The 57,671-nt window shown below is 43.7% G+C and carries 51 protein-coding genes (1 of these 51 running past the window's edge); 23 read left to right on the top strand and 28 right to left on the bottom strand.

What is annotated here, in order from left to right; genetic code table 11:
- A protein-coding gene (locus G3R49_RS13090) for a methyl-accepting chemotaxis protein (protein ID WP_167869973.1) crosses the window boundary here: on the top strand, positions 1–1,613 show its 3' portion. 34 nt of this gene lie to the left of the window's left edge; only the last 1,613 of its 1,647 coding nucleotides appear in the window; its start codon lies beyond the left edge, outside the window; the stop codon is at positions 1,611–1,613.
- Positions 1,614–1,708: 95 nt separating this feature from the next.
- Here G3R49_RS13090 and trxB read toward each other — a convergent pair whose 3' ends face one another.
- Together trxB and msrA are read right to left on the bottom strand one after the other, a co-directional pair.
- Positions 1,709–2,662 carry a thioredoxin-disulfide reductase gene (gene trxB / locus G3R49_RS13085; protein WP_167869972.1) on the bottom strand — a complete coding sequence of 318 codons (954 nt, stop codon included), beginning with the start codon at positions 2,660–2,662 and terminating at the stop codon, positions 1,709–1,711.
- A gap of 153 nt (positions 2,663–2,815) precedes the next feature.
- Positions 2,816–3,295 carry a peptide-methionine (S)-S-oxide reductase MsrA gene (msrA, locus tag G3R49_RS13080; RefSeq protein WP_130602843.1) on the bottom strand — a complete coding sequence of 160 codons (480 nt, stop codon included), beginning with the start codon at positions 3,293–3,295 and terminating at the stop codon, positions 2,816–2,818.
- Between the two features lie 195 nt (positions 3,296–3,490).
- Here msrA and astE point away from each other — a divergent pair, with 195 nt between their 5' ends.
- The 5 genes from astE (at position 3,491) to nadA (ending at position 9,633) form a co-directional block, all read left to right on the top strand.
- Positions 3,491–4,513 carry a succinylglutamate desuccinylase gene (astE, locus tag G3R49_RS13075; RefSeq protein WP_167869971.1) on the top strand — a complete coding sequence of 341 codons (1,023 nt, stop codon included), beginning with the start codon at positions 3,491–3,493 and terminating at the stop codon, positions 4,511–4,513.
- Between the two features lie 155 nt (positions 4,514–4,668).
- On the top strand, positions 4,669–5,847 hold the full coding sequence (locus G3R49_RS13070; protein WP_167869970.1) for a thiamine pyrophosphate-dependent dehydrogenase E1 component subunit alpha: 1,179 nt from the start codon (positions 4,669–4,671) through the stop codon (positions 5,845–5,847).
- A 3-nt stretch (positions 5,848–5,850) separates the two neighbouring features.
- Positions 5,851–6,828 carry an alpha-ketoacid dehydrogenase subunit beta gene (locus G3R49_RS13065; RefSeq protein ID WP_130602849.1) on the top strand — a complete coding sequence of 326 codons (978 nt, stop codon included), beginning with the start codon at positions 5,851–5,853 and terminating at the stop codon, positions 6,826–6,828.
- Between the two features lie 12 nt (positions 6,829–6,840).
- Positions 6,841–8,442 (top strand): dihydrolipoyllysine-residue acetyltransferase, encoded by a 1,602-nt coding sequence (locus tag G3R49_RS13060; protein WP_167869969.1) that lies wholly within the window; start codon positions 6,841–6,843, stop codon positions 8,440–8,442.
- Between the two features lie 123 nt (positions 8,443–8,565).
- Complete coding sequence (gene nadA, locus G3R49_RS13055) at positions 8,566–9,633, top strand: quinolinate synthase NadA (protein ID WP_167869968.1); 1,068 nt, start codon at positions 8,566–8,568, stop codon at positions 9,631–9,633.
- A gap of 411 nt (positions 9,634–10,044) precedes the next feature.
- Here the strand turns inward: nadA and gap are convergent, their stop codons facing one another.
- On the bottom strand, positions 10,045–11,055 hold the full coding sequence (gene gap / locus G3R49_RS13050) for a type I glyceraldehyde-3-phosphate dehydrogenase (protein WP_167869967.1): 1,011 nt from the start codon (positions 11,053–11,055) through the stop codon (positions 10,045–10,047).
- Positions 11,056–11,246: 191 nt separating this feature from the next.
- Complete coding sequence (locus G3R49_RS13045) at positions 11,247–12,050, bottom strand: DUF2989 domain-containing protein (RefSeq protein ID WP_245335370.1); 804 nt, start codon at positions 12,048–12,050, stop codon at positions 11,247–11,249.
- A 238-nt stretch (positions 12,051–12,288) separates the two neighbouring features.
- Here G3R49_RS13045 and G3R49_RS13040 point away from each other — a divergent pair, with 238 nt between their 5' ends.
- The 4 genes from G3R49_RS13040 (at position 12,289) to G3R49_RS13025 (ending at position 16,916) form a co-directional block, all read left to right on the top strand.
- Positions 12,289–13,728, top strand: coding sequence for a glyceraldehyde-3-phosphate dehydrogenase (locus G3R49_RS13040; RefSeq protein ID WP_167869965.1), 1,440 nt, complete (start codon positions 12,289–12,291; stop codon positions 13,726–13,728).
- A gap of 342 nt (positions 13,729–14,070) precedes the next feature.
- The gene (locus tag G3R49_RS13035; protein WP_167869964.1) at positions 14,071–15,264 is read left to right on the top strand and encodes an amino acid aminotransferase; all 1,194 of its coding nucleotides are present in this window, start codon (positions 14,071–14,073) and stop codon (positions 15,262–15,264) included.
- Between the two features lie 172 nt (positions 15,265–15,436).
- Entirely contained in the window at positions 15,437–16,261 is an 825-nt protein-coding gene (locus tag G3R49_RS13030) for a glucosaminidase domain-containing protein (RefSeq protein ID WP_167869963.1), read from the top strand.
- The gene (locus G3R49_RS13025; RefSeq protein WP_167869962.1) at positions 16,254–16,916 is read left to right on the top strand and encodes a DUF2987 domain-containing protein; all 663 of its coding nucleotides are present in this window, start codon (positions 16,254–16,256) and stop codon (positions 16,914–16,916) included. The genes G3R49_RS13030 and G3R49_RS13025 overlap by 8 nt, the downstream gene beginning before the upstream one ends.
- A 104-nt stretch (positions 16,917–17,020) precedes the next feature.
- Here the strand turns inward: G3R49_RS13025 and ttcA are convergent, their stop codons facing one another.
- A complete protein-coding gene (gene ttcA / locus G3R49_RS13020; RefSeq protein ID WP_167869961.1) occupies positions 17,021–17,977 on the bottom strand; it encodes a tRNA 2-thiocytidine(32) synthetase TtcA in 957 nt (318 codons plus the stop codon).
- A gap of 313 nt (positions 17,978–18,290) precedes the next feature.
- Between ttcA and G3R49_RS13015 the strand changes: the two genes are divergently transcribed.
- The 4 genes from G3R49_RS13015 (at position 18,291) to G3R49_RS13000 (ending at position 23,528) form a co-directional block, all read left to right on the top strand.
- Positions 18,291–19,916: an ABC transporter substrate-binding protein gene (locus tag G3R49_RS13015; RefSeq protein WP_167869960.1), complete on the top strand. Its 1,626-nt coding sequence runs from the start codon at positions 18,291–18,293 to the stop codon at positions 19,914–19,916.
- 94 nt (positions 19,917–20,010) lie between these two features.
- A complete protein-coding gene (locus tag G3R49_RS13010; protein ID WP_210147220.1) occupies positions 20,011–20,943 on the top strand; it encodes an ABC transporter permease in 933 nt (310 codons plus the stop codon).
- Positions 20,944–21,906 (top strand): ABC transporter permease, encoded by a 963-nt coding sequence (locus G3R49_RS13005; protein WP_210147219.1) that lies wholly within the window; start codon positions 20,944–20,946, stop codon positions 21,904–21,906.
- Positions 21,907–22,076: 170 nt separating this feature from the next.
- Complete coding sequence (locus G3R49_RS13000) at positions 22,077–23,528, top strand: ATP-binding cassette domain-containing protein (RefSeq protein ID WP_167869959.1); 1,452 nt, start codon at positions 22,077–22,079, stop codon at positions 23,526–23,528.
- A gap of 209 nt (positions 23,529–23,737) precedes the next feature.
- Here G3R49_RS13000 and uspE read toward each other — a convergent pair whose 3' ends face one another.
- The 10 genes from uspE to ccoN form a co-directional block, all read right to left on the bottom strand.
- Positions 23,738–24,670 (bottom strand): universal stress protein UspE, encoded by a 933-nt coding sequence (gene uspE, locus G3R49_RS12995; RefSeq protein ID WP_167869958.1) that lies wholly within the window; start codon positions 24,668–24,670, stop codon positions 23,738–23,740.
- Between the two features lie 98 nt (positions 24,671–24,768).
- Complete coding sequence (gene etrA / locus G3R49_RS12990) at positions 24,769–25,521, bottom strand: electron transport transcriptional regulator EtrA (RefSeq protein ID WP_130602879.1); 753 nt, start codon at positions 25,519–25,521, stop codon at positions 24,769–24,771.
- 55 nt (positions 25,522–25,576) lie between these two features.
- Positions 25,577–26,266, bottom strand: a complete 690-nt coding sequence (locus G3R49_RS12985; RefSeq protein ID WP_167869957.1) for a sulfite exporter TauE/SafE family protein — start codon at positions 26,264–26,266, stop codon at positions 25,577–25,579.
- Entirely contained in the window at positions 26,266–26,517 is a 252-nt protein-coding gene (gene ccoS / locus G3R49_RS20120) for a cbb3-type cytochrome oxidase assembly protein CcoS (RefSeq protein ID WP_242620272.1), read from the bottom strand. Before ccoS ends, G3R49_RS12985 begins: the two co-directional genes overlap by 1 nt.
- Positions 26,514–28,988: a heavy metal translocating P-type ATPase gene (locus G3R49_RS12975; protein WP_280954608.1), complete on the bottom strand. Its 2,475-nt coding sequence runs from the start codon at positions 28,986–28,988 to the stop codon at positions 26,514–26,516. Before G3R49_RS12975 ends, ccoS begins: the two co-directional genes overlap by 4 nt.
- Positions 28,985–29,464 (bottom strand): FixH family protein, encoded by a 480-nt coding sequence (locus G3R49_RS12970; RefSeq protein WP_167869956.1) that lies wholly within the window; start codon positions 29,462–29,464, stop codon positions 28,985–28,987. The genes G3R49_RS12975 and G3R49_RS12970 overlap by 4 nt, the downstream gene beginning before the upstream one ends.
- Positions 29,465–29,585: 121 nt before the next feature.
- Positions 29,586–30,542 (bottom strand): cytochrome-c oxidase, cbb3-type subunit III, encoded by a 957-nt coding sequence (gene ccoP / locus G3R49_RS12965; protein WP_130602885.1) that lies wholly within the window; start codon positions 30,540–30,542, stop codon positions 29,586–29,588.
- Entirely contained in the window at positions 30,542–30,718 is a 177-nt protein-coding gene (locus G3R49_RS12960) for a cbb3-type cytochrome c oxidase subunit 3 (RefSeq protein WP_130602887.1), read from the bottom strand. Before G3R49_RS12960 ends, ccoP begins: the two co-directional genes overlap by 1 nt.
- Before the next feature lie 9 nt (positions 30,719–30,727).
- Positions 30,728–31,342: a cytochrome-c oxidase, cbb3-type subunit II gene (ccoO, locus tag G3R49_RS12955; RefSeq protein ID WP_130602889.1), complete on the bottom strand. Its 615-nt coding sequence runs from the start codon at positions 31,340–31,342 to the stop codon at positions 30,728–30,730.
- Between the two features lie 12 nt (positions 31,343–31,354).
- Positions 31,355–32,782, bottom strand: a complete 1,428-nt coding sequence (gene ccoN / locus G3R49_RS12950) for a cytochrome-c oxidase, cbb3-type subunit I (protein WP_130602891.1) — start codon at positions 32,780–32,782, stop codon at positions 31,355–31,357.
- Between the two features lie 268 nt (positions 32,783–33,050).
- Between ccoN and G3R49_RS12945 the strand changes: the two genes are divergently transcribed.
- The 4 genes from G3R49_RS12945 to G3R49_RS12930 all read left to right on the top strand — a co-directional run bounded on the left by G3R49_RS12945 (position 33,051) and on the right by G3R49_RS12930 (position 36,643).
- Positions 33,051–33,515: a hypothetical protein gene (locus G3R49_RS12945; protein ID WP_167869955.1), complete on the top strand. Its 465-nt coding sequence runs from the start codon at positions 33,051–33,053 to the stop codon at positions 33,513–33,515.
- A 147-nt stretch (positions 33,516–33,662) separates the two neighbouring features.
- Positions 33,663–34,157 carry a putative 4-hydroxy-4-methyl-2-oxoglutarate aldolase gene (locus G3R49_RS12940; RefSeq protein ID WP_167869954.1) on the top strand — a complete coding sequence of 165 codons (495 nt, stop codon included), beginning with the start codon at positions 33,663–33,665 and terminating at the stop codon, positions 34,155–34,157.
- A 33-nt stretch (positions 34,158–34,190) separates the two neighbouring features.
- Positions 34,191–36,023: an AsmA family protein gene (locus G3R49_RS12935; protein ID WP_167869953.1), complete on the top strand. Its 1,833-nt coding sequence runs from the start codon at positions 34,191–34,193 to the stop codon at positions 36,021–36,023.
- Positions 36,023–36,643 carry a BsuPI-related putative proteinase inhibitor gene (locus G3R49_RS12930; RefSeq protein WP_167869952.1) on the top strand — a complete coding sequence of 207 codons (621 nt, stop codon included), beginning with the start codon at positions 36,023–36,025 and terminating at the stop codon, positions 36,641–36,643. The genes G3R49_RS12935 and G3R49_RS12930 overlap by 1 nt, the downstream gene beginning before the upstream one ends.
- A gap of 131 nt (positions 36,644–36,774) precedes the next feature.
- Here G3R49_RS12930 and G3R49_RS12925 read toward each other — a convergent pair whose 3' ends face one another.
- Complete coding sequence (locus G3R49_RS12925; RefSeq protein WP_167869951.1) at positions 36,775–38,355, bottom strand: DUF3369 domain-containing protein; 1,581 nt, start codon at positions 38,353–38,355, stop codon at positions 36,775–36,777.
- Positions 38,356–38,546: 191 nt separating this feature from the next.
- On the opposite strand from G3R49_RS12925, the gene G3R49_RS12920 reads away from it, so the two are divergent.
- The gene (locus G3R49_RS12920; RefSeq protein WP_167869950.1) at positions 38,547–38,765 is read left to right on the top strand and encodes a hypothetical protein; all 219 of its coding nucleotides are present in this window, start codon (positions 38,547–38,549) and stop codon (positions 38,763–38,765) included.
- 95 nt (positions 38,766–38,860) lie between these two features.
- On the opposite strand, the gene G3R49_RS12915 is transcribed toward G3R49_RS12920, so the two are convergent.
- From G3R49_RS12915 to G3R49_RS12900, 4 genes are all read right to left on the bottom strand, one after another.
- Positions 38,861–42,109, bottom strand: a complete 3,249-nt coding sequence (locus tag G3R49_RS12915) for a DUF3857 domain-containing protein (protein ID WP_167869949.1) — start codon at positions 42,107–42,109, stop codon at positions 38,861–38,863.
- A gap of 295 nt (positions 42,110–42,404) precedes the next feature.
- Positions 42,405–43,787: an anti-phage deoxyguanosine triphosphatase gene (locus tag G3R49_RS12910; RefSeq protein ID WP_167869948.1), complete on the bottom strand. Its 1,383-nt coding sequence runs from the start codon at positions 43,785–43,787 to the stop codon at positions 42,405–42,407.
- Between the two features lie 154 nt (positions 43,788–43,941).
- Entirely contained in the window at positions 43,942–44,541 is a 600-nt protein-coding gene (gene yfbR, locus G3R49_RS12905; protein WP_167869947.1) for a 5'-deoxynucleotidase, read from the bottom strand.
- 107 nt (positions 44,542–44,648) lie between these two features.
- Complete coding sequence (locus G3R49_RS12900; protein WP_167869946.1) at positions 44,649–45,503, bottom strand: endonuclease/exonuclease/phosphatase family protein; 855 nt, start codon at positions 45,501–45,503, stop codon at positions 44,649–44,651.
- 108 nt (positions 45,504–45,611) lie between these two features.
- Here G3R49_RS12900 and cls point away from each other — a divergent pair, with 108 nt between their 5' ends.
- A complete protein-coding gene (gene cls, locus G3R49_RS12895) occupies positions 45,612–47,063 on the top strand; it encodes a cardiolipin synthase (protein WP_167869945.1) in 1,452 nt (483 codons plus the stop codon).
- 104 nt (positions 47,064–47,167) lie between these two features.
- Here the strand turns inward: cls and G3R49_RS12890 are convergent, their stop codons facing one another.
- The 8 genes from G3R49_RS12890 to G3R49_RS12855 form a co-directional block, all read right to left on the bottom strand.
- Positions 47,168–48,382 carry a pyridoxal phosphate-dependent aminotransferase gene (locus tag G3R49_RS12890; RefSeq protein WP_167869944.1) on the bottom strand — a complete coding sequence of 405 codons (1,215 nt, stop codon included), beginning with the start codon at positions 48,380–48,382 and terminating at the stop codon, positions 47,168–47,170.
- A gap of 257 nt (positions 48,383–48,639) precedes the next feature.
- Positions 48,640–49,200 (bottom strand): elongation factor P, encoded by a 561-nt coding sequence (efp, locus tag G3R49_RS12885; RefSeq protein ID WP_130602917.1) that lies wholly within the window; start codon positions 49,198–49,200, stop codon positions 48,640–48,642.
- A gap of 42 nt (positions 49,201–49,242) precedes the next feature.
- Complete coding sequence (gene earP / locus G3R49_RS12880) at positions 49,243–50,511, bottom strand: elongation factor P maturation arginine rhamnosyltransferase EarP (RefSeq protein WP_167869943.1); 1,269 nt, start codon at positions 50,509–50,511, stop codon at positions 49,243–49,245.
- Entirely contained in the window at positions 50,501–51,355 is an 855-nt protein-coding gene (locus G3R49_RS12875) for a hypothetical protein (protein WP_167869942.1), read from the bottom strand. Before G3R49_RS12875 ends, earP begins: the two co-directional genes overlap by 11 nt.
- Positions 51,356–51,484: 129 nt before the next feature.
- A complete protein-coding gene (gene fldA, locus G3R49_RS12870) occupies positions 51,485–52,012 on the bottom strand; it encodes a flavodoxin FldA (protein ID WP_130602923.1) in 528 nt (175 codons plus the stop codon).
- A 49-nt stretch (positions 52,013–52,061) separates the two neighbouring features.
- Positions 52,062–52,334: a LexA regulated protein gene (gene ybfE / locus G3R49_RS12865; protein WP_130602925.1), complete on the bottom strand. Its 273-nt coding sequence runs from the start codon at positions 52,332–52,334 to the stop codon at positions 52,062–52,064.
- Positions 52,335–52,341: 7 nt separating this feature from the next.
- On the bottom strand, positions 52,342–52,563 hold the full coding sequence (locus G3R49_RS12860; protein ID WP_130602927.1) for a DUF2788 domain-containing protein: 222 nt from the start codon (positions 52,561–52,563) through the stop codon (positions 52,342–52,344).
- Between the two features lie 129 nt (positions 52,564–52,692).
- Positions 52,693–53,475, bottom strand: a complete 783-nt coding sequence (locus G3R49_RS12855) for an alpha/beta fold hydrolase (protein WP_130602929.1) — start codon at positions 53,473–53,475, stop codon at positions 52,693–52,695.
- A 356-nt stretch (positions 53,476–53,831) separates the two neighbouring features.
- Here G3R49_RS12855 and seqA point away from each other — a divergent pair, with 356 nt between their 5' ends.
- The 3 genes from seqA (at position 53,832) to G3R49_RS12840 (ending at position 57,273) form a co-directional block, all read left to right on the top strand.
- Positions 53,832–54,521, top strand: a complete 690-nt coding sequence (gene seqA / locus G3R49_RS12850; protein ID WP_130602931.1) for a replication initiation negative regulator SeqA — start codon at positions 53,832–53,834, stop codon at positions 54,519–54,521.
- A gap of 26 nt (positions 54,522–54,547) precedes the next feature.
- Complete coding sequence (pgm, locus tag G3R49_RS12845; RefSeq protein ID WP_130602933.1) at positions 54,548–56,188, top strand: phosphoglucomutase (alpha-D-glucose-1,6-bisphosphate-dependent); 1,641 nt, start codon at positions 54,548–54,550, stop codon at positions 56,186–56,188.
- Between the two features lie 110 nt (positions 56,189–56,298).
- Positions 56,299–57,273: an endonuclease/exonuclease/phosphatase family protein gene (locus tag G3R49_RS12840; protein ID WP_130602935.1), complete on the top strand. Its 975-nt coding sequence runs from the start codon at positions 56,299–56,301 to the stop codon at positions 57,271–57,273.
- Positions 57,274–57,671 lie beyond the last annotated feature (398 nt).

The following is a 57,671-nucleotide window of genomic DNA, read 5'->3' as shown; positions in this document are numbered from 1 at the left end:
CCATAGCCAATCGGCTATTGTTTATGGTTGCACTAGCCATTATTGCAACCTTACTCATTTTCGCCTTTGCCGTTAATAAGGTTGAGCAATACCTTGTTGACGAAAAGCAGTCAAAACTCACTTCGCTGGTTGAGGTTGCCCACACGGTTGTCGAGCAATATCGTCAGCAGGCGGTATCCGGTACTATGAGCGAAGAGCAAGCTAAAGCAGCTGCGATTACTAAACTCAATAGTTTAAGGTATTCAGACAATGACTATTACTTTTCGATAAACGACCAGGGCGTGATGATCCAGCATCCGTTTTCTAAGAAGTTGGTTGGTACTAATGTCAGACAGCTCAAAGACCCTAATGGCGTCATGTTGTTTGATGAGATGATAGTGAAAACCCGCAGCGCTCAAACTGCGCGGGTCGACTACATGTGGAATAAACCTAATCAAGATAAGCCCAGCCCTAAAATGTCGATGGTGATCAAGCATCAAGCCTGGGGTTGGATTATTGGTACCGGCGTTTATGTGGATGATATAGATGTTGCGGTGTCGGACTTTATCTGGGAATACCTTGGCTTACTAATAGCGGTGTGGATACCGGTATTCTTGTTGCTTTACGTTATCATGGTCAGTATTGCTTCACCAATGAAGCAAACCATTGAAGCCTTTGAAAATATCGCCAGAGGTGAGGGAGATCTAACCTTACGTTTATCTCAAAAAGGCAGTGACGAGCTTAAACAAATTGCTGAGTACTTCAATTTATTTACCGAGAAAATCCAGCAGTTGGTGAAATCAGTCAGCGAGCTGGTGGTGGATAGCAGCGATTTAGCGGCCAACCTATCTAACATCGCTAATACAGCCAGCGACATCTCAACCAATGTGCAAGCCGAAACCGAAGGCGTAGCCACAGCAGTTAACCAAATGGCGGTTACCGCAACAGATGTCGCTGCCAATGCACAAGATGCTAATCAGACCGTCAAAAGCGCTGAAAACGAAACCACCACTGCGTCGCTAGCCGTCAGCAGCGCTATGGATAGAATTAATTCGTTATCGCAAGAGCTTGAACATACTGAGCAAATGACCCACAGCTTAACAGTAAGCTCAAGTGAAATTGGGCAGATTTTAGAAGTGATAGTCGGTATTGCTGAGCAAACAAACTTGCTTGCATTAAATGCCGCAATCGAGGCTGCAAGGGCGGGTGAAGCTGGTCGCGGCTTTGCTGTGGTAGCTGATGAGGTGCGTACCCTTGCAAGTCGCACCCAGGACTCAACCCAGCAGATCAACAATATAATTGAGGCGATAAGAAGCTCAGTTGCCAGCGTCAATGCGTCTGTTGTTAAAGCTAAAGCTTCGTCTTCTGAAACCGTTAGTGAAACTGCAACCGTTGTTGATGTGTTAGAGCAGGTTAAGGCGAGTATTTTGCAAATCTCAGATATGAATGGTCATATTGCCAATGCAACTGAAGAGCAAAATAGAGTGATTGGCGAGCTAAACGTTAATATCACCCGTATCAACGAAATGTCGCTAGAGAACCATCAGCAGAATGCACTAATCAACGATAACAGCGAGCAAATAAACCAAGGCGCAGCTGATCTGGCTAAACTAGTGGATCAATTCAAAGTGTAAACTAGTTTGGTTATTACTTTGTTCAAGACAAACAAAAGGGCTCAGCTGAGTTTATACAGCTGAGCCCTTTAGCATTTATGTAACTAATTTAGTGGTTAGCCTTTAGCGTCTAGGTAGCGCTCAGCGTCAAGTGCAGCCATACAACCTGTACCTGCAGAGGTAATCGCCTGGCGGTAGTGTTGGTCCATTACATCACCACAAGCATAAATACCTTCGATGCTTGTTTGAGTCGCATTGCCCGCAAGACCGCTGTTCACTTTAATGTAGCCGTTATTCATATCTAATTGGCCTTCAAACATACCTGTGTTTGGAGAATGACCAATAGCAACGAATACACCTGCTACTTCTAAATCGGTAACGCTGCCGTCTTTAGTGCTTTTCTTTTTAAGACCAGTTACACCCATGTCATCGCCAACCACTTCTTCAAGGGTTTGGTCTAGGTGTAGTACGATATTACCGTTCTCAACTTTGTCCATTAGGCGCTTAGTTAAGATTTTTTCTGAGCGGAAGCTATCACGGCGGTGAATTAGGTGAACTTCTGAAGCAATATTGCTCAAGTAAAGTGCTTCTTCAACAGCTGTGTTACCACCACCAATAACCGCGACCTTTTGGTTACGGTAGAAGAATCCATCACAAGTCGCACAAGCTGATACGCCACGGCCCATAAATGCTTCTTCTGATGGTAAACCTAAGTAACGTGCAGATGCACCCGTTGCGATAATTAGTGCATCACATGTGTATTCGCCATTGTCACCTTTAAGCTTGAAAGGGCGCTCGGTTAATGTGACTTCATTGATGTGGTCAAATAAAATCTCAGTCTCGAAACGCTCAGCATGCTCTTTCATTCGTTCCATTAAAGCTGGGCCAGTTAGGCCTTCAGCATCACCTGGCCAGTTTTCAACTTCAGTGGTAGTGGTTAGCTGACCACCTTGTTGCATACCAGTGATCATAACAGGCTTTAGGTTTGCTCGAGCAGCGTAAACGGCAGCTGTATAACCTGCAGGACCTGAGCCTAAGATAAGCAGATTACTGTGACGAGATTCAGACATTATTTTAATTCTCCAATGAAATGCATTCGCATAATCTGGGGATTGTAGGGAATTTAGCTAAGAGGGTAAAGGGATCTTACAACGAGTATTTCGATTAGCTCAATCGGTGCTGTAAAGCTATCCATGCACTACAGCATCAAGGTGGATATCAATCTAGTAACTAATATGGCAGCTCGGCAGACCATTTTTCTCTAAATATTGCTGATGATACTCTTCTGCGCGGTGGAAGCTTTGCAAAGGCACAATTTCAGTAACAATTTGCTTAATGCCCCATTTGCCGCTCTTGATTAGCGCTATTTTTGCAGCCTCGGCTAATTGCTTTTGCTCTGCGTTATGAAAGAACACTGTACTGCGATATTGACTGCCAATATCACCACCTTGCTGATTAAGGGTGGTTGGGTTGTGGTTGGTCCAAAAGATATCAAGCAGCTGCTCGTAACTGACTTGTTCTGGGTCATACTCAACTTGCACCACTTCGGCATGCCCGGTATTACCTTGTTTTACTTGCTCGTAGGTTACCTTGCTATCATCTCCGCCCATATAACCGCAAACAGCATCTGATACACCTTCAACTTCACGAAAGAAATACTCAACACCCCAGAAACAGCCTGCGCCAAATGTTGCTAATGCCATGGATAACCCCTCACTCATACAATAGATGTTTAAACGTTTAGATATTTAGATTGTTAGACGTTTAGATGGCTATAATAAAAAATTATTAGTTGATTGCAAGTCATTTGTGAAAACAAATTTACCTAGCATATAACCCTAAGGATGGTGGCGTGTGTTAGAATCTGCGCCAAATAAAACACCGTTAAGGAGAGAAGAGTGTTACAAGCATCAATTAAAGATAATGATTTCCTCGCATTTACGTTAGCTCACCCACAAGCAATCGACGCACCATTTAAGGTAAATACCAACAGCAATGTTAACGTTGAAGTGCTCGATACTGGGGTAATTTGCTTTACACCTAAGGACTATCAAAAGGACATCGTACTGTCTTGCGCTGTGCACGGTAACGAGACGGCGCCAATTGAAATCTGCAATGAGTTGATTACAGGCTTATTAACTGGCGAGTTAACGCTAAAGCAACGAGTGTTGTTTCTAATTGGTAATCCGCCATCTATTCACAACAAAACCCGTTTTGTTGAAGAGAACATGAACCGTTTATTTAGCGGCGGACATGCAAAAGGTGATACCAAAAACCAGGAAAGAGTGCGCGCTAAAGCCTTAGAAGGTTATGTACGAGACTTCTTTGAGCAAAATGGTGACAAACAGCGTATTCACTATGACCTGCACACCGCAATTAAACCATCAAAGCATGAGAAGTTTGCCATTTACCCTTATCGTCATAAGAGCTACAGTGGCGAGCAAATGATGTTTTTGGCCGCATGTGGTGTCGATACCATTTTGTATCACCACGAGCCGACAACCACATTTAGCTACTATTCATCTAATGAGTTTGGTGCCGATGCGTTTACCGTTGAGCTAGGTAAGGTCATGCCATTTGGGCAAAACGATATGAGTAAATTTGCAAAAGCTAAAGCCATGCTAACCGCGCTTGTGACCCAAACTGAAGTTGAATTACCAGCCTATGACGCTGAGCAGCTAAACCTATATAAAGTGTCACGCTCAGTGAATAAACACTTTGAAGACTTCACATTCAGCTTTGCAGATAGTACAGAGAACTTTACTCAATTTAATAAAGGCGAGGTGTTAGCCACTGAAGGTGGCCAACAAGTCATCATTGAGCATGATATTGAAGCAATTGTATTCCCAAATGCAAAAGTTCCTGTCGGGCAACGCACAGTATTATGTTTGATCCCTGCACCGAATGAAGATGTGCAGTAACATTGTCGCAGTCGTAAACCATTATATACATTTGCCCAAGTGCTAAAATGAGCCACGGCAAATAATGACTATTGCTAGGTAGTTTACGTTAACGTAATGTTTATCAGCAGATTATAATATCAGGTAACTATTTACCCTATAACTAAGAGCACAATATGAGCAACGCAACAACGAATAATGACACTGTGCATCGTGTCAGCTTCTTAGATAAAGCGTCATTGCACATTCCAACCTTGCGCATTTTGCAAGCGGACGGCACCACTTATGAACAAGCGGTTTTGCCAAATATTGATCAAGAGCTAGCGAACAAAATTTACGACACTTGCGTATTCACGCGAGTGCTAGACGAACGTATGCTTGGTGCCCAGCGTCAAGGTCGTATTAGTTTCTATATGACATGTACTGGTGAAGAAGCGGCAGTGATTGGCAGTGCTGCAGCGCTTGATGATGGCGACGTTATTCTTGCGCAGTATCGTGAACACGCGGCACTAAGATACCGCGGCTTTCCGACTGAGCAGTTTATGAATCAAATGTTCAGTAACGAGAAAGACTTTGGTAAAGGTCGTCAAATGCCGATCCACTATGGCAGCCAAGAGTTAAATTACCAAACCATTTCATCGCCGCTAGCCACGCAAATTCCACAAGCAACGGGTGTCGCTTATGGTCTTAAGCTACAAGGCAAGCGCAATGTGGCTGTATGTTACTTTGGTGAAGGTGCAGCGTCGGAAGGTGACTTCCACGCAGGTCTAAACATGGCTGCGGTACTTAAATCACCCACTATTTTCTTTTGCCGTAATAATGGTTACGCAATTTCAACACCAACTGAAGAACAATATGCAGGTAATGGTATTGCTAGCCGTGGTGTAGGCTACGGCATGCACACTATCCGTGTTGATGGTAACGACATGCTAGCAGTATTAGCTGCAACACAGCAGGCTCGCGCATACGCACTTGAGCATAATGTACCAGTATTGATTGAAGCGATGTCATACCGTCTTGGCGCGCACTCTTCATCAGATGACCCATCAGGTTATCGTTCAAAAGAAGAAGAAGCGAAATGGCAGCAGCATGACCCAGTTAAGCGCTTTAAGTTATGGATGATCAACAAGGGTTGGTTAGACGAAGCGACTGACGCTGAGCTACATGAGAAGTATCGTGAAGAAGTATTGTCAGCTGTGAAAACCGCTGAAAAACTGCCTGCTCCACATATTGATGAAATCATTGAAGATGTTTTTGACAAGCCAACACCAGCGCTTAAGAAGCAACTAAGTGAATTAAAAGAGCATATCAACAAGTATCCAAATGCTTATCCTAAAAGTGCAGGGAGAATTTAAGCCGTGGCTCAAATGAATATGTTACACGCCATCAACGAGGCGTTATCCATTGAGATGGAAAAAAACCAATCAATGATCGTATTTGGTGAAGACGTTGGCCACTTTGGCGGTGTTTTCCGTGCAACTTCAGGACTGCAAGAAAAGTTTGGTAAAGAGCGTTGTTTCAATACACCGTTAACTGAGCAAGGTATTGCTGGTTTTGCTAACGGTTACGCTGCTGCAGGTTTAACTGCTGTTGCTGAAATTCAGTTCGCTGATTATATCTTTCCGGCGTTTGACCAAATCGTGAATGAGTCGGCTAAATTCCGTTACCGCAGTGGTAACCAGTTTGACGTTGGCGGTTTGACGTTCCGTACCCCTTATGGTGGTGGTATCGCTGGTGGTCATTATCACTCACAATCGCCAGAAGCTTACTTTACTCAAACCCCGGGTTTGAAAGTCGTGGTGCCAAGAAACCCAGAGCAAGCAAAAGGCTTGTTGCTTGCGGCAATGCGCGATCCTAACCCAGTGGTATTCTTCGAGCCTAAGCGTCTTTATCGCGCATCTGTGGGCGAAGTACCTGAGGGCGATTATGAGATCGAACTCGGTAAAGCAGAAGTAGTTAAGCAAGGTACAGACATCACAGTGCTTGCTTGGGGCGCGCAAATGGAAATTGTAGAGAATGCATGCAAGAAAGCTGAAAAAGAAGGCATTTCATGCGAAATCATCGATTTACGTTCACTCGCACCATGGGATGTTGATACCGTTGCCGCGTCTGTTAAGAAAACAGGCCGCCTACTGATCAACCACGAAGCGCCGTTAACTGGTGGCTTTGCTGGTGAAATTGCCGCGACTATTCAACAAGAGTGCTTCTTGTACCTAGAGTCGCCAATTAGCCGAGTGTGTGGTCTAGATACGCCGTACCCGCTAATTCATGAAAAAGAATACATGCCAGATGAGCATAAAACATACGAAGCCATTAAAGCTTCTGTTGGCTTCTAGGAGTAGTTGGCAATGATTAAAGATTTTATTTTGCCAGATATTGGCGAAGGCGTAGTTGAGTGTGAGCTGGTTGACTGGTTAGTACAAGAAGGTGATGTCGTCGTTGAAGACCAACCGATTGCCGATGTGATGACTGACAAAGCATTGGTCCAAATTCCAGCGCCGCACGCAGGTAAGATCACTAAGCTTTATTACGCTAAAGGTGACATTGCTATTGTTCACAAGCCACTATATGCAGTCGATGTTGACGGTGACGCGGGTGAGGTTGCCGCTGAGCAAGCTGACGACACTAATGAAGCAAGTGCTAGCGCAGCTGAATCTGCGCCTGATACAACTGCCCCTGTTACTACTAGCACTGGTGGCGCGGTTGTAGAAGACTTTTTATTACCCGATATCGGTGAAGGTATTGTTGAGTGTGAATTGGTTGAATGGCTAGTGCAAGAAGGCGAGATGGTTGAAGAAGATCAACCCATTGCTGATGTGATGACTGATAAAGCGCTTGTGCAAATTCCAGCAATTAAGGCGGGCAAAATGGTCAAGCACTATTACCGCAAAGGCCAGCTTGCTAAAGTTCACTCGCCACTATTTGCGATTGAAGTCGAAGGCAGTGCGGCGCCGGTAGCTGTGCCAGCTGAACAAGCTGAAGTAGCAACAACTGCTACAGCAGCACCGAGTGAGGGCGTTGCGCAAGGTAAAGCACTGGCAAGTCCAGCTGTTCGCCGCCTAGCACGTAGCCTTGATATTAATATCGCTGAAGTAAAAGGCAGCGGTAAAAATGGCCGCGTATACAAAGAAGATGTTGAGCGTCATAGTCAAGGTGGTCAAGTTAGTGCTGCTAAGACAGTTGCAACACCAAGCGCACCCGTTACTACAAATGCTCCTGTTGCTCCAGCTCCTGTGGCAAGCGCTGCTGATCGCGTTGAGCCAATCAAAGGCGTTAAGGCTGTGATGGCGAAGATGATGGTGGAGTCTGTGTCTACCATTCCGCACTTCACCTATTGCGAAGAGTTTGATCTAACTGAACTCGTTGCGCTGCGTGAATCAATGAAGAAACGCTACTCGACTGAAGACGTTAAGCTAACCATGATGCCATTTTTTATGAAGGCGATGTCGCTAGCGATCAATGAGTACCCAATTCTCAATTCGCAAGTGAATGCTGATTGTAGTGAGCTAACGTACAAAGCAAGCCACAATATCGGCATGGCAGTTGACTCAAAAGTTGGCCTGCTAGTACCTAATGTCAAAGACGTACAAGCCAAGTCGATTTTAGATGTTGCAGCTGATATCACCCGTTTGACCAACGACGCTCGTAGCGGACGTGTTGCGCCAGCCGATCTTAAAGAAGGTACCATTACCATCTCAAACATTGGCGCCTTAGGTGGCACAGTCGCTACGCCAATTATAAATAAACCAGAGGTGGCAATTGTTGCTCTCGGTAAGCTGCAAAACTTACCGCGCTTTAATGATAATGGTGAAGTAGAAGCACGTAAGATCATGCAAGTAAGTTGGTCTGGCGATCACCGCGTGATTGATGGTGGCACTATCGCTCGCTTCTGTAACTTGTGGAAACACTATCTAGAGAATCCACAAGAAATGCTGATGGCGATGAAGTAAATCAGCCTGTTCAAATTATGTTGAATAATTGAACATTAATTTAAAAAGGACGCAAACTGCGTCCTTTTGTTTTATGTGACGTTTTCGTATAATTGCGCCACTTATTTTGTATTGGGAAGTATTATGAGTCTGTCGGCACCTCAAATTGAAACTATTGACTATCCATTTCCAGCTAAACCTGCCGTGTTGTCTGACGATGAAAAAGCAACTTACAAAGCACGTATCAAGCAATTACTAAAAGAACAAAACGCGGTACTTGTTGCACACTATTATACTGACCCTGAAATTCAGGCGCTGGCGGAAGAAACCGGCGGTTGTGTTTCAGATTCTCTTGAGATGGCGCGTTTTGGTCGTGATCATCCTGCTGATAAATTAATTGTCGCGGGTGTTAAGTTCATGGGCGAAACCGCAAAGATCTTAAGCCCAGAAAAAACCGTGTACATGCCAACGTTAGAAGCGACGTGCTCACTAGACCTTGGTTGCCCAATCGAGCAGTTTAGTGAGTTCTGTGACGCTCACCCAGACCATACTGTTGTGGTTTATGCTAATACTTCTGCAGCGGTCAAAGCTCGCGCAGACTGGGTTGTCACTTCAAGCATTGCACTAGAAATAGTTGAGCATCTTGATAGCGAAGGTAAAAAGATTATCTGGGGCCCAGACCGTCATTTAGGCTCTTACATCGCCAAAGAAACTGGCGCAGATATGCTGATGTGGCAGGGCGACTGTATTGTGCACGACGAGTTTAAATCGAACGCACTTAAGCAGTTAAAGCAACAATACCCTAATGCAGCGGTACTGGTTCACCCAGAATCACCTGCAAATGTGGTAGCGATTGCCGACGCGGTTGGCTCAACCAGTCAGCTAATTAAAGCTGCGCAGACAATGGATAACGATACTTTCATTGTGGCAACCGACAAAGGTATTTTCTACAAGATGCAGCAAGCTGCACCAGGTAAAACCTTAATTGAAGCACCTACAGGCGGTAACGGCGCAACTTGTCGTAGCTGCGCTCATTGTCCGTGGATGGCAATGAACGGCCTACACGCCATTTACACCTCGCTTACTGCAGACAATAAAGCAGAGCACGAGGTTTTTGTAGATGATGCACTGCGTGAAAAGGCGCTCATTCCGCTAACTCGCATGCTAGATTTTGCTAAAACCCTAAATATGAAAGTGAAGGGTAACGCTTAATCGTTAGGGCCTGTTGACCTTTGCCGATTAGAATTTGTTCGAATTAAAAGCACTTTAATCGCGGCGTGAGCGATGAGGTCTAGTCACCTACACAAACTCGCTCACAACAAAGAGTAAAGTGCTTTTAAACGAACCTTTCAGGCAGCACTTGTTGTCATTTCTACTGCGTTAACGACTTATCATGTGGAACAACCACACATCAAAGTCGCTGCCTTGTATAAATTTCCAACAAGTAGCTGCAAAAATAATCTTGAAAGATCAACAGGCCCTACTCTTTAGTTCGTTATATGAAAGCCGCTTTTTGAAGCGGTTTTTTATGGGTAAGGTCAAGAGAACATAGTAAACATCCAAAACAAAAAAGCCTCGCATGAGCGAGGCTTTTGATGATTCGAATTGGCTAATTGAGCGAAATTACTTGGCGTTCATTAGTGCAACTGTGTTGTCTAACATACGGTTGCTGAAGCCCCATTCGTTGTCGTACCAAGCCATTACTTTAACTAGGCGACCGTTAACCTTAGTTTGTGTCGCGTCAAAGTTTGAAGAATAAGGGTTGTGGTTAAAGTCGATAGACACCAATGGCTGCTCGTTTACTGCAAGTACTTCACCTAGTGGCATTTGCTTAGCAGCATCAGTCACGATTTGGTTAATTTCTTCAACGCTAGTGTCGCGACCAGCAACAAAGGTTAAATCAACTAATGACACGTTTACCGTTGGTACACGTACAGCCATACCGTCAAACTTACCTTGAAGCTCTGGTACGACTAGACCCACAGCTGCAGCAGCACCTGTTTTAGTTGGGATCATCGACATAGCAGCAGCACGAGCGCGGCGTAGATCAGTGTGGTAAACGTCAGAAAGACGTTGGTCGTTGGTGTACGCGTGAATAGTGGTCATTAAACCAGACTCGATACCAACAGCGTCATTTAACGGCTTAGCAAATGGCGCTAAACAGTTAGTGGTACAAGAAGCGTTAGAGATAACTGTCATGTCTGCAGTTAGTACTTCTTGGTTTACACCGTATACTACTGTCGCATCGACGTTTTTACCTGGTGCAGAAATAATGACTTTTTTAGCACCTGCATCTAGGTGAGGTTGAACTGATTCTTTCGAAGTGAAGATACCAGTACATTCGTAAACTACGTCAACCTTTAGATCAGCCCAAGGAAGCTTAGAAGGGTCACGCTCTTGGAAAGTTAAGATCTTGTCACCATTGACATAAATCGCTTCTTCATCATGCTCAACGCTTGCATTGAAACGACCGTGTACAGAGTCGTATTTAGTTAGGTGTGCGTTGATTGAAGCATCGCCTAGGTCATTGAGTGCGACGATTTCGATTGGGTAATCCTTTTCGCTTTCGTAAAGTGCACGTAAAACATTTCTACCGATACGGCCATAGCCGTTAATTGCAACACGGATAGTCATCTCATATCCCTCTAGTGAAAATAATCTGGTGGCTCGTCTAACGCCTGGTAGTAAAATTACCAAATTGTACGACTTGGTCAAGCTAAAATGCGCTTTTTATCGTCATATCGACTAACAATTTCGTATTTTTTTTACAAAAACACGTGTCACGTCAAGTTAACACCTATGATAGACGTTTTTTACGAATTGGTTTATTGCAGGTTAATTAATTTTTGACCAATTTCTGAAGTGGCAAAATTTCCACTTTCGATGGAATCAACTAACGCTTGTGCTTGGGTGTCTAGTTGGTTTGCCAATTGTTTATTGCCATTAATGAAGCCGAGTAGCTGTCTTTCATCGGCTTTATTGTCTGTCATGAGAATATTAGCCTTGGTGAACAAGTAGGCATTTTCAAAATCTTGCAACCTTTGATAAACCGAAGCTAAACCCAATAACCAGTCAGTATTAAAGCCATCTGGGTCGTCGACGGACAGTAGTTCTAAATAAAGTGCTTTTGATTTTGCTTGGTCAATGCGCACAAAGTGACTTGCTAATGATGCCTTTATTTGGTTGTCGTTAACTAATCCTTGTTCAAACTGGTCCAATACGATTTGCAAAGAGGGGAAGTCATTAAATCTGAGCCAGCGATAGTAGGCCAAATGTAAATCGGGGTTGTCTTTAGTGTATTCGCGCAGCTCAGCTAGCGTTTGCGTGCTCACTGCAAACGCACGTTTTCTGTCTTGAGTTCTCTCAGGGTGCAAGATGTGCTCAACGCCTGCAGCAAGTTCAATACAGTTACTGTAATCTTCAAGGTGAATGAGAAGGTCGAATAATTGTTTACCACTCGGTGTTGGGCTGTTCATTAATTGGTAACGATGGCGGATCAGGTCGCCTTTTTCGTATCGACACCAACTATCTCGATGAAGATCGGCACAAAGTTGAGGATTATTTTTACAAATCTGGTCGCTATTTCGGTCATTTTCGCAGCCAAAAAGCCCGAAAAATAACCCCGACAAACCAATTGATGTAATTATTACAAAATTCCGTCTCAAATTGACTCCAAATCTTAAATTTGTCTAATAAAATTACATGTTTACAGGAAATTTGTTACTGGCGAAATAGATTAGATTTCATTACAATGTCGCCGACCTAGCGGGGCTGAGCCCCTATTATAAAATCATTATTGGTCTTTTCTTTTTGTTACTCAAACCTTTCTTCAAATAAATGACGAAAAGTGAGATAAAGGATCCCTTCATGAGCGCAGATAAACATTTACGTAGCTGGCAAGAACGATTTGAAATGGCAGAAGCAATGCAACCATTGCTCGGTAAGCTATACCGTAACCAAGGTGTTGAGGTTATGTTGTATGGTAAGCCGTTATTAAGTGCTTCAACCATTGAGGTTATCAAAGCTCATCGATTAGTACGTCGTCACGTTGGTGAAAAGCTACGTTTACGTGAAAGCTTCCCATTCGTAGAAGCATTAAGCAAACTTGCTGTTAAACACTGTAAAGTTGATATCGGTAAGCTAGCGGTTAACTACTGGAAAAACCATTCAGATGCATCTGAAATCCAAGCTTACATGACTCGTGAGCTAGAAGGTGCAATGAACTATGGTGACGACACACCAGCACGTGATGTTGTGTTATACGGTTTCGGTCGTATCGGTCGTTTATTAGCGCGTCTTATGATTGAGCGTACAGGTCAAAGCAACAAGCTTTGTTTACGTGCAATTGTACTGCGTGGTGGTAAGAAGGGTGACCTTGAAAAGCGTGCAAGCTTGCTACGTCGCGACTCAGTTCATGGTGCATTTAACGGCTCGGTTGAAGTCGATGAAGAAAACAATGCAATTATTGCTAACGGTACTTACATTCAAGTTATCTACGCAAACTCGCCAGATGAAGTTGACTACACAAAATATGGCATCAATGATGCGCTAGTAGTTGATAACACGGGTATCTGGAAAGACGAAAATGGCCTAGGTCTGCACCTTAAGAGTAAAGGTTCGAGCAAGGTACTATTGACTGCTCCTGCTAAAGGCGCAATCAAAAACGTCGTTTACGGTGTGAACGACAGTGACATTCTAGATACTGACACTATCGTATCTGCGGCAAGTTGTACTACTAATGCCATTACCCCAATTCTTAAAGCGGTTAACGATAAGTATGGTATTGAGAATGGTCACGTTGAGACGATTCACTCGTACACTAACGACCAAAACCTTATCGACAACTACCACAAAGCTGACCGCCGCGGTCGCAGTGCACCATTAAACATGGTTATCACTGAAACAGGTGCTGCGAAAGCGGTATCTAAAGCGCTACCGGCTCTTGAAGGTAAGCTAACAGGTAATGCTATCCGCGTTCCTACGCCAAATGTATCGATGGCGATTATCAGCTTGAACCTAAACGGTGAAACTGATCGTGACGAAATGAACGATTACTTGAAGCACATGGCATTGCAATCTGATCTGCAATATCAAATCGACTTCACTGAGTCGACTGAAATTGTGTCAAATGACTTAGTTGGTTCTCGTTATGCTGGTGTTGTTGATTCACAAGCTACGATTGCTGATGGTAAGCGCGCTATTCTTTATGTTTGGTACGACAACGAGTTTGGCTATAGCTGCCAGGTAGTTGGTGTTATGCAGAAGATGCTAGGTTTAACAACGCTATCTTTGCCAAGCCAAAAATAGGCTCAAAACCTTAAACTGAGTCTAATTAGACGTTTAAAAGCACCTTTTAAAGGTGCTTTTTTGTTTTCAGTCCTGAGCGAACTATTCCCTAGTTCAACTCTACCATCCATCTGTTTTGCGAAACTGGCGTTTGAGTCGACATTTTTGTCTATTAGGTTAAAACTATTGTTGATTTAATAATTTTGTAGGACGAAAACTGAGTATTGTTCATAAATTATGAGTTTCTTAACAACATGATGAGTTCTCGCTACTCACCACGGCAATACAATGGTATAAGTTACGCTGGTTGAAACATCAATTACCCTCAATTGTTACCCTTAAAAGAAATTTAGGACACCTAGTATGATTTTCTCTAATGTCACTCAAGCTCCAGCGGATCCGATTTTAGGCTTAACCGATGCATTTAAAGCCGATACACGCCCAAATAAAGTTAATCTAGGCGTAGGTATTTATAAGGATGAAGCAGGGCAGACGCCGGTACTTTCTTCAGTGAAGAAAGCTGAAGCTAAGTTGATTGAGATTGAGAAATCTAAAAGCTATTTAGGCATTGACGGTGTACAAGCCTATAACCAAGCAGTACAAGCTTTGCTTTTTGGTGATGCTAGCCCAATTATTGCAGATAAGCGCGCGCGTACAGCGCAGGCTCCAGGTGGTACCGGCTCACTGCGTATGGCGGCAGAGTTCTTAGTTAATAACACTAGTGCGGACACGATTTGGGTAAGTAACCCAACCTGGGCTAACCATCAGAGTATTTTCAGTGCCGCTGGCCTAAATATCGAAACTTACGATTACTATGTTGCTGAACAACACGACATTGACTTTGATGCAATGTTAGCCAGTCTTGCTAACGCAAAAGCTGGCGATATCGTGTTATTGCACGGTTGCTGCCATAATCCAACCGGTATTGACCTCACGATCGACCAATGGCGTCAAATTGGCGAGTTATGTGTTAAGCAGCAGCTAGTGCCTTTATTTGATTTTGCTTATCAGGGTTTCGGCGCGGGTATTGAAGAAGATGCGCAAGGTCTACGCACCGTTGCTGCGCAAGTGTCTGAGCTTATCGTTGCTAACTCATTCTCTAAAAACTTTGGTTTATACAATGAGCGCATTGGCGCAGTTACCTTAGTAGCAGTTAATAGCGAAGAAGCTGAGCGCGCATTTAGCCAGGTTAAGAAAACCATTCGCTCTAGCTACTCAAACCCGCCTGCACATGGCGGCTTAATTGTGTCGACAATTTTAGCCGACGCTGAGCTTCGCGCTGAGTGGGAGCAAGAGCTTGCACAAATGCGTAGCCGTATTGCCCAGATGCGCGAGCTGTTTGTTGCCACATTGGCAGCAGAAGGTGTGACCCAAGACTTCAGCTTTATTGCCAAGCAAAATGGTATGTTTAGTTTCTCTGGCCTAAGCAAAGAGCAAGTGGCGCGACTAAAAGACGAGTTTGGCGTGTATATTGTAGGCTCTGGCCGCATCAGTGTCGCAGGCTTAACAAAGGCAAACTTACCAGTTGTGTGTAAAGCGATTGCACAAGTGCTTTAGCTATTAGTTACTAGATACCAAATACTAAACACATAGCAAAAACGAGCACTTAGGTGCTCGTTTTTTGTTTTTACTTATGCAAATAGTTACCAAACCCCGACAAGAATAGATTTCTGTTTTATGATGAGTTCGGTTTATAATCCATGCAAATTATTGCGATAAGGATGACAGCTTGAAAACAGGTCGCGTTGGAAAATTTACCCTAGCTTTGGCAACCATAGTAGTACTGATTATTGTGTTTAGAGCAGGAGTGATCCCATTTATTGATAAACAGTTACCTAGTATTTCAAGAGTCATTAAATCTGAAGTTGAAAAAGACGAGACACCACTGCCAGACTTTAAAGCGGTGGACGATGTCACTCAGAAAAAATTGACCTTTTTTAACTACTTTCGCCCATTAGTGATTGAAGAAAACACCATGATCATTAATGAGCGCAAACAAATCCAATCTATTCTTGCCCACCTGCAAGAAGGCGAGCCGCTCACTGCAGCAGAAAAGCTTCAACTTGATAGAATCGCTAAACGCTACCGACTGGCGGGTAAAGACATTGGCATTAAACAGCTCAAGCAGTTGTTGCTTAAAGTCGACACTATCCCTGTTGAACTTGTGCTGGTACAAGCCGCCAATGAAAGCGGTTGGGGTAGCTCGCGCTTTTCACAAAAAGGTAATAACTATTTTGGTCAGTGGTGCTTCTCAAAAGGTTGCGGTCTCGTGCCATTGTCGCGTACACCAGGGTTGAACCATGAGGTAGCGGTGTTTGACTCACCGAAAGACTCCGTAATCGCCTATATGAATAACCTAAACAACAATCAGGCATACAAGATGTTTCGCTCAATTCGAGCTGATCTTCGTGCCCAGCACATAGAGCCTACTGCCGAAGAGTTAGTTTATGGCCTTATGCATTATTCTGAGCGTAAACAAGCTTATATCGACGAGCTACTCGATATGCTGCGTCACAATAAAAAACTATTACAAGGAACCGCCGTCAATGCGTAAAGCAGTTATTGTCGCATTATCTGTTACTGGTCTTTTCACAACTAGCCTGTTTTCCTGTGTTGCTTACAGTGAAACTATCTCACTGGAATACAACGGCTTTTATGACAAGCTTAAGCGTGCTCATAAGAGCAATCACCCATTAGTTGATTTAGTCTTTTCTGTGCCTGAAAAACCGGGCTGCAAGATAGTGAGTGGCGATATACGTACAGAGAAGCAACAGTTCCCACTGACTTATAATGCTGAGCAGCGATTATTTATCCCTTACGACCCACAGCTTAAATCTGACCGCGCCTTGATTAACCTGACCGTTGATGGCGATGGTAAACAGTGTGGCTTAGCGGTGCAGGTGCGCGCGAAATCAGTTAAGCAGAGTTACTCAGCAAGCGAACTTACAGACTTGATGGCAGATATGGATAAACTGCTTGATAGCTTACTGGGTTTTCCGATGAAGTATTTTTCTGATCCTGTTGCGGGTATTAAGCTGCAATTTGAGTCAGAGCTTAACCGCGTGTTGATCGATGGCAAGCCTGTGGAATTAGAGCAAACCAAGCAAGGTGATCACTTTAGCGCCACCTTAACTCGTGAGTTAATAGAAAATGCGAAGCACATAGAGTTTAGTCAAATGCCAACAGTGATCAGCCCGCATTTGAATTAGAGTTAGCTTAGGTTTAGTAATATTAATCAAGCAAAAAAAACAGCCTCATTTGAGGCTGTTTTTGTTTCAGAATCGATATTTATTTCGCTATGTTTAGACCAAGCTTATGGCTGGAAGGTTTCCACCACATCGATGCGCTGGCCTCTATCTGGCGCAGCTTCATCTAGATTAATATGGCCGCTGTTACTGATATCTAAGAAATCAAATGCTGGCAAGTCAGCTTCAGCCACGTCGCCCTTCATTGGTGCATTTGGATCGCGCTTAAGGCTTACAAAGTCAAACTGCTCACGGTCAACACCCTGAGATGGCGCAGTGTTTTGCATCGCAGTAAAGATGGTTTCAATGCGACCTGGATGCTGCTTGTCCCATTGCTTCATCATATCTTTAATTGCTTGACGCTTAAGGTTTTCCTGTGAACCGCATAAATTACACGGAATGATCGGGAATTCCTTAAGTTTTGCGTACTCGGCAATGTCTTTTTCGCGGCAGTAGGCAAGCGGGCGGATCACCATGTTAGCGCCATCGTCAGACAGTAACTTAGGCGGCATGGCTTTCATTTTACCGCCATAGAACATGTTTAAGAACATGGTTTCGATGATGTCATCTCTGTGGTGCCCTAGGGCAATTTTTGTTGCGCCAATACGTTGGGCAAAGCCATATAGCGTGCCGCGGCGTAAGCGCGAGCATAAAGAGCAGGTAGTTTTACCTTCAGGGATTTTCTCTTTAACGATCGAGTAGGTGTCTTTTTCAAGAATATGATAAGCAACGCCTACTTGGTCTAGGTATTTTGGTAATACATCTTCTGGAAACCCTGGCTGTTTTTGATCAAGGTTTACCGCCACAATTTCAAATTTGATTGGCGCACGCTGCTGCAAATTAAGCAAGATGTCTAGCATGGCATAGCTGTCTTTACCGCCAGATAAACAGCACATTACTCTGTCGCCATCTTCAATCATGTTGTAGTCAGCAATGGCACTGCCAACTTCACGACGCAGACGCTTTTGTAACTTGTTCATACGAGTAATATTTTTCTTGATGGTTTCTTGTGCCAGTTCAGACATACCTTTGACCGCTTGCTTACTTGAGTTTCAGGGCGCGTATTATTCCAGTATTAGCAAGAATGGTAAAGCTTTGCGCGGCATTACTTGACCTAAACTAACGAGTTGTTAACAAGCATTTGCTGGACTACTAGCAAGTGCTAGTTACTCAAAATGCAGCTGAGATCTGTTTTTGAAAAGCTTAGCTCAATCAGCTTAAAGATATGTGATCTGTTCCCTTGAGAACCTTGGCTGTAATTGCGTATAACAGTCTGTATCTTCTAAAATTTTTATGTCATCTGAGCTACCAAGCTAAAGACTGTATTATCGAGCTTATATGTCCCACCCATTAACCGCGCAGCTTGAACGACGAGTGTTAGTTGCTCGGGTCAAACTGGCGATTGTTGCAAGTATTGCATTCATACTCGTTGCAATGCTGTTTAACCACATTCTCGCCGATAAATTTTATCAGGTGCAGCGGCATAACACTGTATCCATTAGTGGCCCATGGGAGTTCACCTCATTCGAGCCAGCCAAGCACGGCTATATTTATACCCGCATGCAGGTGATTGAAACTCTGCTGGATGTAGACAAGAAAGGCCAGCTAATACCCGCATTAGCAACGGATTATTGGCAAACTCATGACGGACTGAGCTGGCATTTTAATTTGCGTGAGGGCGTGACATTCCATGATGGCAGTGGGTTAAATGCCAAAGCTGTGGAGCAAAGTCTGCAAGCCGCATTAGCGACTCATGGCAGTTTGCGAATGTCACCGATAGCATCAATTGAGGCTATCGATGAGCGAGAGGTAGTTATTGCCTTAAACAAGCCTTATCCCATGCTGGGTTTACTGCTCACCCATTATGCTAATGCGATAATCGCCCCAGCAAGCTTTACAGATGGCGAGGTCACCGAGCTTATTGGCACCGGGCCTTATTCAGTTATGCATTTCTCGCCACCACATAAACTCATTGTTAAGGCAAATGATAGTTATTGGGGGCAAAAACCGTCAATTACCTATGCCAGCTACTTAACTGGTCATAGAGCGGAAAGTCGAGTGCTGCAAGCGAAATCACAAGAAGCAGATATTGTATTTACGCTGGCATCATCGTCATTCCCACAATTAGCAGATGCGCCGGTTGAGATTATCTCTGCGCCGATCCCAAGAACGCTACTCCTGAAATTAAACAGCGGTGATAGCCAGCTTCACGATGTGCGTGTACGACAAGCACTGAGTCTTGCTCTTGATAGGCAAGGCATAGCGGAAACCATCATCGGAGATAAAGCAGCGGCAAGTACAAGCTTATTACCACTAAGTTTTACAGAGTGGCATAAACCAATAAATTCAGAGCATCAAAAACAGATGCAATCAAGCTCTGAGCGTTTAACGCTTGCTAAGCAGTTACTCAAGCAAGCTGGTTGGAAACAAATCGATGGAATACTGCTCGATGCTCACAAGCAGCATTTTAAACTAACGCTAGTGACCTATGCCGATAGACCTGAGTTAACTAAAGTGGCGACAGCCGTGCAGGCGCAGTGGGCAAAGCTTGGTATCAAGCTTGATATCAATGTAACTAACTCAAGCATGATCCCCGCAGGTCACCATGATGGCAGCTTACAAGTTGGATTGATGGCGCGAAATTTTGGTTTTCTAGCCGACCCGTTGATGACAATCTTGCAGGATTACGCCAATGGCGGGGGGGATTGGGGGGCGATGAACTGGCGAGACGATGCTGTCGACGCTCTGTTTAAACAAGCTCAGATATCTAATGTTTCAAGTGAATTAAAACAAGATGCGCTAAACGCCATTGAACAACAATTCCCTGTGCTTGCCATTGCCCATTATCGGCAAAACATCAGCGTAAATAAACGTATCAGAAATTTCTCTTTCGACCCGTTTGAGCGCAGCTATTTCATCAATCAGCTGAGTTTTAAGGAACCTTCCGAGGGTGAGCCGCGCTAATGACAAGTTTCAGAGCAAGTAGTAAATCGAAAGTGAGCGAATCGACAATGAGGTTCACGACGTATAGGCGCGAAAATAAACGGGTGTGTGAACTATGGTGATAGATATTTTATATCGGCGCATATTACAACTGTTTTCGGTAATGCTGGTTGTGGGCGTGTTGTCGTTTTTGATCATGCACTCTCTGCCCGGTGACATGGCCTACCGCATTGCCGCAGGGCGCTATGGGCAAGACAATGTGTCGATGTTGGCTGCGCAGCAAGTTGCGATTGAATTGAATCTAGATGCAGGGCTTGTTGAGAGCTTGATGTATTGGTTTAACGATCTCATTCGTTTTAATTTTGGCACCTCGCTAGTTAGCGGCCAGAACGTATCTGACATGCTATACCACCAAGTTGGCCATTCACTGGTGCTGGCAATATCTGCGGTGCTTATCGCGTTACTCATATCAATCCCCTTTGGACTGTTAAGCGTGAAGTATCCGCGCATCCTAAACCCGTTCATTAGTTTGATATCTGTATTGACTAAGTCAATGCCAGTATTTGTGATTGGCATTGTTTTGATTGCGATATTTGCCATTGAGCTTAACTTAGCGCCTGTTGCGGGCTACGGCTCCTGGCAGTATTTATTGCTCCCTGCATTTACCTTAGGCATAAGCTTGGCTGCGGTGACTAATCGGGTTATATACGTCAACGCACTTGATGTGAGCCAATCTGCCTTTTATCAGTTCTCTCGTTTTAAAGGGTTATCGGTTAAGCAAACATTGCTGCGTCACGGTGTAAAGAATATATCCGCGCCTGTGGTGACTTATCTTGGCATTCAACTGGTAATTGTGATTGAAGGCATAGTGATGATTGAGTCGCTGTTTAGCTGGCCGGGAATTGGCCACGGGCTTGCGCACGCGATATTTGCCAGAGACGTACCTGTTATCCAAGGCTGCGCCTTGATGATGGGCTTTTTGTTTGTCGCGGTAAACACTATAACCGATTTGATTTGCTACAAGCTTGACCCAAGAGGGCTTGAATAAATGCCAACAAATTATCCTACAAGTCTGTCGCAATTGACTGTATCTGCTTTTAATCGCATGTCAGTAAAGCAATTTGTTGGCCTAGTTTTACTAATTGCCATGCTTGGGCTCAGTCTGTTGGTGCTTTGTTTTAGCGGTTTTTCGATAGATGGGCAGAACCTGCAGCATACGTTGACCATACCGAGTTTAGAGCATTGGTTAGGTACGGATCAGTATGGTCGTAGCATGTTAATGCGCCTTGCCAGTGCCATTGTATTGTCATTAATGCTTGGGGTTATTTGCGTACTAACGGCGAGCATAGCTGGGGTAGGCTTAGGTTTAGTCTCTGTATTTAGCCCGGCTAGGCTGGCGGGCTTTATCGATGGGGTGAGTAATATCGTTTTGGCTTTACCAGCATTAGTGATTGTGCTGTTGTTATCTGCAATGGTGCCCGGGTCATTATTGTTGATTTATATCGCCATTGCGTTGGTACAATGGGTTGAGTATTACCGGGTAACGCGTCAACGTGCTATAGCCATTCTCGCTAGCCCTAGAGCTGAAAATTCACGCTTGTTGGGTTTTGACAACCGCTACCTGATAAAGCGTCATATCATCCCAGATCTTGCGCCGACACTGTCTACCATGATGGCATTTGGTGCGGCTAACGCGATATTGATGATGGCAGGGCTTGGGTTTGTGTATGTTGGCATTCAGCCTCCAACCGCGGAGCTTGGATTAATGAGTGTTGAGCTATTTCCATACTATCAACAAGCACCTTGGTTAGTCGCGCAGCCATTAGTGGCTATTTCACTGCTGGTGCTAAGTTTTCACTTGATGGCTGACAGTGATAGAACGTCTAGCAAAGTTTCGCCTGAGTGCCACCTGACGAGTGATAACTCTGCAAACGGCAACTTTGCAAACGACAGCTCAGCAAAGGAAAGTACGGCAGAAAACCAATCGCCGGCCGAGGTGAGCAAATTATGATGGCCTCTCAATCCAAATCTATTTCTAAACCCAAACCTATTTATAAACCCAAAACTATCTCTAAACCCAAACCTGCGCCTAAACTCAAGTCAAAACCTTCGCTACTTAAGGTTGAAAACCTCAGCATTGAGTTGGCTTCACACTCAGCTTGCTTTAAGCAGTTGTTAACCATGTTCAAATTAAATCAGTCATCAATTGCTAGTACTAACAAACAACTGCTTGTCGCGCCAATCAGCTTTGAGGTTAATATCAATAACCCTGTTTGTATTATTGGAGAAACAGGCGCGGGCAAGAGCTTAATTTTGCAAGCCATTATGGGCTGCCTTCCCACAGGGTTAATTAGGCGAGGCACAATTGCATTTGATGGCGTGGCTTTGTCAGATAAACAGCTGGCGGCGCTGTGGGGCCCAAGCATATCTTTGCTTCCTCAAGAGCCTGTGACATTACTTGACCCGTTAATGGTTAACTATCAACAACTCAGCGAAATCCACTCCTGCTTAAATGGCATTGGTAGGCGAGCAGCCGTGAGTCTGAGTCTTGAGCAGATGCAAGATGCGGGCTTGATAAGTGCCTATGACAAGTATCCAAGACATCTTTCGGGCGGAATGGCGCAGCGTCTTGCCTACTTATGTGCTACCACCAACAACTCGCGACTATTGCTGCTAGATGAGCCTACTAAAGGGCTAGATGATGGCTGCTGTAAGCGGCTTTACGCTAACCTCAATGCTTATGGCGCTCAAGCTGGACTCATTTGCGTGACCCATGATTTGAACTTGGTAAAAGCCATTGGTGGCAAGGTCTTAGTTATCAAGCAGGGCCTGTTAATTGAATCAATTAATGCCGCGACAATTGAGCTTGATGCCAGTCATGAATTCACAAAAAGCCTAATTCAAGCCAACCCTAAGCATTGGCGCGCTGATGTTAATCATCGAGCCAAACCGCTACAAGTGTTTCCTAGTGCAAAAGGTAATGATGTAAGTCGACAAGATGATGAGCGAATTACAGTTATTCAAGCAAAAAAGCTGCAAGTGGGAAGGGCGCAGCGAGCCATTATCAAGCCAATAGACTTCACTATATATAAGAGACAAATCATTGGCTTAGCAGGCGACAGCGGCGTAGGTAAAACCACCTTAGGTGATACCTTGCTTGGTTTAATTGTACCAATTGCTGGTGAGCTGCAAGTCGCGCATAAAGATAAAGCTCGTTGGTTAAAGCTGTATCAAGACCCAATTAGTAGCTTTGAGCCAAGTTACAGCATTAGAGTGCAATTGCAAGATTTGACGTCTTTAGCGCATGTAAAATCCTATGAGGTACAGACGCTGCTACCAAAATTAAATTTGAGCGCTAGTTTATTAGATAAGCTTCCTAGCCAATTATCTGGTGGTGAGTTACAAAGACTTGCTTTACTAAGGCTTATGCTACTGAAACCTGAGTTTATTTTCGCTGACGAAGCCGTATCGCGGCTTGACCCTATCACTGCCAAACAAGTGATGCAGCTTTTAGTCTCGTTTGTGCGCGAAAGTGACATTACGCTAGTCATTGTCAGTCATGACGGTGAGCTACTTAACGCAGTATGTGATGACACTCTTGAGTTGCAAAAAGTTGAATTACAAAAAGTTTAGCTACAAAAAGTGAATTAAAAAGCGGGGGAGTTGTGAAGCATTGATCAGTATGGAGTCGATGATGAAAAGGTAAATCGTAAGACCAGCTAGTACGAATTTTCCCTGTGGTTAAAATCAAAAGCCCAATGAAAAATCATTGGGCTTTGTCTGCTCGAATGTACCAGCTCAAACTTTGCTTACCGTTAAGCTCTGTGACGCTTATGAAGCGGTTACTCTTCTTCAAGTGGTGATTTAAAACCATCAGGTTTGATTGCCAGTAAATCACAGTTAATGCTGTCAATCACATGCTCAGCGGTGTTACCAATAAGCGCTGCAGAGAAGCCTGTACGACCAACAGTGCCTAAGATAACTAACTCGGCATCAAGCTTTTGCGCCATATCTGGAATGATATCTTCAGGTAAACCTTCTTCAACATGACAGTTCTCAAATGGGATCTCATAGGTTTGCGCTATGTACTGCACTCGCTGCTCATGTTGCATTCTGATGGTGTCGTTATAGCTGTTAGCGTCAAAGTCTGGTAACTCGATAGCCAAGTTAACAGGTGTACCAGGGTAGCCATTAACTAGGTGGACCGAAGCAGAGAACTTATCAGCTAGGTGCTTAGCATATTGGATGACTTTACCATTGAGGTTTTGGTGTTCTTCATCTTCGCAAGCTACGTTAATTGCACAAATAATCTTGCCATTAACTGGCCAGTCATGCTCTTTAACCATTAGCACAGGAATAGGAGCCTTACGCATCAAGTGCCAGTCAGTAGGGGTGAAGATAACCGCTTTGAGTTTGTCATGGTCATGAGTGCCTTTGACGATTAAGTCGACATCATGCTCCATTGCGTAGTTAATAACACTTTCAAATGGACGGTTATGCCAAACTACTTCTGAGTGAATATTCACACCGCGCGGTTGGTATTGCGCGAGAATATCATCGAGCCAGGCTTTACGCTGATCGATAACGCCTTGTCGCATGGCTTCACGCTCTTGATGCGACAAGATAGAGGTCATTTCGTAAGAAAAATCAAAAATAGACAAGAAGGCGATAACTTCAGCTTGGCTTTTGGATGCCAAGTCTACCGCACGGTCTAATGCCGCTTGATGATCTGTAGTCGGGTTGATGACGACGAGTACTTTGTTGTAATCCTTCATGTTCACTCCCAAGCAATTGTATTTTAGCTTTTTCTACTAAATACAGTATCACTACTGTGGGAAAAATAAACATTGAATTAGATCAAAAAAGCTACTTTTTACGTTGCAATTCTGGCACTTCCGGCAAGTACGCTTAGTGCTTGCTGGTCGACAATGACAATGTATTTACCTTTAACTTCGATCATTCCCGCTTTTTGGAAGCGGCCTAATAGACGGCTAATAGTCTCAACGGTTAAGCCAAGATAGTTGCCGATATCACCGCGCGTCATAGTCAGCCTGAATTCATTTGGTGAGAATCCACGGCTACCAAAACGAGTGGCTAGGTTATGGATAAATGCGGCGAGACGTTCTTCAGCATTCTTTTTAGATAGCAGCAAAATCATTTCTTGGTCGCTCATGATCTCATTACTCATTAAGCGCATGATTTGCTGTCTAAGTTTAGGCATGGTGCCTGAAAGGTTATCAAGCGTATCGTAAGGGATCTCGCACACCATTGAGGTTTCTAGCGCTTGCGCAAAACTCTGATGTTCTAAATCATGAATGCCATCGAAACCAATTACATCGCCAGCTAAATGAAAGCCAGTAATTTGCTCATCACCTTGTTCTGTAATGGTGTAACTTTTGATGGTACCTGAGCGAATCGCATAAAGTGCTTTGAGTTGATCACCAGATTTAAAAATCTGATCACCTTTTTGCACTGGCTTTTTGCGCTCGATTATATTGTCGAGACGATCTAATTCAGAGTCGTTAAGGGTAAAGGGAATACACAATGCTCCCATACTGCAATCATGGCAATGAATTGCACAACCACCTGTTGACGCGCGACGAGCTTTATTTAGATCTGTAGGCATACCTTGTCTCAATCAATTTTAACCCGCCTATGTTAAACCAAATCTGAGTTTTCAGCTAGCTTAGCTGGGCAATTGCTATGTAAATCGTCTGCATACCAAAAGCGATAATCAGTAAGCCACTGATAAGGCGTACCGCTTTGTGTTGCACCCATTGTGCAAGCTGCTTTGCTGCCACACCAGCGCTTAGTAGCGCTGGTAAAGTACCCAAACCAAAGGCCAGCATAATAAGGCCGCCTTGGAGCATACTGCCTGATGCGATAGACCAGGTTAGGGTGCTATAAACTAGTCCACATGGCAGCCAGCCCCATATTAATCCCGCTACAAGGGCTTGGCCTTGATGACGTATTGGCAGCAGCTTTTTAGCGATAGGATTAAGAAAACGCCAAATGACTTGGCCCATTTTCTCGATGTGGGTGATACCCATCCATAGCTGACTAATAAAAAGCCCAGTCGCAATCATCATAATGCCGGCAAATAACCGCAAAAAAACCAGATAATTATCAATGGCAAATAGCTGACTTAGGGCAGCTGCGCCGCCACCGACTAACATACCTGCCAGGGTGTAACTGATTATGCGCCCTAGGTTGTAACTAACAAGAAAGCCCAATTGGCGTGCAAGATAATTACCTTGATTGGAGTTAGCAATACTCGTTGAAAACGCGCCAACAAGGCCTCCGCACATACCAAAGCAATGTGCGGCGCCCATTAGTCCAACCATAAATGCGCCCCAAATTGAAAGCTCCATTAGTTAGGCTCTTTTTGGGCTGATGATTGTTGGTTACTTTCTGCGGCTCTATTTTCTGTTTTACTATCACCGTCAGCTTGGTTTGACGAGCCTGAATTGGCAGCAGGCTTAGTGTCATCGTCAAATAAAATTGACACGCTTTGACGCTCTAAATCGTCAAATTGCTCGCTGCGCACAGCCCAAAAAAAGATGCCCACAGCGATAAGCACAAACAACATCGCAATGGGGATCAGTACGTAGATAATACTCATAATTTAGTCCTAAGCAGACGTAGACTGTTACTGACAACAATAATCGAACTTAACGACATGCCAATTGCAGCGATATAAGGCAACACGTGTCCGGTTACCGCTAATGGGATGATCAGCACATTGTATCCCAGCGCCCAAATCAAGTTTTGACGAATAATACGGTGGGTCTTTTTGGCGATATCAATTGCCTGGCTAAATCTAGACAGTTTGTCGCCAAGTAAGATTAAATCAGCGCTATTTTGCGCGAGTGCAGTACCGCTGCCCATCGCTACAGAGAGGTTGGCACCGGCAAGTACTGGCGCATCGTTAATACCGTCGCCAAACATGGCGACCTGTTTATTTACTTGTAGCTGCTGTACATAATCAAGTTTACCTTGAGGTGAAAGTCCTGATTGTACTTCAGCAATGCCAAGGGTGTCGGCTACGTAATTGACATGGCCTGATTGATCGCCGCTGGCAATGCTCGATGCAATATTAAGTTTGTTCAAATCTGCAATGGTGTGCTTGCTATCTTCACGTATTGCATCGCTTAGCGTGAATACGGCGACTAGCTGGTCATTAATCGATAAATAAACTTGTTGTTTCTGGTGAGCTACAGTACTTGAATTGGCGTTGCCCAAAGTGTGCGAATTATTGTTAGCATTAACAAAGCTTGCAGAGCCGAACTTAACCTTATTGGAATTGTTATCTGCGCTGGTCGCTTGGTTATTGAAAGTTGCGCTAATGCCTGCGCCAGTGTGATGCACTATGTCCGTGACATCTTGCATTGCAGGGAAGGGTTTAAAGGCTTGCGCAATCGGGTGATAACTTGATGACTCTAGCGCAGCAATTAACTCACAAACTTGCTGTTTATCAAATTCATCAGTTAGCAGCTCAATGCTATCTATTGTCAATTGGCCTCGGGTTAAGGTACCGGTTTTGTCAAACACAACCTGATCAATTTTGGGGAGTTTTTCAAACACGCCTGATTTACGGGTGATGATCCCAAGTTTGGTAAATAATGTGGTGGCACAGGTTATCGCTGTGGGTGTGGCTAATGCGAGTGCGCAAGGGCAGGTTGCCACTAATACCGACAAAGTGACCCAAAATGCATCTTCAGGAGAGACAAACTGCCAAGCGATATAGGTAATGGCGGCTATGGCGATAATGACCGCGGAGAAGTAACTGGCGGCTTGCTCTGCCAACAGTGCCACTTTGGGTTTAGTGTTACTAGCCACTTCCTGCAAACGAATGATCTCGGCAACTAATTGGTCTTGTCCAATCGCGGTCACTTTTAACTCAATAGGCTGCTCGCTATTGATGGTGCCGGCATAGGCTTTATCACCAATCACTTTGTTAACGGGCAAGTGTTCACCAGTCAACATTGATTCATCAATTGCGCTTAAACCTTTGGTTATTAGGCCATCGGCAGCAATCATTTCTCCAGGTTTAACGCTGATTATATCCCCTAGTTTTAGCTGTTTTGCGGCGATTTGTTTACTGCCTTCATCGGTAACTAAATTTGCTGTAAGTGGCACTAACTTATGTAAGTTACTTGAGCTGACGCTTGCCTTTTGTTTTGCCGCTTGCTCAAAATAGCGCCCAAGCAACAAAAAGAAGGTGAACATGGATACTGACTCAAAATAGACTTCGCCGTCGCCTTGTACCGTCGCGACGATGCTGGCGATATAGGCGCCAGCAATAGCAAGTGATACTGAAAAATCCATATTCAACTTACCGCCAAGTAAGCTTCTTATGGCGCTAAAATAGAATGGCTGAGCTGAATAAAATACCACTGGCGCGGCAAATATCATGCTGACCCAGCGAAAGTAATCGCGATACTCTTGCTCTAAATCGGTGAAATAACCTGAATACAATGCCAGGGCAAACATCATAACTTGCATTGTGGCAAAGCCGGCAAGGCCTAAACGCAATAAGAATTTACGGCTGTTGCTTTTGGCAATTTTTTCTTGCTCATCAACCTGGTAGGGCGCGGCCTGATAGCCAATTTTGCTGACCGCAGTTAGGATTTCACTGAGCGATATTTGCTCATTGTTCCATGACACCATCGCACGCTCGGTGGTTGAATTAACCATGATCGAATGAATGCCATCAATAGACTTTAATTTGTGTTCAATTAACCAGGCACATGCGGCGCAAGTAATGCCTTCAATGGTTAATGATGTAGCGGATCGTTGTTGGTCTTTGTGAACGAAGTCTTGCTGTACTTCTTCAAGATCGTAAGCGTTAAAGTGCTGTAATTGTGAAGGAACTAACTCAGCGCCTTTGGTGCCAGGTTCACTACGGTATTGGTAATAGCTGGTTAGCCCAGAATCTACAATAGTTTGTGAAATAGCCTGACAGCCAAGGCAGCACATCGGCTGCGCTTGACCATTGATATTTGTCGTCAGATGTAAATTGGCTGGAATAGGCTCATGACAGTGATAACACTTGTTTTCATCTGCATGTGATTGTGGTGCGCAATTGCTCAATTTAACCAGTACTCAACGTCATCTTGAATCTCAATGCGCTGTTGAATACGCCACTTACCATCAAAGCTTTCAAGACGCACCTCCCAAGGACCAGAAATTGATTCTTGAAGTGCTATTTTATAATTGCCTTTGGCGTCTGCCGTTGCCAGAACTTCAAAGTCCTTGTCTTCAAGGGTTGGATGAAAGAAGTCTACGTTCAATGCTGCGCCGTATTCTGGGCCGCCTTGTTGAGACAATACCAGCTGGTGGTCATCAACTGTCACTAGGTATTGCATACCTATGGTTTTTGCATGTTTGATCTTCTTAAGATCCATATTGATGCCTTTACCTTGCTTGTAATAGTCCTCTGCAACTAATGAGTCAGAATTATCCATAGCAATTTTAAGGGTAGTAACACTAGCTACAACAGCACACATAGGTAATACGATCAGAAACCAAGGCCAAAATTGTTTGTACCAGGGAAGGGGAGCAGACATACAAATTCCTAATAAAAATACGACATAAATTAGTAGAGATATTTTACCTTGAAATAACTTAATGTTCACTTAAAAAAAAGCCTCGATTTGTATCGAGGCTTTTGATGAAGTTTTATGCTAACTATTTGTTAGATAAGCTATAAACATAGGCAGAGATAACGTGAACTTTCTCTTCACCTAAGATATCTTTCCAAGCTGGCATTACGCCTGCGCGGCCATCTCTGATTGACTCTTCAATAGCGCCACGGCTCGCGCCGTATAACCAAGCGTCATCAGTTAGATTTGGTGCACCCATGAACTTGTTACCTGTACCGTCCATACCGTGACAAGCAAAACAACCTTTCATGAATGAGCCTTGACCTTGTGCTGCAAGTGCTGCGTCATGCTCGCGGCCAGAAAGCTTAACCACATACTCGGTTAAACCTTTTAGCTCGCTATCTTCGATTGGTAAGCCACCTTTTGGCGGCATCATACCTTTACGACCATCCATGATGCTCTTCTTGATATCTGCAAGCTCACCACCGTATAACCAACTACCATCAGCTAGGTTAGGGAAGCCTTTAGAACCACGAGCGTCAGAGCCGTGACATTGTGCACAGTTGTTAATAAACAAACGTTTACCAACATTTAATGCTTGCTCGTCTTTTACTAGCTCTTCTAATGGCGTTGCTAAGTACTTGTCGAAAATAGGGCCATATTTCGCATCAGCTTTGGCGACTTCGGCATCGTACTGTGAAAGGTGGTTATTTGCTTTTGCAGTTTCAACCGCAGCTTTTGACTCTTCCATAGAGCGTACGCTTTGGTTAGCACTGGTCCAGCCAAACAGACCTTGGTAGCTACCAAGACCTGGGTATAGCAGTAGGTAAACTACGCCAAATACGATAGTGACGTAGAACATATAAGACCACCACTTCGGCAGTGGGTTATTTAGTTCTTCGATACCATCAAAACTATGGCCCATTGACTTGCCTTCTTCTACGCCTGTGCTGTTTTTAGTACAAGCGATAAGTAGAACTACACAGCCAAAGATGACCAAAAGTGTTGGAATGATAATCCAAATATTCCAGAAGTTACTCATTACTTTTGTTCTCCTGAGTCCTTCGACATTTCAGCAAGTTCTTTGTCGGTAAAGACTAAGTTTGCTGCTTCGTCAAACTTCTTTTTGCTACGAGAGCTGTACGCCCAGTAGAAAATACCGACAAAGGTGACCATTACGATAATGGTTAATATGCCTTGAAAAGTGCCGTAATCCATCATTGCCTCCTACTTGAGTGCGTGACCCAATGATTGCAAATATGCGATTAGCGCTTCCATTTCAGTCTTACCTTTCACCGCTTCTTCAGCGCCGGCAAGCTCTTCTTCACTGTACATGTTGTGATCAGGATGGAAGTTGCTCAAGATTTCCATTTTCTTACGGGTTAACTTACCGTCTAAGGTGTTATCCATAAGCCATGGGAAACCAGGCATATTTGATTGAGGTACCACAATACGTGGGTCGATTAAGTGAACTTCATGCCACTTGTCGCTGTAACGACCGCCTACACGTGCTAGATCTGGACCAGTACGCTTTGAACCCCATTGGAATGGGTGATCCCAAACACTTTCGCCTGCTACAGAGTAGTGGCCATAGCGCTCGGTTTCGGCACGCAGTGGACGGATCATTTGGCTGTGACAGTTATAACAACCTTCACGGATGTAGATGTCGCGACCTTCAAGTTCAAGCGCAGAATAAGGGCGTAGGCCTTCAACTGGCTCTGTGGTGTCTTTTTGGAACAAAAGCGGTGTAATTTGCACTAGACCACCAAAGCTAATGGCGATAACAGTGAAAATACCCAATAAGCCGATGTTCTTTTCAATTAACTCATGATTAAATTTCATCGAATCGGCTCCTTATGCTTCTGAAAGTGATGGAAGAGAATCTTTCTTCGCTTTAACAGTAAGAATCACGTTGTAAGCCATGATTAACATACCAGCAAGGAAGAATGCGCCACCCACAAAACGAACAAAGTAGAATGGGTAAGAGGCTTCTAAACTCTCAACGAAGCTATAAGTTAACGTACCGTCAGAATTAACCGCGCGCCACATTAGACCCTGCATAACACCAGATATCCACATTGATACGATGTATAACACTGTTCCGATCGTCGCTAACCAGAAGTGAACGTTAACAAGGCTTGTGCTGTACATACGGCCGTGACCAAACAGTACTGGGATCAAGTGGTATAAAGAACCGATTGATACCATTGCAACCCAACCTAACGCGCCAGAGTGCACGTGACCAACAGTCCAGTCAGTGTAGTGAGATAGGGCATTAACAGTTTTGATTGCCATCATTGGGCCTTCGAAGGTAGACATACCGTAAAAAGACAATGAAACAACTAAGAAACGCAGTACTGGGTCAGTACGCAGTTTATGCCAAGCACCAGAAAGCGTCATAATACCGTTAATCATACCACCCCAAGATGGAGCAAATAGGATTAGCGACATCACCATACCGAGAGACTGAGTCCAGTCAGGTAGCGCTGTATAGTGAAGGTGGTGAGGACCAGCCCAAATGTAGAGTGCAATCAATGCCCAGAAGTGAACAATAGATAGACGGTAAGAATAAACAGGGCGACCAGCTTGCTTAGGTACGAAGTAGTACATCATACCAAGGAAACCCGCTGTTAGTAGGAAACCAACCGCGTTGTGACCGTACCACCATTGCACCATAGCATCGACAGCGCCCGAGTACATAGAGTACGACTTAAGCATGCTGACTGGAACAGCCATAGAGTTAACAATATGAAGCACTGCAACCGTGATGATGAATGCACCAAAGAACCAGTTCGCGACGTAAATGTGCGAGGTAGTTCGTTTAATAATGGTGCCAAAGAATACAATGGCGTAACACACCCAAACGACGGTGATGGCGATGTCGATTGGCCATTCTAATTCAGCGTATTCCTTACCTGAGGTAAAACCTAATGGCAGAGTGATTGCTGCTGATAAAATAATGGCTTGCCATCCCCAGAACGTAAATGCCGCTAATTTAGGGGCAAATAGTTTGGTTTGACATGTGCGTTGAACGATATAGTAGGATGTTGCGAATAGGGCTGATGTACCGAACGCGAAAATAACTGCATTGGTGTGCAATGGTCGTAAACGACTATAGGTTAACCAAGGAGTTTCGAAGTTCAGCTGAGGCCAGATTAACTGGGCCGCAATTAACACACCTACTGCCATGCCAACAATACCCCACAACACAGTTGTGAGAGCAAATTGGCGAACAATAGTGTAGTTGTAATCAGCGCCTGTAGACTGGGAATGGTTCATCATAATGCTTCCACGGCTTATTACTTTGACTTTGTAGTTATAGTAAAGGCAAGCTTTACCTGTTTATTTTAACAATGCTCAAAAAACACGCTGTTGACGCGCGTTTAATCTTACGTTTGTCAATGGTTTACAACATGATTTTAACATTCATCATGAAGCGTGTTAATGATACGTGAGCTGATTCAAAAAAGATACTATTGGCCGTAGATGAAATTTGATCTAGATCAAGGTCTACAAGATAATGTTAAAAATTATGTTTATTAGGTTAAAAATGACACAAATGCGTTGCATCACCTTATTTCTATTAGTTTTCTCGGCTTTTCTTACGGCATGCGGTGACTCTTCCCCTAGCGCAGATGAAAATATTGTTCAAGACCCAAGTTTATGCCAGTTTCAGCAAGGGGCTTGTAAGCAGCTTGTGGATGGGGTAGGCGTGTCGTTAACGCTTTATCCAGAGCATGCGCCAAGTGAGGAAAATCTGCAGTTAGCAGTTAATTTTGATCAAACTGTTAACAATGTCAGTTATGTAGTTGAAGGCCGCGATATGTTTATGGGAGTTATCCCTGGCAAGCTCGCTGCTAGCCCTGTCAACAATGCCCAGCAACTCTTTGAAGGCAACCTCATATATGGCTCATGTAGTAGTGACTATATGGTTTGGCGCATGACATTAAACTTCGAAACCGAAAACGGCGTGCAAACTGCAGTGTTTGATTTTAGAGCTGATAACCCAATTTAGGCTCAGTGTAATTTAACCGCTAATGTAAATAGTGCTGTAATAACACCTTGATACGCTTGTTGAACCTCTATTAAATCAGTAATCTAACTTAAACAAATTTAGACGATTAAACGCGCAACACTGTGCGCGAACGGCAAAGGAGTGGCGATGTTAGATTTACTACCCGATTTATTTGACCATTACCCAGACGACTTGACGTTAATCCAGCTTGACTGGCGTGCTTTTGGGGCGAAGGCGATTTTCCATGGCGAGGTAGTCACTGTCAGTTGCTTTGAGGACAACTCTAAGGTCAAACAGCTGTTAGCAACACCCGGCGCCGGTAAAGTGCTAGTCGTCGATGGGCAAGGCTCGATGAATCGTGCGCTACTCGGTGACATGATCGCGCAAAGCGCAATGGACAATGGTTGGGAAGGTGTGGTGATCAAAGGGTGTATTCGCGACGCTGGTACTATCAATAGCTTTAATGTTGCGGTTAAAGCGCTGGGAACTAATCCGATTAAAACCGCCAAGCGCGATCTTGGCGAAGTAAACTGTTCAATAAACATAGCTGGCGTAGAAATTAGACCAGGTATGCATATCTATGGCGATCTAAATGGTGTTGCTTGCAGTAACAAACCGTTAGATCTCTCAGTAATAAGCTAATATTGACTTAATTTATCTCTCAAGGATGCGGTAATGAAAATTATTAAGTGGGTTGTTATTGCGCTGGCACTGCTGGTAACAGGTTTCGTGGTTTATATCACTCAAATCTTTAACTTGAATGATTTCAAGCCTCAAATTATTGAAGCGGTTGAAACGGAAACCGGGCGCAAGCTGCAAATTAACCAAGATTTGAGCTGGAGCTTTTTCCCATCAATTGGCATTAACCTTGGTGGCATTGCTTTATCGAACCCTCAAGGTTTTAGCGATGCGCAAATGGTTCAAGTCAATCAAGTGGTGGCTAATGTGTCGTTGATGCCACTGCTGAGCAAACAGATTGAAGTTGAAGAGCTAGTACTTGATGGTTTGGTGGTTAACTTAGTCACCACCAAAGATGGCCGCACCAGTTTTGATGGTCTAACTAAAGAAGAGCAAGCAAAGTCTGAAGCATCTGCACCTAAAGCGGACGGTAAATCAAGCTTTGATCCAAGCAGTGTTTATGTAGGCGGCATTAGTGTAACAAACACCCAAATAAACCTGATTGATGAACAGAGCGCAACTAAACAAGCGTTTACCCTGACGTCATTTAAATTAGGTGAGTTCGAATTAGGTAAAACCGCAGATTTTTCTTATGTGTTTGAGGCTGTGTTACCTGACATGAACGCCAAGTCTCAAGGCAAAGGGCAATTAACTGTAGGTAAGGATATTCAAAGCGTATCTGTGTCTGGCTTTAGTATCGAGAACACGTTGACGGGTGCTAATCTACCGAATAATAAAGTTGTGGGTAATGTCAGCGCCGAGCTTAACGTTAACCTTGCCAGCAAAGCACTTGAGTTAGTTCTTAGCCAAATTCAAGTTGATGCCATTAATGGTAACGGCGATATCAAGGTCAATTACGGTACTAAGGTGCCGCAAATTGACGTAAACCTTGCTTTTAATGAAATTGATTTAAACCCTTACATGCCAGCTCAGCAAGATGGTGAGAGTCAACAAGCACCTGATGATAGTAACCAAGCTTCAACTCCTGCTAGTGAACCTGACTTATCAGCCTTAAAAACGCTTGATGTTGACTTCACCTTTAAAGCCAAAGCAATTAAAGCGCAGAAACTGGTGACCGAAAACTGGGACATGACGACCAGCATTAAAAATGGCGTGATTAACCTGAGTAATTTAAGCGCCGACATGTATGAGGGTAGCTTACTCACAAAAGCAAAACTTGATGGTCGCGCTAAAGTGCCAAGCTATAGCTTTGATATGTCGGTAAATGGCGTGCAGTTCCGACCTTTACTGACCGATGCTGCTGAAGTAGATATGCTTTCAGGCAACGCCAATATCAAAGTCACTGGCAGCGGTAAAAGCTTGATCCCAGATAACCTAAAGCGCAACCTTAATGCCAAGGGTAACTTTGAGATTGCAGACGGTTCATTGTATGGAGTGAACATTCCGCAAATGATCCGCAGTGCTAAACAAAAGCTGTCTGGCGATTTATCAAGTGCTAAGCCTGAAGAGCAAAAAACCGATTTCACCAGTCTTACAGGATCATTTACCTTAGCAAAATCGGTACTAAATAACCCAGATCTCGCTATGGCATCTCCACTATTGCGACTTGCTGGTAAAGGTAACGCCAATATTGATACGCAAACTATCGACTATGGCTTAACGGCGAGTGTGGTTGGCTCGCTTGCAGGGCAAGGTGGTGATGACTCGCTTTCAGGCGTTGATATTCCATTGAGCATTAGTGGGAGCTTTGCCGAGCCAAAATTTGCGCTTGATACAGAAGCGTTACTCAATCAAAAGCTTAAGCAAGAAACTGAAAAAGCCAAAGATAAGCTAAAAGACAAATTGTTTGAAAAATTAGGTGGATTTTAATGTCAGCAAGTTACGTAACAAACTCTAGCCTGCTTGTGGTTGCAGCTCTGTCTGCAACCATAATTAGTGCTTGCAGTCAGTCCAATCAAGCAGACGCGGACGTGGCGAAGCAGCCTGCCCAAGTAAACGAGCAGGCAAGCGCTGTTCAAACACCAGATAAACAGCTCAAAGCGAAACCGACAATCAAGGAGCTTAAGTCTTCCATGGCTGATGTGACGATTGGTAAACAAGTTGCGCCTCATACCCAGTCAGTGCTTCATGGGCATTTAGTATTTGACGAGCAGGCAAGTCAAAACGGTAAAGGGGTATTTCGCTTAACCATCACCAACCCGCTCGAGCAATCGGTGAAGATTAACTTTAACTCAGGCAAAACTGCAGATTTAGTGTTATTTGATGCGCGGAATAGAAAGGTATGGGCATGGAGTGACGACATGATGTTTACTCAAGCACTAGGTAGCAAAACTTTAGCTGCGGGTAAATCAATTAAATCGCAATTTATGGTTCCAGAAAAAGTGATGCAGACCTTAGTTAAGGGCTCGCGTTTTCAAGTAGAGTTTGCTGGTAAGCTGCAAGATAGCAGTAAAATGGTGCTACACCCGGTGATTATTCCAGTACTGTAAATCTGTACTTATCGCATTGGACGCGATACGCAAGTTGCTTCAGATAAGCGCGGCAACTCTACAACAAAAAGCTCAGCAAATGCTGAGCTTTTTTCGTATGTAGGTAGGGGCGAATTGCTATTGAGTATTGGTTAAGCGCTCGGTACATCCTGCCAGTGCAGCCTTATACGTTCAAAAATATCAATATTGTCGATAAATAGTGCAAGCAAATGCGGGTCAAAATGGGTACCGCTACAGCGTTTCATTTCTTCAAGCACATCATCTAGCGCCCATGCTTCCTTATAACAACGTTTGTGGGTGAGCGCGTCATATACATCGGCAATAGCTACAATTCTCGCGTAGATATGAATATCATCACCTTTTAAGCCATTAGGGTAGCCGCTACCGTCGTACTTTTCGTGATGTTGCAGTGAGATAGTTGCGGCAGCTTTCAGAATTGGTCTGTCAGAGCTTTCAAGAATTTGATAACCGATCTGCGGATGTTGCTGCATGATTTTCCATTCATCATCGTCAAGCTTTCCTGGTTTTAGCAGCACTGCATCTGGCGTCGAAATCTTGCCAACATCATGCATAGGTGAGGCGTGCTTTAACAGATCTGCTTGATACTCAGTGAGTCCCGCTAATATCGCCAGTTCATAACTGTACTCAGCCATACGCTTAACATGATTGGCGGCTTCTTTTGAACGGCTTTCAACCACATCACCTAAACGGAGAATTAACTCTGATTGCGTATCTTCAACTTCCTGATTAAGCAACAAGTTCTCAAAGGCTACGCCAACATTAATAGCAAAAATATCAATCAGCTTTTTGTCTAGCTCACTTAATTCGTTTACGCCGTCGACATATAGCAAATTGATCCACTTACTGGTTTTCGTTGGGAAGTAACCAATAAACGCGTTTTCAACATATAAACATTGTTTCTCAGCTAAAGCGCGATTGAGCAGGGTGTAGATAGACTCGGGGATTTTTTCGCTGCCACAGTTTTCAAACTTACCTGTACCCGCAAGCACTTCAATTTCTGATGATTCAACATGACCACTAATTGCGTCGATAGAATTACAGGTTAGGAGTAGGGTTTCTGCTTGCAGATTAAGTAACCCTGCAACTTGGTTAAGCAAGCCATCAGCAAAACGGTGCAGGGTTCTTAACTCAAACAGACCCGATGTAGCTTCAATGACCTTTTCTAAGCCTTGACGGTGCTTATGCTGGGTGAGCCTAGCGGCCTCAATCTCCATGATGTCGCGATAAGAACGTAGCGCAGAGTACATACTGGTAGATAGTTTACGAGAGTCTAGTTCGGCTTTTGCCTTGTAATCATTAATATCATAATTAACGATGACGTCTTCTTCTGGGGCTTGCCCCGGTTGGCCCGTTCGTAAAATGATACGCACGTTTTTGTTCTTCAAATCATCCCGAACCCAGCGTACAAGCTCTAATCCGGCGTGGTCACTTTCCATCACCACATCGACAAAGGCGACTGCGATATCAGTATGTTCCTTTAATACTTCCTTCGCTTGTTCACCACTGTAGGCGTTAACGAACGACAAGCCTCTATCGTCAAGTTTGAACCGAGATAATGCCAGCTTAGTTACACTGTGAATATCAGGCTCATCATCGACAATGAGAATTTTCCATGTCGGTAATATTTTTTCGTTACTCGTTTTTTTCTTACCTGCAAACAACGGACTTTTTTTGGCCATATCTAGGAGCATTGATCACCTCAAGTCAGGGTTAAAAAACAATGGCTAATCGCAACAGCAAACAATTAGTCAGTTCCGCTTACTTTAAGTGTAGATCAAGCTCACATAGGCGGAAGAGATACAGCAAATTTTTTAACTCGCAATTGATAATCATTATCAATAAGGTTAATGTAAACCCATGTTGTTTTGAGTAGGGTACAAGCATGAAGCAGATGAATATTTCACTGTCATACGAGCAATTAGCACAACTAATAGGTACTGGTGCTTTATGTGCGGCAGATATTCGTTGCCTTGATAGTGAAACTAAGCAAGCCGTATGGCAAATGTGCTTGATAAATTGCGCAAAAAAGATTCACTGCAGCAATTGCACTCTGCCATGTGGCACAGCTAAATCGAATCAAATTGAAGTACGCGAAGCTTAAAGCTAAGTATTGGTACATTTGACTAATAGTAAGAAGCAATTGGTCTCGGTCCAAGTGCCGCTAATGTGACTTAGCGGCTGTGGTGTATTGGAGGTTTACTCACTGCCTTGTTGCGTTATCACATTAACTTTAAATTGTGAGTCTGAGTCTAACTGATCGGAAAGCTCTTGAGCGTTAGCTTGTTGCCAGCGCTGTTCGAGTAGTTCGACAAATTTTTTGTCTAATTTGTCTATCGATGAAAGATAGAGCAATAAAAATTTATCTCCATAGTAAACGGTGACTTCCGTATTTTCGTCATTCGATTCAGGGTAATAGACTTCAACGTCAGTAATTTCAGCAAACTTTGCTTGTTCACTGCGAAGCTCATCCTCTTCAACCCAGTATGAGAACACCCCAGTTTCGGTAATGCCATTACCGTCATTACGATTCGAGAGAAAGTCATTGCTGTAGAAGTAAATGGGCTTTTGATCTTCTGCAAGCAAACCATTGTCTCTAATAAACTCAATGTCGTGCCCCCACAAATCTTCACCTGATACTATTTTGTCGCTTGGAAGAAGTTTGATGTCCATTGCCAACAACATGGCAAACAAAGGCAGCATCAACACCATAATGTAGTTACGTGGGCGCCAGCGCGAGTTAGCTTTAAGTGCGCTAGAGTTTGCGCCATTAATGCCATTGATATGAATGACTAATGGCAAGGTAACCACGATAGTTACCCAAAGCACTATGGTCGACTCATCAAAGTAGCGGTCTGCAACCGTAACTGTGATCAGTAACAATGCGAGGATGGCACCGAGCCATAACGGAATGAACTTGTGGCTTTTACTTTCTTGTGTACGTTTGTTGATTTGTGCGAAAAGCGGATAAAACCATAACGTACCAAAGAATGCTCTAAAGAACGGCATAATTGTTGGCGAGTCTTGCTTTTTAATGTACTGCCAGTTTTTGTAGTGCCAATAGTATGGATAGATCCCTAAGGTTAATATGGTTAACAGCACAAACTTCGAGATTGATACTGGGTAAAACACACTTTCGTGCTCAACTTCTTCATCAATGATTAAGCTCACCAACGCATAGACGAACAACAGTAGTGCCAGCATGCCCGCCAGAATCCACATTTGCAGATCTTCTACCCACCAAGGCAAGCTCTGCTCGGAAGAGCCGGTATCAGTTGCCGCGGTTTGTGCTGCCGCAGTATCACTACTCGAGCGCTCATAGCTAACTAAGCCATAGCTAGCGTACTTATCAACGCGTTTTAATGCACTTACCCATTGGTCAAATTTCTCGGGGTTAATGACGTCAGTATTGTGTTTATATTGGTATTCAATCCTTAGCTGATTGTTGGAGTCTTGGAAGCTAACTTGATAGTTAAAATCAAAGAATTCATTTTGCTCGTCAATTGTTTCATCTTCAAATGACCAGTTGCGGTCATCCAAATTAACAATTAGCTCGCCTTTGATTGACAGCGGATACGCTTGCGTCATCAACCTTGGCTCACCTTTCGGCGGGGTGAGATATGAGGTTATCTGATTTTCATAGGCGTAAAAATAAAACTCACCTGGCTCTTCTGCCGCTTCATCTTCAACCCAAGGTTGGCTAATTCGATAGTGCTCGGTCGCGGTAATTTGATTGGTTTTGTCATCATCAACAAAGCTTAGCGGTTGACTCTCCTCTAGCTCTCCTACCAGTCCTTGATAATAATCTTGATATTGCGACGCAAGTTTATTTAACCCTTTGCGCTGCAATTGATTACGAATACGCTCAGCCTGGGCCCCAAAGTACTTGGTTTCTACCGTTAGCTCACCGGTTTCACCTAAGCCTTTAGAAAGATCGTAAACCTCTTTAAAGACGATTCTTTGCCGCTCTGGCGCAGCTGGTAGTTTAGTGAGTGCTTGGGTGTGCTCGTCAGCAACCAATACATGGCCGTAGTCAGGCAAGTATAGACTGGTTAAATCCTTACCCTGGTTTTGCCTTGTTGCATCTACCCAGTAGTCGACACCATTGACTTGAATATTGACGATGGCGTGGTCAAAAAGGTTGGCGGCAGGCAGGTAAGTGTCGAGTTTAGGGCCAATGGTGGTGTTTACCAACACCGGCGATGCTTTGACATTGATTTGCTTTAGTAGCTCCACCAGCAGTAGGGATTTGTCTTTGCAGTCGCCGTACCTGCGAGTAAGCGTATCTGCTGGACTCGCTGGTAGGTGGCTGTTAACGCCCATTTCAATGCCAAGATAGCGAATGTCTTGCTGCACAAAGTCAATCAAGGCCATGACTTTATCCTGGGTTTTACTATAGGGCGCTGTGAGTTTTTCAGCGGTACTTGCGATGGATGTTTGCAAAGGCTCGGTAGGTTTTGCGTTGGCAGCTTGCTCGAATAAAGCTGCTGCCCACTTGCCAATCTGCTCCCAATTACTCGTTTGGGCAAATTCAACCCAGGCAAATGGTTTATACCATTGTGGTGAATCATTTAGATCAGGTGCAAGGGATTGCTGACTAACCGTTAATTGATAGTCAACATAATCGCTATGCTGGCTGACTATGAATTCGTCTACGCTGTTATGGAGTCGATAGGATAAAGGCTCGGATTTGTGCCATTGTACTCGGATTGATTGTTTATGAACTGGCACGTTCCATTGCAGGGTGCGGGTGCGGCTAAATTGGTTTTGATAGACAGGGTTTTGACCAATAAGGCTATAGCTATACTCGACAATATCATCACGGCGCACGTCGTCGACCACCCATAATGCGCGCATTGTGCCATCATAAATGAGATCGCTGTCTGTATCAGCTTTGGTTAGCGTGAATTGGCTTGTACGTGTTTTATCAATAACTTGATTGCCACGGTGAATACGAATTTGGTGAAGCTCAAGTTTTTCATAGAAAGGGTCGTATTCAATATCAATTTGACTGGTCGCTTCCAGCCCCTTGCTATTGGTTGCTTGGGTAGCAAAGTGATTAAACACGCGGGTTTGATTGTCAGTCACCTTGTATTGGTTGTCGACGAGTAGGTAATAAACGCCGTTAGTTATTTGGTGATCAGGCCTTGTTTGAGGCTGATCTATGGTATTAGGTTTAACCCAGCTAGGTTGGGGTGCTTGCGTTAAACCATAATCACGATAATCGCTATTGGTCCAATTTTGATCGAGTTGCTGCCGACTTAACGAACTATTAACTGAAGAACTAACCGTGGTGGAAAGCGTTGAGGCAATCGCGTTAGGGACGGAAAACAGCGCACAAGTGAGTAAAACAAGTGCGATAAAACGCAGGTAAAAATTGATCGAATTGAAACTTACAGAACGTAAGTCGTGTACTTTGCCGTGACCTAAAACGCACCAGCTAGCCATGAAACTTCCTTTTATTATGATACCAATCAGCATAAAAATGTAATCATTCTTACTGGCTACTTTTTACCTGTAAAAATGGCTTATAACTTCGTTGACAATTTTGTAGGTAGAGCAACTAGCTAGCTGCAATTTCCGCCTTGTTCTAAGCGATTTTTTCCGCGTAATATCTGAACACTCACTTATCCCAATTGGTATTATCCTTGTTAATTTCGATATTATTACATTATTTATCTGATAGTTAACAGTTTGATGTGCGTATAAATTTAGTTAGATGCGCTTATCTTGCCTCAGCTGCTTATCTTTCCTGTGAGATATCAATCAACCCCATGTTCTTGGTGCCAAATAGTTGCTGGTGGAGCTTAGAGGCGAACTCGTCTGTCATCCCGGATATATAATCTGCAATCACTCGCATGGCATTGTCGTTGTTGGCATTGGCTTGTTGCCAGCGACAACGTGTGTTTTCAGGTAATAGCCTTTCAGGATCGCAGGCAAAGGCCTCGAACAGCTCCATCACAATTTGCTGTCCTTTAAATTCGAGCATCTGAATTTCGGGTTTACGGATAACAAAGCGATACACAAAGGCTTTTAGTACGTCTAACGCTTTTGCAAAGTCGCTATCTAACTTGGCATTGTACTTAAGCAAGATGTCTTCAAACTCACTCTTCTCGATGATTTCTATTGCGGTAACAAAGCCATTGACTAGGGTACCGATCGCGTCTTTTCGAAGGTGATGTTCGTTTGAAAATAGCTTAATGCCGATTGTGGCGATTTCTTGTTTTAACCAAGGCTCATTAATTTGCTGTAGTTTTTCAACCACTGAATGCTGCCATTGGTTCTGATTGACGATGCCCATCACAATTGCATCTTCTAAATCGTGGACGGCGTATGCAATGTCATCAGCTAACTCCATAATCGAGCAATCAAGCGACTTATGTAGCGGTTTTAGATGCGGATAGTTAGGGTTAGTGCCTTCTTGAGCCGATGAAATAAATGCTTGTCTATCCTTGTAGGTCAGGTTGGCTAACACCCAGTCTAGTGATGCTTTGTCGTCATCAAACACGCCTTTAACCGATAACCAGTTAGCCGGCTTTAATTGACGAAAATTACTCACCTCGGGATGGCGTTGAGGTACCACTAATGCGGAATAATGCGCTGGATACTTCAAAATACCCAGTAACGTGCGCCTGGTGAGGTTCATTCCCCAGTTGGGGGTATAGGGCTCTAGTTTGGTCAGAATGCGAAAGGTTTGCCCATTTCCTTCGAAGCCACCATGGCTGCGCATCATATAATTAAGTGCCACTTCTCCGCCGTGACCAAATGGCGGATGCCCAATGTCATGGGCCAAACAGAGTGATTCAATCAGGCTGTTAGAATCTAATACAGGTTTAAGCTGCGGGTATTTACGTTTTAGCTGGGCGGTGATGCCTGTGCCGATTTGCGATACTTCTAACGAATGGGTAAGGCGAGTACGGTAAAAGTCGTTCATGCCAATACCGAGTACCTGAGTTTTTGCCTGTAATCGCCTAAACGCCGCTGAGTGGAGGATCCGAGCGCGATCACGCTGAAATGGTGTGCGGTGATCGTGCCGTCGATGTTTATCTTCACCGTGAATTCGCTGATGCCAGGCTTGGGTTTGTGGGTTAATGGTTAGGTTGTCGAATTGCGGTTTTGAATCCATGAACACCTCGAAGCCAAGCTTGGTTTAAATCTAACACATACACGTTTAACTGTAACAGATAGCTTTGACTACGCAATCATTAAACTACACTAATATCATGTGGTTAGTATAAGTGAGTCGCGCTTGTTATATCTGTTCAACCATAGCGTAAGGATCAGTTTGTTTGCGACAACTTGTCTAGCGTTGAAGTGCAGCTTTTAAGGAAGATATCTACAAAGCATTTTACCTCGGGCATGGTCGCAATCAGCTCTGCTAGTTTGGCATCGAGATTGTCTTTTACATGACAAAACTCATCATTGCTGAACCTGAGCTCATTGGCAGTTTTTACGTATGCCTGGAGAATATCTGCCGCTTTCACTATTGCTTTGTACTCAGGGTCAACTTGAGACTGCACAATTAGCGGCGCCATTTCTTCACGTAAATCTTCTGGTAAGGTGGCAAGACATTCCTTCTCAGCTAAATCTTCAAGCTTTTTAAAGGCCAGGGTGAACTCTGGGCTGTGATACTTGGTGTTGCTGTTCATGTCTTGCAGCTTGGTTTCTGACACCTCATGGTATAACGCCAGCGTTGCGGCTTTTTGTGGGTCTAATTTGCCATTAAAACGTTTATTTTTAATGACGACTAGCAGGTGGGCGATAACAGCAACCTGATGGCAATGCTCAGATACATTTTCTTCTTGAAAGCAATGCATTAATGCCCAGCGCTTGAGTAGCGGCATACGCGTGATCCACGCCATAAAAGTACTTTGTTTCATTGAACTCTCCATAATGTTTATACAGCGAACAAGTTACTGGCTAGCAAGCGATTCATGGTAAAAAAACGGGCACTTTTTAGCTCAAATTAATTCATCTTATGTCGGTGTTATCTTTCAATTTTAAATTTAGCGGTTATTGGAGTATGGTCTGAAGCACTTGAGTTGACAGATTTGGATTGAATTAAATTCATTCCACGATAATAAATATGGTCTAAGGGTAAGCCAAAAATACGCGTTCTTACATCAACATCATAACTCACTTCTACAAGATGATGGCGCTTAGCAAGCTGTTGAATGATGCTAAGTCTATCTAGGCTCCAGGTATTGAAATCACCGGCAAAAATCACTGGGCCCTGATGATGTTCTAGCTGGGTAAATACAAGGTTTATCTGCTTATCAAAGCGATGCAGTTTGAAGTCAAAATTAATACCATGAAGATTGACGACCAATAATGATTGGCCGTTAGATAAGGGGTACTCGGCTACCAGACTTGATTTAGCGAATCGTATATAGGGCTCTACCTCTGTGTACACGCAGGCCTGAGTCGCTCTACTCTGTGATAGGTTCATCACTCCCACAGGAGTGTTGAAAAGCTTAAAGGCTTTTGCCATAAGTGCGTGCTGCTCAATACTATTGACAAAGTCATGTAGGCCATTATTAAGTTTAGCTTCTTGCAACAATATCAATTGATGTGATTGAACCAACTTAGATAGCTCTTGCTGCCAATGACTGCGTTTTTGCTTGAAAATGTTCCATACAGCGAGGTTTAGCACTCCGTTTGAGTCTAAATACTGCTGATAGTGTTGCTCGCCACATTGCTCAATAAACTGAGCTTGTTGCTTATTCAACATGATCTGCGGCTCCCCATTTAGATACTTAATCAGCGAAAAATACAGCACGGCTAGCGCGACAAAAAGTGCGGTGATGATTGCAAACCCTTTTATTATCCGCCTTTTTTTCATCTGTAGCGTTTAACCTTAATTTACCTTCTGCTTGCACTATACCCAATTAACCTTATGTGAGTACAATGTCGGTAGTTAAATATATAACGAAGAGTACTTGCGCTAACAATGGATAAATTAACCCAACTTCTAGCGATTGTAGGCGTTATTGCTTACTGGCTGATACTTGCGGCCATTGGTATTCGTATTGTTATCAAGCGCAGAAGTATTGGTGTTTCATTTGCCTGGCTTTTGATCATCTATTTTTTGCCGTTCGTCGGTATCTTTGCCTACATGTTATTTGGCGAATTAAACCTAGGTAAAACCCGAGCAAGCCGTGCCAAAGCGATGTTTGAGCCTTATGCTGAGTGGTTTAATAAGCTTTATAGTCACAGCTCACATCAGCCACAAAATCAAAGCAATTATGCGACAACAATTAGCAATCTATGTAATAGCCAACTGCATATTCCCTCGTTAGTGTCTAATGAGTTAGCGCTGCAAAACACCCCCGATCAAATTCTACGATCAATTATTAGTGATATTGAGCAGGCTCAAGAGCAAATTCACATGGCATTCTACATCTGGCATACGGGAGGCTTAGCTGATGAAGTGGTGCAGGCTCTACTTGATGCTGCTCAACGCGGCGTTAAAGTTAGGGTACTTCTCGATGCTGCTGGCAGTAGGCCGTTTTTTAAATCTGCTTTGCCTAAGAAGATGCAGCAGGCTGGCATAGATATCCGCCCAGCGTTACAGGTTAGTCCGCTTCGTATGTTCTTTAGGCGTTTAGACTTACGTTTACACCGCAAAGTAGTGGTGATTGATAATGTCATTGGTTATACAGGTTCGATGAATTTAGTTGACCCACAGTATTTCAAGCAGGACAGTGGCGTAGGTCAGTGGGTCGATGTAATGGTGCGAGTAACAGGCCCAGTTGTTCCTGTGCTTAACTGCATCTTTGCCTGGGATTGGGAAGTGGAGACCAGTGAGCGAGTTAAGCCTGAGCATCCGACGTTAGCCCAATGCTCACCTACCACGTCTTTGGTGCAAACTATTCCATCTGGCCCAGGTATGCCTGAAGATGTAATTCACCAGGTACTGCTACAAAGTTTATATCAGGCTCAAAAGCGGGTGGTGATCACTACGCCGTATTTTGTTCCCAGTGATAACTTAATTGATGCTCTTGTTACCGCGTCACTGCGGGGTGTAGATGTAAATATCATTATCCCCAAAGATAATGATTCAATTATGGTTAAATGGGCAAGCAGCTCATTTTTTTCTGAGCTTTTAGATGCAGGTGTAAAAATTCATCAGTTTGCTGGTGGGTTATTACATACCAAATCTGTACTAATGGATGACGAGCACTGCTTAATCGGTACCGTTAACATCGACATGCGCAGTTTGTGGCTTAACTTTGAACTAACCCTTGCTGTTGATGATGTTCAATTCTGTCAAAAGCTTGCACAGTTGCAGCAACAATACATAGAACAGTCGCAGACGGTTGATATTGATGAATGGCGTAGCAGACCTGTTTATAAGCGTTTTGTAGAGCAGTTCTTTTATTTGTTCAGTCCCTTGCTTTAGACCACTTGTTACTTAGTTAACGTGGTACTTTTAGTTAAATACACAAAAGCCATGCTTAAACGCATGGCTTTAGTATTGTTTTAGCGATTTCAGAGATTAAGTGGTTATTGTTGATAGTGCTCTAAGAAGTTACCAAAACCTTGCATGGCTTTTTGTAAGTCTTCTTTGTGCGGTAAAAACACCACTCGCAAGTGATCTGGCTCTGGCCAGTTAAATGCGGTGCCTTGTACTAATAACATTTTCTCGCTTTTAAGCAGGTCTAATACTAAACGCTCATCATCCCTTAAGTTGAACTTCTTGATGTCTAATTTTGGGAAAGCGTATAACGCGCCTTTGGGCTTTTTAACGCTAACGCCAGGAATACTATTTAGCGCTTCAATACACACATCTCGTTGCACGGTTAAGCGCCCTGAAGGCAGAATAAGCTCATTAATACTTTGGTAACCGCCTAGCGCGGTTTGAATGGCGTGTTGATTAGGTACGTTTGAGCAAAGGCGCATTGAGGCCAACATGTCTAAGCCTTCAATGTAGTTTTTAGCCGCTTTTAAGTTACCGCTGAGCACCATCCAGCCAACCCTAAAGCCAGCTGCACGATACGCCTTTGATAGGCCATTAAAGGTGACGGTTAAGATATCGTCTGACAACGATGCAGCGTGAATATGCTGGGCCTCATCGTAAAGGATTTTGTCGTAGATCTCGTCGGCGAATAAAATGATGTCATTCACCCGGCATAGCTCAACAATCTCTAGCAATAATTCGCGGCTGTAGACTGCGCCAGTCGGGTTATTAGGGTTAATTATTACAATGCCACGGGTACGAGGGCTAATCTTTGATTTGATGTCTTCAAGATCAGGGAACCAATCTGATTCTTCATCACAGCGATAATGCACGGCTTTACCGCCAGCTAGGTTTGCAGTAGCAGTCCATAATGGATAATCAGGCGAGGGGATGAGCACTTCGTCGTCATTATTTAACAGCCCTTGTAGCGCCATACAAATCAGCTCAGACGCACCATTACCTATGTAGACATCTTCAACGTCGATGCCCTGAATACCATGAGATTGATAATGTTGCACGATTGCCTTACGCGCAGAAAATAAGCCTTTAGATTCGCAGTAGCCTTGCGCGCTAGGCAGATTAAGAATAACGTCGCGTACAATTTCTTCGGGTGCATCAAATCCGAACGGCGCAGGATTACCAATATTGAGTTTTAGAATGCGGTGACCTTCGTCTTCTAGGCGCCTTGCTTCTTTATGAACCGGTCCGCGTATGTCATAACAGACGGTGTCGAGTTTATTAGATTTAATGATAGGGCGCATAGCTGTCTCGTTACTTCATGAGTGATTAAGCGCACCATAACCAATATCGGCAGTGGTTAAAAGGGATTTTATAAAATATTTGAGCGAGTTAGCGAAATAATCTACTGATTGCGGTGTTGTAGATATGTTGCGGGTAGAGAGTTGTGCTGAATGATGGGTTTGATTTGGAGCTAATCACTTATTCAAACAAAAATGCCAGCGAAGTGCTGGCATTTTCTAGGGTAACTAAGCGTTACTAGGCTTTAGCACGCAAAATACTATACGCGCTTTTTGAACTCGCCCGTACGTGGGTCGATTTCAATCTTGTCACCTGTTTTAACGAATTCTGCAACAGTGATTGTCGCGCCGCCTTCGATGGTAGCTGGCTTCATCACTTTACCTGAAGTATCGCCACGAGCAGCAGGCTCTGTGTAAGTTACTTCACGAACAATTGTTGTCGGCAATTCAACAGAAATCGCTTTACCTTCGTAGAAAGTCACCTGACATTGCTCTTCCATACCATCAACGATGTAGTCTTTAGCATCGCCTAGGTTCTCAGCTTCAACGTCGTATTGGTTGTACTCTTCATCCATAAATACATACATAGGATCTGCATAGTATGAATAGGTACAATCTAGGCGATCAAGAATGATGTCTTCCATCTTGTCTTCGCCTTTGAAGGTTTGTTCAGTGGTTGAGTTTTGTAGCACGTGCTTAAGCTTTAGCTTAACGATCGCCGCGTTACGACCTGAACGAGTAGTTTCTGTTTTTAGCACAACCCATGGGCTGCCATCTAACATGATCACGTTTCCTGGACGGAGTTCATGAGCAGTCTTCATTGCATTAGTTCCTATTTCAAGGTGTTGTTTTGTTGCCGTATATTAACGACTTTTGACGAATTGGACTAGTCGAGATACTAGATCTGTATCATTAATCGCACTCTGTGGCCAAATTTTTGCCATTTGCTCAATGAATTCTAACTGGTCGTCGAACGCTTGTAGCTCACAAGCGACTTGCTGTGCGTTGTAGACATTGAATCCATTTACCAGCTCGACGTAATGCTCCGCAACATCTTGTGGCCAGTCTTTACAGTAATGCGCTAAAAAAGCGTTGAGCTTAACTAGGTGATAGTCTTCATCTTGCGGGTAGATATGCCAAATAAACGGCCTTTGTGCCCACTGCGCGCGCAAAAATGAATCTTCACCGCGGACAATGTTGAGATCGCAGCTCCAAAGTAGCTTGTCGTAACTTTCTTGATTAGTCATTGGCAATAGGTGCAAGGTAATTTGCCCTATGGGGACTGGCTTGCCCAGTGTAAGTGTGGCGTCAGTCAAACCACATTCAGCCTGTAGATATTGTTCAACGCTGGCAACACTGCGACCTTGCGGCACAAGTACATGCGTGGCTTGCTCTGGCTTGCTGGCGTAGTGATTCAATAGCGCGCTAATAGTGTTATTTTCATAACTGAATAGGCTAATTAAATAATCATTGGCCTTTATGCCAGTAATGCCAAATTCATTGAGCAGCGCCAGTTTATTGCTAGCGTTACTTTGCCATTGCTCGCAGGTTTCGAGTAAATTGCTTTCGCAAATTAGCCCGCCTGTTTTGGTAGTAAACCCTGGGAAATAAAACCACTTTTGTAAGCCATTTGATTGCATTGACGGCAGAGCATGACAACCCTCAACCCAGTCTTCGGCGCAAAGGTACTCAAGGTTAATCCAGACAGGTTGTGTGCCAAACGTCTGCTTGTGTTGATTCAGTTTGTCTTTTACTGCATTTGGTAACTCACAGGCAAACGCTTCTACAAGTACCGAGCCTGGCGTAAATGGCGCTAGATTAGTCTCTTCCCACTTATAAATGGTTACGCCATTAAAGGATTGTTTTGCTCTTGAAGGAGTTAGCTCAGGTAAAATGTGAGCAAAGCTGTTTAGGTCATCAACCCACAGGTTAACCTTAATCTTATGCTCATTGGCGAGTTGCTTGGCAAGGCGCCAGGTTACGCCTATGTCACCATAGTTATCTACAACTAGACAAAAGATATCCCAGTGTTGGGAGCTGCCGTTTGCTGCGCTCTGTTGATTTGTTCCGCATGGATTTGTTCCGTCTGGATTTACGCCGTGTAGATTTGCCAAGAGTGAATTAGTTGTCATTGTTGAATATTTTACGAATTTTGTTGATACGCTTTTGGACACTGCTTTTTAAGCGATCAGCTATTTTAGCCGGCTCAAATTTCACTGTTTTTAAGCGATATGTTGCTTTATGGCGATAGATGACCAGTAGGCGTTTACTGGTGTAGCTAGAAGTCGGTTTTTTATAAGCATCACGATAGTAATAAGTTAAGTAGCGACGACCTCTAATTCCTTGATAAAACGCATCTTCATCAATGTCGCCTTGCCTAAACTGCAAAATAACATCGTTTAAAATACCCAAATGTTGCAGTGCTCTTGGTATGCGATGGCCAACAGCATACACCTTGAACTTAGTTAGCGTTTGCTCGAAGCGGTCCATGTGATTTTTATCTTGCAATGACAGAGGATCGTAAATAATGGTAAGGGGTGTCTTGCAGTTTTTCGCATCAAGTGTAGCCATGTCGCTGCGCGAGCTAGGTACAGAATTTACAACGATAGGGTCCCAAGGCGCTGTTTGCTTGCAGTAGGTACTTTGGGGCATCAATAATAATGCTTTGGAAAGCTGCAATCTGTCAGCCAACAAACCTAACGCGAAGCCGCCAAGGCTTGCGCCATAGCCGATACTTGCCGGGAATTGCTTAAGTTGTGGCGCTAAATCGTCAATGAATGCTAACAGCTTGGGTGAGTCGAAATAGTTGCCTTCGCCGATATGATTAAAGGCGATGACATTCATGTGTTTCTTGGCGAAGTAATCAAATCCCCAAACAAATGCATCGTCCAAGTTAGCGTCTTTGGCGATTGCCTGACAAACAGGCGGGAAGGTGACCATTACAGGTTCACTAGGGTTAAAGATATGATATTGCACAACAACATCGTCAATGACAAGCCGTGTAGTTTGATTAAATTGTAGCAATATCAGCCTCGCTAATTTTAAACGTTAGATAGTAAAAAAGCGGCTAAAGCCGCTTTTAAATTTACAATAGATGACTACATATTAGTCAGCAAGCTCAGCTAAGCACATTTCATCATAGATTTGCTTAACCCAAGCATCAACACGTTCTTCAGTTAGCTCTGGTTGACGATCTTCGTCGATACCTAGACCGATAAAGTGCTTGTCATCAACTAATGCTTTAGATGCTTCGAAATCGTAACCTTCTGTTGGCCAGTGACCGATAATGATGCCGCCTTTGGCTTCAACAATATCACCAACCATGCCCATTGCATCAAGGAAGTACTCTGCGTAGTCTTCTTGGTCGCCACAACCGAAGATTGCGACTAATTTGTCAGTGAAATCAATTTGCTCAAGATCAGGGAAGAAGTCATCCCAATCACATTGTGCTTCACCATAGTACCAAGTCGGGATACCAAAAAGCAGTAAATCGAACTCAGCGATTTGCTCTTTGGTGCTTTTGGCGATGTCTTTTACATCAACCATAGTTTTACCCAGTTTTTTCTGGATCATTTTGGCTACAGCTTCGGTGTTACCTGTGTCACTACCGAAAAAAAGACCTACAGTTGCCATTGTCTATCCTTTCTTAAATTGTTGCGCTATAAGCGTTTACGTATTCGAATCAGTTGTCGATTTGCTGCTGGAGAATACTCTCGATTAGCTGGCTTCGACTGATGTTACTGGCCAAAGCTTGTTGGTTCAAGGCGTCATACAAATCTTGTGACACCTTTAACTCTATTCGCTTTAAACCGTTTGCGCGATCGCGCTGAATTTGATTGCGTTTATTGATCTTTAATTGCTGTTCACGGGAAAGAGGATTACTTCTTGGTCTTCCTCTACGTTTCTCGTTGGCAAAAAGGTCAATTGTCGTTCTATCTGTTGTTTCTTTTGCCATCTAACTGTTAACCAATCCCTGAGCTTTCCCAGGTCATTTGGATAATGCCTTTAGCGACGAAGCCTGCACACCCAAGAAATAATACTAACCATACAATGTACTGACCAAACTTTGGCACATCGCCTTGTTTTAATACGTCACGGATTGCCATGCCGATAAAAAAGAAGATGGCAGCAAAGAAAAAGTTTAACCCAAGTGTTTCAATCTGTTCCATGTATTGGTTTAACATCGGGTGACCTTATATTCCTTTAAGCCTGAACAACAAGTACGGTGAAAAAGAGGCGCGAATATATCACATCGCTTAAGTGTCTGCTATTGATGCAAACTAAAAAACCACTGTGCTTGCTGAAAACCTAGGCTAATTGCTCTGATTTTGTACAAGAAAGTCTTTAACGATTCGGTTAAATATTTCTGGTTTTTGTGCGTGTAACCAGTGACCAGTGCCATTAAGCGTTTTCGCAGCAACTTTTGGAAATTGTTCAATTATTTCTTGTCGATGCTCAGCGGTAACATAGTTGGAGTCACCGCCACGAACAAACAAGCAGGGTAACTGAAAAGGTTGCCAAGGCAACTGACTTTGCTTTGTAAATGGCCAACCGATAATGTCAGGATAACTTTGCTGTAAACCTGTCAAATTCATTTTCCATTTAAACCCGCCATCGCTACGCTGCAGGTTCTTGAGTAAAAACTGCGCCGTGCCTTCATCAATATTGTGCTCAAGCATGTGTGCTAGCGCACGTTTACGGTCGGTATCACTAAGATTTAATGAGTTTAATGCGCGAAATACATCGTCATGTCTTGGCTGATAAGCAACGGGCGCAATGTCGGCGACAACTAAACCGCTCACACGCTTCGGGTGCAGCAGTGCAATTGCCATGGCGATTTTGCCGCCCATTGAATGCCCCACAAAGTTGGCTTTTTCAATGTTTAGCGAATCTAACAATTCGATAAATGCGCTCGCGAGGTTAACGTAATCCATGTGCTGCCAATGAGTACTTAAGCCGTGATTGGGCACATCGACGCGGGTAACCTGAAAGTCAGACTCTAGGCTAATGGCTAAATTTTTTAGGTTATCAATATTGCCAAACAACCCATGAATGAGAATAACGGGTTGTCCTTGGCCGCGCGTTTCATAATGCATAGTTATCCTATACGTGTGTTCAGAGGTAAATTGTTTATTATTTTTGGAAGTAAATTTTGCTGCGGCGATTGTGTGCTAAACACAAGGTGAGATCAAGATCACAAGCTGTAGTTGGCGAGATTTATCTATCGCTAGCGATCAAGCTTGGCTTCAAATACCAAACTATTGCGCCGATAAAGCATGAAAAACGCTCAGTCATCACGAATATCGGTCAAGCACAAGGTATTTGTTTAATTTACACTTTATTATCACTATCAGCTTGTCTTACACTAACTCGATAAGCGATCGCATGGCGATCTCACAAATTAATCAAAATTAAGATCCATCCTACCCTAAGGCCAAAGGAAATGACTGAGATGAAATACATCGAAATTGATGAAGAATTATATAGTTTCATTGCGAGTAAAACAGAGCGCATTGGTGAAAGCGCCTCAGATATTCTTCGTCGCTTATTAGGGTTAACTGTTGAAAATATCGATCAACAAAGCAATGTCCATATAAGCCAACCAAGCCTAGAAACCAAACCGCTGTCAAATGAAGAACAAAACGCTTTGTTTAACAAAGCGAAAGAAGCGGTAGAAAAGCTAGTGAGCACTAAGCATATTGCTGATGTAAAAGAGCCGCAAGGCAACACGGCTGAACAAGTTGCTGAAGTCACATCACCAGCTGCGGGTGAAGAAACAACAAAGAGCAATATTGTTGCTAGCAGTAATGATTTTGCAACAATCGTCAACGAACATCTCATTGCACAGCAAAAAGGTGCCGTCGGGCGTTTTATGTTTTTATTACAAAGCCTGGCACAAGTTGCCGGCGATAGTTTTGAGCAAGTTTTGCAGGTTCAAGGCAAAGGGCGCTTGTATTTTGCTCGATCAAAGCAAGAGTTATTGGCGGCAAGTCAGTCTGCTAATCCTAAGCAAATTGAAGATACAACATATTGGGTTACCACCAATAACAACACCGCAAAGAAACGCAATATTTTAAAAGAAGTGCTATTGCAGTTAGGTTGTGATGAAAGCGTAGCGTTATCGATCGTAAAACATATTTAGTAGAGCATATTTAATAGGAGCAATTTGTGGCAGTACACAATAGAGCAGGGACGCAAGCTACTCAGGCTGATCTAGTTAATATTCCAAAGCTAATGAGCCTTTACTATCGCAATATTCCAAATGTAGAAGACGCGACGCAAGCGGTGAGTTTTGGTACTTCTGGTCATCGTGGCAGTGCACTTAACTCAAGCTTTAATCAAAATCATATTTGGGCAATCACCCAAGCCGTGGTTGATTACCGCAAGCAGGCCGACATTAATGGCCCAATGATTGTGGGCTTTGACACCCACGCGTTATCTTACGCAGCGTATTTGTCAGTGCTTGAGGTGTTAAGTGCTAATCAGGTGCAAGTGATTGTTCATCAAGATGATGGCTTTACTCCAACGCCTGTTATTTCACAAGCCATTGTTGCCGCCAATGTAAATGCACAAGCGTTAACTGATGGTCTAATCATTACGCCATCGCACAATCCACCACAAGATGGCGGCATTAAATATAACCCGCCTCACGGTGGCCCAGCAGAAGGCGAGATCACCAAGTGGGTCGAGTCACGCGCCAACGAGTATCTTGCTAAGCAACTAAGCGGTGTCACTAAGGTTAACTATGGTATTGCCGCGACAATGCCGTGGATAGAATCTCAAGATCTTATTGCGCCTTACGTGAATTGCTTGAGCGATGTAATCGATCTAGATGCGATTGCTAAAGCAAATATCAAGATAGGTGTTGACCCATTGGGCGGCTCAGGTATTTATTACTGGCAGCATATCGCTGAAACATACGGTTTAGACATTACTCTTGTGAACGACGCTGTAGACCCAAGTTTTGGTTTTATGACCTTAGATAAAGATGGCAAGATCCGCATGGATTGCTCATCACCTTATGCTATGGCGGGACTACTTGCGCACCAGGATGAGTTCGATATTTGCCTAGGCAACGACCCAGACTACGACCGTCATGGCATTGTTTGTCCGCAAACAGGCTTAATGAATCCAAACCACTTTTTGGCGGTCGCAATTGATTATTTGTGCCAATATCGCCCGCAATGGTCAAAGGAATTAGGTATAGGTAAAACCCTAGTTTCAAGCGCCATCATTGATAAAGTCTGCCACAAGCATCAACGCGAGTGTGTTGAAGTACCTGTAGGCTTTAAGTGGTTTGTTGATGGTTTAGCCAATGCAACACTCGCATTTGGCGGCGAAGAAAGCGCCGGCGCTGCATTTTTAAAGCGTGACGGGACAACCTGGTGTACCGATAAAGACGGATTCATTCTAGCGTTATTAGCTGCCGAAATACTCGCAGTCACTGGGCAAACACCCGCGCAGCGCTATGCTGAACTTGAGCAAGAGTTTGGTCAGTGCTTCTATAAACGTATCGATAGCCCAATTAGCGCTAAGAAGAAGGCTAAGTTTGCCTCGCTAACTCAAGAGAGCTTTGTTGAAACTGAGCTAGCGGGAGATGAAATAACCGCTGTGTTAACTCATGCACCTGGCAACGGCGCAGCCATTGGCGGCGTTAAAGTCACTACGGCTAATGGCTGGTTTGCTGCAAGGCCTTCAGGTACCGAGGCTTTGTTTAAGCTGTACGGCGAGAGTTTGGTATCGAACGAGCATCTAGAGTTGCTACTTGAACAAGCACAGCAAATGATTGATGCAGCGTTAAAACGTTAGTCATACATAAATTTATGTTAAAGCCTTCCATTGGAAGGCTTTATTTTTTACCACCTAGGTCTTACAGACTACATATATCAAACTATTCATGCGAAAGGCTTAATAAAATAATGATAAAAAGAACACTGATTGCACTGCTCCCTGCCATAGCGCTTATTGGCGGATGTGCTGACACACAGAATGTTGATAGTAATGCTGAAATCAAGCTAGCAACCTGGAATATCGCCTGGCTTAGCTCTCACGAATACAACCAAAGAGCTGAGGCGGATTATGCTGAATTAGCTCGCTATGCAGTTCAGTTAGACGCTGATGTTATCGCATTGCAAGAAGTAGAAGGGCAAGAATGGGCGCACAAGGTTTTGGGCGATCAATATGACTATTATTTCTCGACTAAAGACTGGGTACAGCGAGTTGGCGTCGCCGTACGCAAATCTGCTGGATTACAAATCGATGCGATAGAATACAAAGCACTCGATGTCGGCCGTGTTCGTTATGGTATGGACGTGACTATCAGTAGAGGCGGTAATGAAGTGAGACTGCTTGCGGTGCACTTAAAGTCAGGTTGTTTTGATAAGTCGCTAGAGCAACAAGCGATAGCAGCTATGCCAAATACCGATGAGAAACAGCAAAGGCGCAAGATAGCGTGTGAAGTGCTAAGTAAACAGGTGGAACCACTAAAAAATTGGATTGATGCCCGCAAAACGGAGCAAACACCATTTATTGTATTAGGCGATTTTAACCGCAGATTCTCGCAAGATATTGCCAATGAATTCACGCCAGAGCAGGGCTTATGGCAGGCATTAAATAACCAAAATGCTGATAATGAGCCTAGTCTTTCCTCAAACGAAAGCGGCGACAAAAGCGCAAATAAGAGTCAGTTGTGGTCACCTACATTAACCCAAGACTCAAAATGCTGGGGCGGTTACTACAAAGACTACATTGACCACATCGTGTTTGATAGCAACGCTAAAGCCAATTACGTCAAAGGTTCTTTTGAGCAGCTGGTATTCGAAGGTGAGTACTCTAGAGAGCTTTCTAATGCGCTAAGCGATCACTGTCCAATTTCGGTCGATATTCGCTTATAGGCTTTTTATAAGTAGCTTGAGTTTTTATTCGATTTGAACCAGCCTTGCGATAACTGTGTTTTTATACAGTATTATTGGGTTTAGCCACTTTTTACTGTTTTAGAGACGTGTCGTTTGCGCGTTTTCACTTGTGAGTAATGAGAATATAGCCGCTTTTCAGATGGTTAATCTCACTTGTGCTGACAAAGCGAGCAAGATAAATGCGCATGCGCGTTTTTCAGACTGGTGTATTGAATAAAATTTAAGTAAGCTGAATCAATTCAATAATTTAGTGGTGCGCGTTTTTACTGGTCTGACATGGTAAACGCGCATGCGCACTATACAAATGTTATATGCTATGAAGAAAATATTGCCTCACATTGAAATCGGCCTAGATCAGTACGGTGCTGTAAAAGTAA

Source organism: Shewanella sp. WXL01, assembly GCF_012263345.1.
Classification (GTDB): Bacteria; Pseudomonadota; Gammaproteobacteria; order Enterobacterales; family Shewanellaceae; genus Shewanella; species Shewanella maritima.
Note: the sequence above shows the minus strand (reverse complement) of the source record. Positions and strands in the feature narration are given on the sequence as shown.

Bases quoted from the DNA above. Each gene is read 5' to 3' on its own strand.
- trxB (WP_167869972.1), bottom strand. From the start codon at position 2,662: ATGTCTGAATCTCGTCACAGTAATCTGCTTATCTTAGGCTCAGGTCCT.
- msrA (WP_130602843.1), bottom strand. From the start codon at position 3,295: ATGGCATTAGCAACATTTGGCGCAGGCTGTTTCTGGGGTGTTGAGTAT.
- G3R49_RS13070 (WP_167869970.1), top strand. From the start codon at position 4,669: ATGAGCAACGCAACAACGAATAATGACACTGTGCATCGTGTCAGCTTC.
- G3R49_RS13060 (WP_167869969.1), top strand. From the start codon at position 6,841: ATGATTAAAGATTTTATTTTGCCAGATATTGGCGAAGGCGTAGTTGAG.
- nadA (WP_167869968.1), top strand. From the start codon at position 8,566: ATGAGTCTGTCGGCACCTCAAATTGAAACTATTGACTATCCATTTCCA.
- gap (WP_167869967.1), bottom strand. From the start codon at position 11,055: ATGACTATCCGTGTTGCAATTAACGGCTATGGCCGTATCGGTAGAAAT.
- G3R49_RS13040 (WP_167869965.1), top strand. From the start codon at position 12,289: ATGAGCGCAGATAAACATTTACGTAGCTGGCAAGAACGATTTGAAATG.
- G3R49_RS13035 (WP_167869964.1), top strand. From the start codon at position 14,071: ATGATTTTCTCTAATGTCACTCAAGCTCCAGCGGATCCGATTTTAGGC.
- G3R49_RS13025 (WP_167869962.1), top strand. From the start codon at position 16,254: ATGCGTAAAGCAGTTATTGTCGCATTATCTGTTACTGGTCTTTTCACA.
- ttcA (WP_167869961.1), bottom strand. From the start codon at position 17,977: ATGTCTGAACTGGCACAAGAAACCATCAAGAAAAATATTACTCGTATG.
- G3R49_RS13015 (WP_167869960.1), top strand. From the start codon at position 18,291: ATGTCCCACCCATTAACCGCGCAGCTTGAACGACGAGTGTTAGTTGCT.
- G3R49_RS13010 (WP_210147220.1), top strand. From the start codon at position 20,011: ATGGTGATAGATATTTTATATCGGCGCATATTACAACTGTTTTCGGTA.
- G3R49_RS13005 (WP_210147219.1), top strand. From the start codon at position 20,944: ATGCCAACAAATTATCCTACAAGTCTGTCGCAATTGACTGTATCTGCT.
- G3R49_RS13000 (WP_167869959.1), top strand. From the start codon at position 22,077: ATGTTCAAATTAAATCAGTCATCAATTGCTAGTACTAACAAACAACTG.
- uspE (WP_167869958.1), bottom strand. From the start codon at position 24,670: ATGAAGGATTACAACAAAGTACTCGTCGTCATCAACCCGACTACAGAT.
- etrA (WP_130602879.1), bottom strand. From the start codon at position 25,521: ATGCCTACAGATCTAAATAAAGCTCGTCGCGCGTCAACAGGTGGTTGT.
- G3R49_RS12985 (WP_167869957.1), bottom strand. From the start codon at position 26,266: ATGGAGCTTTCAATTTGGGGCGCATTTATGGTTGGACTAATGGGCGCC.
- ccoS (WP_242620272.1), bottom strand. From the start codon at position 26,517: ATGAGTATTATCTACGTACTGATCCCCATTGCGATGTTGTTTGTGCTT.
- G3R49_RS12970 (WP_167869956.1), bottom strand. From the start codon at position 29,464: ATGTCTGCTCCCCTTCCCTGGTACAAACAATTTTGGCCTTGGTTTCTG.
- ccoP (WP_130602885.1), bottom strand. From the start codon at position 30,542: ATGAGTAACTTCTGGAATATTTGGATTATCATTCCAACACTTTTGGTC.
- G3R49_RS12960 (WP_130602887.1), bottom strand. From the start codon at position 30,718: ATGGATTACGGCACTTTTCAAGGCATATTAACCATTATCGTAATGGTC.
- ccoO (WP_130602889.1), bottom strand. From the start codon at position 31,342: ATGAAATTTAATCATGAGTTAATTGAAAAGAACATCGGCTTATTGGGT.
- ccoN (WP_130602891.1), bottom strand. From the start codon at position 32,782: ATGATGAACCATTCCCAGTCTACAGGCGCTGATTACAACTACACTATT.
- G3R49_RS12945 (WP_167869955.1), top strand. From the start codon at position 33,051: ATGACACAAATGCGTTGCATCACCTTATTTCTATTAGTTTTCTCGGCT.
- G3R49_RS12940 (WP_167869954.1), top strand. From the start codon at position 33,663: ATGTTAGATTTACTACCCGATTTATTTGACCATTACCCAGACGACTTG.
- G3R49_RS12935 (WP_167869953.1), top strand. From the start codon at position 34,191: ATGAAAATTATTAAGTGGGTTGTTATTGCGCTGGCACTGCTGGTAACA.
- G3R49_RS12930 (WP_167869952.1), top strand. From the start codon at position 36,023: ATGTCAGCAAGTTACGTAACAAACTCTAGCCTGCTTGTGGTTGCAGCT.
- G3R49_RS12925 (WP_167869951.1), bottom strand. From the start codon at position 38,355: ATGCTCCTAGATATGGCCAAAAAAAGTCCGTTGTTTGCAGGTAAGAAA.
- G3R49_RS12920 (WP_167869950.1), top strand. From the start codon at position 38,547: ATGAAGCAGATGAATATTTCACTGTCATACGAGCAATTAGCACAACTA.
- G3R49_RS12915 (WP_167869949.1), bottom strand. From the start codon at position 42,109: ATGGCTAGCTGGTGCGTTTTAGGTCACGGCAAAGTACACGACTTACGT.
- G3R49_RS12910 (WP_167869948.1), bottom strand. From the start codon at position 43,787: ATGGATTCAAAACCGCAATTCGACAACCTAACCATTAACCCACAAACC.
- yfbR (WP_167869947.1), bottom strand. From the start codon at position 44,541: ATGAAACAAAGTACTTTTATGGCGTGGATCACGCGTATGCCGCTACTC.
- G3R49_RS12900 (WP_167869946.1), bottom strand. From the start codon at position 45,503: ATGAAAAAAAGGCGGATAATAAAAGGGTTTGCAATCATCACCGCACTT.
- cls (WP_167869945.1), top strand. From the start codon at position 45,612: ATGGATAAATTAACCCAACTTCTAGCGATTGTAGGCGTTATTGCTTAC.
- G3R49_RS12890 (WP_167869944.1), bottom strand. From the start codon at position 48,382: ATGCGCCCTATCATTAAATCTAATAAACTCGACACCGTCTGTTATGAC.
- efp (WP_130602917.1), bottom strand. From the start codon at position 49,200: ATGAAGACTGCTCATGAACTCCGTCCAGGAAACGTGATCATGTTAGAT.
- earP (WP_167869943.1), bottom strand. From the start codon at position 50,511: ATGACAACTAATTCACTCTTGGCAAATCTACACGGCGTAAATCCAGAC.
- fldA (WP_130602923.1), bottom strand. From the start codon at position 52,012: ATGGCAACTGTAGGTCTTTTTTTCGGTAGTGACACAGGTAACACCGAA.
- ybfE (WP_130602925.1), bottom strand. From the start codon at position 52,334: ATGGCAAAAGAAACAACAGATAGAACGACAATTGACCTTTTTGCCAAC.
- G3R49_RS12860 (WP_130602927.1), bottom strand. From the start codon at position 52,563: ATGTTAAACCAATACATGGAACAGATTGAAACACTTGGGTTAAACTTT.
- G3R49_RS12855 (WP_130602929.1), bottom strand. From the start codon at position 53,475: ATGCATTATGAAACGCGCGGCCAAGGACAACCCGTTATTCTCATTCAT.
- seqA (WP_130602931.1), top strand. From the start codon at position 53,832: ATGAAATACATCGAAATTGATGAAGAATTATATAGTTTCATTGCGAGT.
- G3R49_RS12840 (WP_130602935.1), top strand. From the start codon at position 56,299: ATGATAAAAAGAACACTGATTGCACTGCTCCCTGCCATAGCGCTTATT.